This window comes from Streptomyces sp. NBRC 110028 (assembly GCF_001417735.1).
Taxonomy (GTDB): Bacteria; Actinomycetota; Actinomycetes; order Streptomycetales; family Streptomycetaceae; genus Streptomyces.
The window spans coordinates 667,767-715,613 of record NZ_BBUZ01000025.1 but is presented as its reverse complement, the minus strand read 5'-3'; the positions used below and the strand labels follow the sequence as shown (position 1 = coordinate 715,613).

At 72.6% G+C, this 47,847-nt stretch carries 46 protein-coding genes and 1 pseudogene; 29 read left to right on the top strand and 18 right to left on the bottom strand.

The annotated features are described in order from the left end of the window. Positions 1–20 precede the first annotated feature (20 nt). Positions 21–1,415, top strand: coding sequence for a cysteine desulfurase/sulfurtransferase TusA family protein (locus ASC60_RS15350; RefSeq protein WP_055551030.1), 1,395 nt, complete (start codon positions 21–23; stop codon positions 1,413–1,415). 64 nt (positions 1,416–1,479) lie between these two features. On the opposite strand, the gene ASC60_RS15345 is transcribed toward ASC60_RS15350, so the two are convergent. Beyond that, positions 1,480–2,454, bottom strand: coding sequence for a carbohydrate kinase family protein (locus tag ASC60_RS15345; protein WP_055551028.1), 975 nt, complete (start codon positions 2,452–2,454; stop codon positions 1,480–1,482). 160 nt (positions 2,455–2,614) lie between these two features. On the opposite strand from ASC60_RS15345, the gene ASC60_RS15340 reads away from it, so the two are divergent. Both ASC60_RS15340 and ASC60_RS15335 read left to right on the top strand, forming a co-directional pair. Next, positions 2,615–2,839 carry a hypothetical protein gene (locus ASC60_RS15340; protein WP_055551026.1) on the top strand — a complete coding sequence of 75 codons (225 nt, stop codon included), beginning with the start codon at positions 2,615–2,617 and terminating at the stop codon, positions 2,837–2,839. A gap of 138 nt (positions 2,840–2,977) precedes the next feature. Beyond that, positions 2,978–4,408: a hypothetical protein gene (locus ASC60_RS15335; protein ID WP_055551024.1), complete on the top strand. Its 1,431-nt coding sequence runs from the start codon at positions 2,978–2,980 to the stop codon at positions 4,406–4,408. An 87-nt stretch (positions 4,409–4,495) separates the two neighbouring features. Here ASC60_RS15335 and ASC60_RS15330 read toward each other — a convergent pair whose 3' ends face one another. Then, positions 4,496–4,849 carry an iron-sulfur cluster assembly accessory protein gene (locus tag ASC60_RS15330; RefSeq protein ID WP_020871998.1) on the bottom strand — a complete coding sequence of 118 codons (354 nt, stop codon included), beginning with the start codon at positions 4,847–4,849 and terminating at the stop codon, positions 4,496–4,498. A gap of 225 nt (positions 4,850–5,074) precedes the next feature. Between ASC60_RS15330 and nadA the strand changes: the two genes are divergently transcribed. Next, entirely contained in the window at positions 5,075–6,262 is a 1,188-nt protein-coding gene (gene nadA, locus ASC60_RS15325; RefSeq protein ID WP_079038408.1) for a quinolinate synthase NadA, read from the top strand. Positions 6,263–6,280: 18 nt separating this feature from the next. Here the strand turns inward: nadA and ASC60_RS15320 are convergent, their stop codons facing one another. The 4 genes from ASC60_RS15320 to ASC60_RS15305 all read right to left on the bottom strand — a co-directional run bounded on the left by ASC60_RS15320 (position 6,281) and on the right by ASC60_RS15305 (position 9,400). Continuing rightward, complete coding sequence (locus tag ASC60_RS15320; protein WP_055551020.1) at positions 6,281–6,958, bottom strand: response regulator transcription factor; 678 nt, start codon at positions 6,956–6,958, stop codon at positions 6,281–6,283. Further along, positions 6,955–8,190, bottom strand: coding sequence for a sensor histidine kinase (locus ASC60_RS15315; RefSeq protein WP_055551018.1), 1,236 nt, complete (start codon positions 8,188–8,190; stop codon positions 6,955–6,957). The genes ASC60_RS15320 and ASC60_RS15315 overlap by 4 nt, the downstream gene beginning before the upstream one ends. A 110-nt stretch (positions 8,191–8,300) precedes the next feature. Beyond that, entirely contained in the window at positions 8,301–8,579 is a 279-nt protein-coding gene (locus ASC60_RS15310) for a hypothetical protein (protein ID WP_055551016.1), read from the bottom strand. A gap of 47 nt (positions 8,580–8,626) precedes the next feature. Then, complete coding sequence (locus tag ASC60_RS15305) at positions 8,627–9,400, bottom strand: PspA/IM30 family protein (protein WP_055551014.1); 774 nt, start codon at positions 9,398–9,400, stop codon at positions 8,627–8,629. Positions 9,401–9,721: 321 nt separating this feature from the next. On the opposite strand from ASC60_RS15305, the gene ASC60_RS15300 reads away from it, so the two are divergent. Together ASC60_RS15300 and ASC60_RS15295 are read left to right on the top strand one after the other, a co-directional pair. After that, complete coding sequence (locus tag ASC60_RS15300) at positions 9,722–10,318, top strand: DUF3043 domain-containing protein (protein ID WP_055551012.1); 597 nt, start codon at positions 9,722–9,724, stop codon at positions 10,316–10,318. An 80-nt stretch (positions 10,319–10,398) separates the two neighbouring features. Further along, entirely contained in the window at positions 10,399–11,109 is a 711-nt protein-coding gene (locus ASC60_RS15295; RefSeq protein ID WP_055551159.1) for a bifunctional 2-polyprenyl-6-hydroxyphenol methylase/3-demethylubiquinol 3-O-methyltransferase UbiG, read from the top strand. A gap of 54 nt (positions 11,110–11,163) precedes the next feature. Here ASC60_RS15295 and ASC60_RS15290 read toward each other — a convergent pair whose 3' ends face one another. Further along, on the bottom strand, positions 11,164–11,367 hold the full coding sequence (locus ASC60_RS15290) for a hypothetical protein (protein WP_055551157.1): 204 nt from the start codon (positions 11,365–11,367) through the stop codon (positions 11,164–11,166). Between the two features lie 149 nt (positions 11,368–11,516). Between ASC60_RS15290 and ASC60_RS15285 the strand changes: the two genes are divergently transcribed. The 9 genes from ASC60_RS15285 to ASC60_RS15245 all read left to right on the top strand — a co-directional run bounded on the left by ASC60_RS15285 (position 11,517) and on the right by ASC60_RS15245 (position 24,631). Next, positions 11,517–12,749, top strand: a complete 1,233-nt coding sequence (locus ASC60_RS15285; RefSeq protein ID WP_055551010.1) for a bifunctional adenosylcobinamide kinase/adenosylcobinamide-phosphate guanylyltransferase — start codon at positions 11,517–11,519, stop codon at positions 12,747–12,749. Between the two features lie 151 nt (positions 12,750–12,900). After that, entirely contained in the window at positions 12,901–13,968 is a 1,068-nt protein-coding gene (cobT, locus tag ASC60_RS15280) for a nicotinate-nucleotide--dimethylbenzimidazole phosphoribosyltransferase (protein ID WP_055551155.1), read from the top strand. Positions 13,969–14,152: 184 nt separating this feature from the next. Next, entirely contained in the window at positions 14,153–14,956 is an 804-nt protein-coding gene (locus tag ASC60_RS15275) for an adenosylcobinamide-GDP ribazoletransferase (protein ID WP_055551153.1), read from the top strand. A gap of 98 nt (positions 14,957–15,054) precedes the next feature. Continuing rightward, on the top strand, positions 15,055–16,611 hold the full coding sequence (locus ASC60_RS15270) for a leucyl aminopeptidase (RefSeq protein ID WP_055551008.1): 1,557 nt from the start codon (positions 15,055–15,057) through the stop codon (positions 16,609–16,611). Between the two features lie 234 nt (positions 16,612–16,845). Beyond that, a complete protein-coding gene (gene lpdA / locus ASC60_RS15265; RefSeq protein ID WP_055551007.1) occupies positions 16,846–18,234 on the top strand; it encodes a dihydrolipoyl dehydrogenase in 1,389 nt (462 codons plus the stop codon). A 54-nt stretch (positions 18,235–18,288) separates the two neighbouring features. After that, positions 18,289–20,049, top strand: a complete 1,761-nt coding sequence (sucB, locus tag ASC60_RS15260) for a 2-oxoglutarate dehydrogenase, E2 component, dihydrolipoamide succinyltransferase (protein WP_055551005.1) — start codon at positions 18,289–18,291, stop codon at positions 20,047–20,049. Positions 20,050–20,212: 163 nt separating this feature from the next. Continuing rightward, on the top strand, positions 20,213–20,836 hold the full coding sequence (locus ASC60_RS15255) for a GntR family transcriptional regulator (RefSeq protein WP_055551003.1): 624 nt from the start codon (positions 20,213–20,215) through the stop codon (positions 20,834–20,836). Between the two features lie 93 nt (positions 20,837–20,929). Beyond that, a complete protein-coding gene (aceE, locus tag ASC60_RS15250; RefSeq protein ID WP_055551001.1) occupies positions 20,930–23,605 on the top strand; it encodes a pyruvate dehydrogenase (acetyl-transferring), homodimeric type in 2,676 nt (891 codons plus the stop codon). Positions 23,606–23,641: 36 nt separating this feature from the next. After that, positions 23,642–24,631, top strand: coding sequence for a YafY family protein (locus ASC60_RS15245; RefSeq protein WP_055550999.1), 990 nt, complete (start codon positions 23,642–23,644; stop codon positions 24,629–24,631). A 3-nt stretch (positions 24,632–24,634) separates the two neighbouring features. On the opposite strand, the gene ASC60_RS15240 is transcribed toward ASC60_RS15245, so the two are convergent. Further along, positions 24,635–25,564, bottom strand: coding sequence for an SDR family oxidoreductase (locus tag ASC60_RS15240; RefSeq protein WP_055550997.1), 930 nt, complete (start codon positions 25,562–25,564; stop codon positions 24,635–24,637). A 150-nt stretch (positions 25,565–25,714) separates the two neighbouring features. Between ASC60_RS15240 and ASC60_RS15235 the strand changes: the two genes are divergently transcribed. Next, a complete protein-coding gene (locus tag ASC60_RS15235; protein WP_055551151.1) occupies positions 25,715–26,233 on the top strand; it encodes a DUF4240 domain-containing protein in 519 nt (172 codons plus the stop codon). Positions 26,234–26,236: 3 nt separating this feature from the next. Here ASC60_RS15235 and ASC60_RS15230 read toward each other — a convergent pair whose 3' ends face one another. Then, positions 26,237–26,767: a GNAT family N-acetyltransferase gene (locus ASC60_RS15230; RefSeq protein ID WP_055551149.1), complete on the bottom strand. Its 531-nt coding sequence runs from the start codon at positions 26,765–26,767 to the stop codon at positions 26,237–26,239. Between the two features lie 67 nt (positions 26,768–26,834). On the opposite strand from ASC60_RS15230, the gene ASC60_RS15225 reads away from it, so the two are divergent. The 4 genes from ASC60_RS15225 to ASC60_RS15210 all read left to right on the top strand — a co-directional run bounded on the left by ASC60_RS15225 (position 26,835) and on the right by ASC60_RS15210 (position 31,005). Then, positions 26,835–27,734, top strand: coding sequence for a TIGR01777 family oxidoreductase (locus tag ASC60_RS15225; protein WP_055550996.1), 900 nt, complete (start codon positions 26,835–26,837; stop codon positions 27,732–27,734). Between the two features lie 211 nt (positions 27,735–27,945). Beyond that, positions 27,946–29,289 (top strand): NAD(P)/FAD-dependent oxidoreductase, encoded by a 1,344-nt coding sequence (locus ASC60_RS15220; RefSeq protein ID WP_055550994.1) that lies wholly within the window; start codon positions 27,946–27,948, stop codon positions 29,287–29,289. 116 nt (positions 29,290–29,405) lie between these two features. Next, complete coding sequence (locus tag ASC60_RS15215) at positions 29,406–30,155, top strand: nucleotidyltransferase domain-containing protein (protein ID WP_055550993.1); 750 nt, start codon at positions 29,406–29,408, stop codon at positions 30,153–30,155. A 49-nt stretch (positions 30,156–30,204) separates the two neighbouring features. After that, on the top strand, positions 30,205–31,005 hold the full coding sequence (locus ASC60_RS15210; protein ID WP_055550991.1) for a helix-turn-helix transcriptional regulator: 801 nt from the start codon (positions 30,205–30,207) through the stop codon (positions 31,003–31,005). 156 nt (positions 31,006–31,161) lie between these two features. Here the strand turns inward: ASC60_RS15210 and ASC60_RS15205 are convergent, their stop codons facing one another. Beyond that, positions 31,162–32,682: a hypothetical protein gene (locus ASC60_RS15205; protein ID WP_055550988.1), complete on the bottom strand. Its 1,521-nt coding sequence runs from the start codon at positions 32,680–32,682 to the stop codon at positions 31,162–31,164. A gap of 190 nt (positions 32,683–32,872) precedes the next feature. On the opposite strand from ASC60_RS15205, the gene lipB reads away from it, so the two are divergent. The 4 genes from lipB to ASC60_RS15185 all read left to right on the top strand — a co-directional run bounded on the left by lipB (position 32,873) and on the right by ASC60_RS15185 (position 35,905). Next, a complete protein-coding gene (gene lipB, locus ASC60_RS15200; RefSeq protein WP_055550986.1) occupies positions 32,873–33,691 on the top strand; it encodes a lipoyl(octanoyl) transferase LipB in 819 nt (272 codons plus the stop codon). 147 nt (positions 33,692–33,838) lie between these two features. Beyond that, positions 33,839–34,783, top strand: coding sequence for a lipoyl synthase (gene lipA / locus ASC60_RS15195; RefSeq protein ID WP_055550984.1), 945 nt, complete (start codon positions 33,839–33,841; stop codon positions 34,781–34,783). Between the two features lie 233 nt (positions 34,784–35,016). Further along, on the top strand, positions 35,017–35,214 hold the full coding sequence (locus tag ASC60_RS15190) for a hypothetical protein (protein WP_055550982.1): 198 nt from the start codon (positions 35,017–35,019) through the stop codon (positions 35,212–35,214). A 10-nt stretch (positions 35,215–35,224) separates the two neighbouring features. Then, on the top strand, positions 35,225–35,905 hold the full coding sequence (locus ASC60_RS15185; protein WP_055550980.1) for a DUF4191 domain-containing protein: 681 nt from the start codon (positions 35,225–35,227) through the stop codon (positions 35,903–35,905). A 104-nt stretch (positions 35,906–36,009) separates the two neighbouring features. On the opposite strand, the gene ASC60_RS15180 is transcribed toward ASC60_RS15185, so the two are convergent. Continuing rightward, positions 36,010–36,477, bottom strand: a complete 468-nt coding sequence (locus ASC60_RS15180; RefSeq protein ID WP_079038406.1) for an RDD family protein — start codon at positions 36,475–36,477, stop codon at positions 36,010–36,012. 186 nt (positions 36,478–36,663) lie between these two features. Between ASC60_RS15180 and glnA the strand changes: the two genes are divergently transcribed. Further along, positions 36,664–38,073 carry a type I glutamate--ammonia ligase gene (gene glnA / locus ASC60_RS15175; protein ID WP_055550976.1) on the top strand — a complete coding sequence of 470 codons (1,410 nt, stop codon included), beginning with the start codon at positions 36,664–36,666 and terminating at the stop codon, positions 38,071–38,073. 91 nt (positions 38,074–38,164) lie between these two features. On the opposite strand, the gene ASC60_RS42880 is transcribed toward glnA, so the two are convergent. Both ASC60_RS42880 and ASC60_RS43725 read right to left on the bottom strand, forming a co-directional pair. Next, the gene (locus tag ASC60_RS42880) at positions 38,165–38,449 is read right to left on the bottom strand and encodes an Ig-like domain-containing protein (RefSeq protein WP_234356950.1); all 285 of its coding nucleotides are present in this window, start codon (positions 38,447–38,449) and stop codon (positions 38,165–38,167) included. 21 nt (positions 38,450–38,470) lie between these two features. Further along, positions 38,471–38,650 (bottom strand): annotated as a pseudogene (locus tag ASC60_RS43725) (Ig-like domain repeat protein); the annotation flags it as partial. 288 nt (positions 38,651–38,938) lie between these two features. On the opposite strand from ASC60_RS43725, the gene ASC60_RS15165 reads away from it, so the two are divergent. Then, the gene (locus ASC60_RS15165) at positions 38,939–40,732 is read left to right on the top strand and encodes an ABC transporter ATP-binding protein (protein WP_234356958.1); all 1,794 of its coding nucleotides are present in this window, start codon (positions 38,939–38,941) and stop codon (positions 40,730–40,732) included. 73 nt (positions 40,733–40,805) lie between these two features. On the opposite strand, the gene ASC60_RS15160 is transcribed toward ASC60_RS15165, so the two are convergent. Continuing rightward, positions 40,806–41,297, bottom strand: a complete 492-nt coding sequence (locus tag ASC60_RS15160; RefSeq protein ID WP_055550969.1) for an inorganic diphosphatase — start codon at positions 41,295–41,297, stop codon at positions 40,806–40,808. A gap of 53 nt (positions 41,298–41,350) precedes the next feature. Beyond that, complete coding sequence (locus ASC60_RS15155) at positions 41,351–42,019, bottom strand: TetR/AcrR family transcriptional regulator (RefSeq protein ID WP_055550967.1); 669 nt, start codon at positions 42,017–42,019, stop codon at positions 41,351–41,353. Positions 42,020–42,204: 185 nt separating this feature from the next. Here ASC60_RS15155 and ASC60_RS15150 point away from each other — a divergent pair, with 185 nt between their 5' ends. Both ASC60_RS15150 and ASC60_RS15145 read left to right on the top strand, forming a co-directional pair. Further along, on the top strand, positions 42,205–43,239 hold the full coding sequence (locus ASC60_RS15150) for a medium chain dehydrogenase/reductase family protein (protein WP_055550965.1): 1,035 nt from the start codon (positions 42,205–42,207) through the stop codon (positions 43,237–43,239). Between the two features lie 72 nt (positions 43,240–43,311). Then, on the top strand, positions 43,312–43,938 hold the full coding sequence (locus ASC60_RS15145) for a GntR family transcriptional regulator (protein ID WP_055550963.1): 627 nt from the start codon (positions 43,312–43,314) through the stop codon (positions 43,936–43,938). Between the two features lie 184 nt (positions 43,939–44,122). Here ASC60_RS15145 and ASC60_RS15140 read toward each other — a convergent pair whose 3' ends face one another. Then, positions 44,123–44,929: a carbon-nitrogen hydrolase family protein gene (locus tag ASC60_RS15140; RefSeq protein ID WP_055550960.1), complete on the bottom strand. Its 807-nt coding sequence runs from the start codon at positions 44,927–44,929 to the stop codon at positions 44,123–44,125. Positions 44,930–45,017: 88 nt separating this feature from the next. Beyond that, on the bottom strand, positions 45,018–46,373 hold the full coding sequence (locus ASC60_RS15135) for an MFS transporter (RefSeq protein ID WP_055550959.1): 1,356 nt from the start codon (positions 46,371–46,373) through the stop codon (positions 45,018–45,020). Positions 46,374–46,557: 184 nt separating this feature from the next. On the opposite strand from ASC60_RS15135, the gene ASC60_RS15130 reads away from it, so the two are divergent. After that, complete coding sequence (locus ASC60_RS15130) at positions 46,558–47,271, top strand: DUF2848 domain-containing protein (RefSeq protein ID WP_055550957.1); 714 nt, start codon at positions 46,558–46,560, stop codon at positions 47,269–47,271. A 109-nt stretch (positions 47,272–47,380) separates the two neighbouring features. On the opposite strand, the gene ASC60_RS15125 is transcribed toward ASC60_RS15130, so the two are convergent. Further along, positions 47,381–47,821, bottom strand: coding sequence for an SPW repeat protein (locus ASC60_RS15125; protein WP_055550955.1), 441 nt, complete (start codon positions 47,819–47,821; stop codon positions 47,381–47,383). Between the last annotated feature and the right edge of the window lie 26 nt (positions 47,822–47,847).

Genomic DNA, 47,847 nt, shown 5'->3' with positions numbered 1-47,847 from the left:
GCGGCACTAGCGTTCTTCATGTGCCCTATTTCGACGCGGCCTCGTCCGCACCGCTGCATCCCGTGGCCCGGCAGGCGCTGCTCGCCGCCCTCGACGAGGGGTGGGCCGACCCGGCCCGGCTCCATCGCGAGGGGCGGCGCGCCCGGCTGCTGCTGGACGCCGCGCGGGAGACGGCCGCCGAGGCCGTCGGCTGCCGCCCGGACGAGCTGTCCTTCACTCCTTCGGGGACCCGTGCCCTGCACGACGGCATCGCCGGGGCGCTCGCCGGGCGCCGCCGGGCCGGGCGGCGGCTGATCGTCTCGGCCGTGGAGCACTCCGCGGTGTTCCGGGCCGCGGCGGCGCACGAGGCGTCCGGGGGCGCGGTCACCGAGGTCCCGGTGGACCGTACGGGCCGGGTCGCGCCGGACGCGTACGCGGCGGCCCTGCGCGAGGCCCCCGACGGCGTCGCGCTGGCCTGTCTGCAGTCCGCCAACCACGAGGTCGGCACGGTGCAGCCGGTGGAGGCGGCGGCGGAGGCCTGTGCGGCGGACGGCGTGCCGCTGCTGGTGGACGCGGCCCAGTCGCTGGGCTGGGGCCCGGTGGAGGGCCGGTGGTCGCTGCTCACGGCGAGCGCCCACAAGTGGGGCGGCCCGCCGGGGGTCGGGTTCCTCGCGGTGCGCAAGGGCACGCGGTTCCGTCCGGCCCCGGTGGACGAGCGGGAGTACGGCCGGGCCCCGGGCTTCGAGAACCTTCCGGCCATCGTCGCGGCCGCCGCCTCGCTGCGCGCCGTACGGGCCGGGGCCGCCGAGGAGGCGGAGCGGCTGCGGGGTCTGGTGGACCGCGTCCGGGCCCGGGTGCCGGAGCTGGTGCCGGACGTGGAGGTGGTCGGCGACCCGGAGCGGCGGCTGCCGCATCTGGTCACCTTCTCGTGTCTCTATGTCGATGGGGAGGCGCTGCTGCACGAGCTGGACCGGGCGGAGTTCTCGGTCTCGTCCGGTTCGTCGTGCACGTCGAGCACGCTGGTCCCCAGCCATGTGCTGCGGGCCATGGGGGTGCTGTCCGAGGGCAATATCCGGGTCTCGCTCCCGCGTGGCGCCTCGGGGACGGATGTGGACCGGTTCCTGGAGGTGCTGCCGGGGGTCGTGGCCGGGGTGCGCGAGCGCCTGGGCGCCCCGGCGGGTGCCGGCGCCGCCCCGGCCGCCGAGCCCGCCGCCGGTCTCGTCGTGGACTCGCTGGGCAAGCGGTGCCCGATTCCGGTGATCGAACTGGCCAAGGTCATCGGCGAGGTGCCGGTGGGCGGGGTGGTGACCGTGCTGTCCGACGACGAGGCGGCGCGGCTGGACATTCCGGCGTGGTGCGAGATGCGGGGGCAGACGTACGAGGGCGAGCGCCCCGCCGAGCGCGGCACGGCGTACCGGGTGCGCCGCCGTACGTGAGACGCATGCGGCGGCGGGGCCGGAGGAAACGTTCCCCCAGCCCCGCCGCCGCGTGCCGTGCCCGTCAGGCCAGGTGGTCGCTGATCTCGGCCGCCGCCTCGTGGCCGTAGGCCTTGGCGAAGCGCTCCATGAAGTGGCCGCGGCGCAGCTCGTACTCCTGCGTACCGACCGTCTCGATGACGAGCGTCGCGAGCATGCAGCCCACCTGGGCGGCGCGCTCCAGCGGGAGGTCCCAGGACAGGCCGGAGAGGAAGCCCGCGCGGAAGGCGTCGCCGACGCCCGTCGGGTCGGCCTTCTGCTCCTCCTCCGCGCAGCCGACGACGATCGGCTCCTCCCCCTCGCGCTCGATCCGGACGCCCTGGGCGCCCAGGGTGGTGACGCGGGTGCCGACCTTGGAGAGGATCTGCTCGGAGGTCCAGCCGGTCTTGGTCTCGATCAGCGCGGCCTCGTACTCGTTGGTGAAGAGGTACTGCGCGCCGCCCACCAGCACCCGGATGTCCTCGCCGTCCATGCGGGCGAGCTGCTGCGAGGGGTCGGCGGCGAACGGGATGCCGCGCGAGCGGCACTCCTCGGTGTGGCGGACCATCGCCTCCGGGTCGTCCGCGCCGATGAGCACCAGGTCGAGACCGCCGACCCGGTCGGCGACCGGCTGCAGCTCGATCTGGCGGGCCTCGCTCATCGCGCCGGTGTAGAAGGAGGCGATCTGGTTGTGGTCGTCGTCCGTGGTGCAGACGAAGCGCGCGGTGTGCTGCGTCCCGGAGATCCGGACGGACTGGGTGTCCACGCCGTGCCGGTCCAGCCAGGCACGGTATTCGGCGAAGTCCTCGCCGGCCGCGCCGACCAGGATCGGGCGCAGCCCGAGCGTCCCCATGCCGAAGCAGATGTTCGGGGCGACCCCGCCCCGGCGGACTTCGAGGGTGTCAACCAGGAAGGAGAGGGAGACCGTGTGCAGCTGGTCGGCGACCAGCTGATCGGCGAAGCGTCCGGGGAAGGTCATCAGGTGGTCGGTGGCGATGGAGCCGGTGACGGCGATACGCACGAGAGCTGCTCCTGTTTCGGGGCGGCGGCGAAATCGGACGCCTCACGCTATCGGCTTCCCCGGCCGCTTACGAACGGGAGGAACTACCCGGTAGTAGGGCATACGGTGCGGAGATGAGGGGGCGTGCGCCCGTGCGGGCCCCTTTCGACCGGGAGGCCCCATGCCGCAGCACGTCACCCCCGCCCAGGCCGCCGCCGGGGCGATCGAGCCCGACTCCCTGGCCGAACTGCGCGGATACGGGGCGCGGATGGCGCCGCACTGGGCGGTCCCGGTGGTCACCGTATCGCCTCCCGCCGCGCCCGTGTCCCCGTCGCGCATCCGCGGGATCACGGTCCCCGCCGCGTCCGCCGATCTGGTCGGCGGGATGTCCGACTACGGCGACTGAGAGCGGCGGCTGAGCACCGCGGCCGAAAAGCGGCGGAAAGAACGGAAGGAACCAGCCGCCCCTTCACCCCGTCACATCGGCAACCCCCTCGCGAGGGCAACGCCGGACAAACGTGAGCGGAGCCGAAGGAGTGAAACGGTGAGCACCGAGGAGACCGACACCCCGCAGACCCCCGACGACGACCATCCGCGGCCGCGTCGGCGTTCCCGGCTGGCCGTCGTATCGGTGGCGGCCGCGGTGCTGGTCGCCGGTGGCGGCGGCGCCTACTGGGCCTCGACCGCGGCGAACGGCGGCGCCCGGGGCCCGGGCTCGGCGGGCGGATCCCCCCAGCCCCTCGCGCTGGACGCGTACGCCGCCCCGGCGGGGCACGAGGGGATCGCGGTCGGCGAGCCCGATCCGCACGGCGGCGGCCGCTACGTGGTCGACGGAAAGCTGCCGGACGGACCCGATGAGGCGCCCGTCTACCGGACCGACGCCAAGGTCGCCAAGGCCGATGTGGCGCGGCTGGCGAAGGCCCTGGATGTCTCCGGCAGCCCCCGTGACGACCACGGCGACTGGAAGGTCGGGGGCGCGAAGGACGGCCGGGGCCCGGTGCTGCGGGTGAGCCAGAAGGGGCCGGGCAGCTGGTCGTACTCCCGCTTCGGGTCCCCGGGCGGCGACACCTGCGTGCACCCGCCGGGCGCGGGGCCGAAAACCACCGACGAGCGCTGCCCGACCTACCGCGAGGGTGACGCGAAGACCGACAAGACCGGCAAGGCCGACGAGGCCGTGTCCGAGGAGAAGGCCGAGCGCGCCGCCGAGCCGGTGCTGAAGGCGCTCGGGCTGACGGAGGCGAAGCTCGACGCGAGCGGCCGCTACGGCGCCGTGCGCATGGTGAACGCCGACCCGGTGCTGGACAAGCTGCCCACCCACGGCTGGACGACCAGTCTCCAGGTGGGCGCGGACGGCCGGCTGGCCGGCGGGAACGGTGCGCTGTCGGCGCCGAAGGAGGGCGACAGCTATCCGCTGATCAGCGCGGAGCAGGCGCTGAAGAAGCTCAACGCCAAGGCCCCCGGGAGCGGCGCGGGCGGCTCCGGGAAGGTGACCGTGAAGTCGGTGACCTTCGGGCTGGCCGCGCACTCCGTGGAGGGGCGGCAGGCGCTGGTGCCGTCGTGGATCTTCACGACGGAACCGACCGGGGCGAACGGCGTCGAGGCCGCCCTCCCCTACCCGGCCGTGAAGCCGGAGTTCATCAAGAAGAAGGCCGCCCCGGGCCAGGGCAGGAAGCACAGCGAGCCGGGCACCCCGGGCCGCGGCTCCAAGACCGACGACATCACCTCGTACAGCGCGGACGGGAAGACCCTCACGCTGCGCTTCTGGGGCGGGGTGTGCGACACCTACTCGGCCTCCGCCGACGAGACGCCGAAGCGGGTCACGGTCGAGATCAAGAGCAAGCCGACCCATCCGGGCCAGGCGTGCATCCTCATGGCCAAGGAGATGACGAGGAAGGTCACGCTCGACAAGCCGCTGGACGGCCGTCAGGTCGTGGACAAGGCCACGGGCGAGAAGGTCCCGGCCCGGAAGAAGTAGGCCCCGGAAGAGGTAAGCACCCCGCACACGCGCCGGAGGCGGCGGGTCCGGATGGACCCGCCGCCTCCGTATGCCGCCGGCCGAGCCTCAGCTGAAGGAGTCACCGCAGGCGCAGGAGCCCGTGGCGTTGGGGTTGTCGATCGTGAAGCCCTGCTTCTCGATGGTGTCGACGAAGTCGATCGAGGCACCGCCCAGGTACGGGGCGCTCATCCGGTCGGTCACGACCTTGACGCCGCCGAAGTCCTTGACGACGTCGCCGTCGAGCGAGCGCTCGTCGAAGAAGAGCTGGTAGCGCAGGCCGGAGCAGCCACCGGGCTGGACGGCGACGCGCAGCGCGAGGTCGTCGCGTCCCTCCTGCTCCAGCAGGCTCTTGACCTTCGACGCGGCGGCGTCGGACAGGATGATGCCCTCGCTCGCGGTGGTCTCGTCCTGAACGGTCATCTGCTTCTCTCCCGGGTCGTACGGACTGCTTGCCGTCGGAATCAACCAACGGCGCCCCGGATTCATTCCGGGCCCAGCGCATGTTCCTGGCTCTTCATGCTCGCACACGGGACCGGTGGACCGTAATGCGTCACATCGACGCGATGCCCATCGTCAATCTGACATGAAGGAGCTATGATAGATAGCGTCAAATTGACGATTAGGGTTCCGAGTGAAGAAAGAAGGGTGCGTGCAGTGACCACCGCCCAGCCTCTCGACGTCCAGCCGACCCCGCTCGCGCTGCTGCTCCTCGGCCGTGATGCCGACCCCCGCAGCGAGCGCGGCGTGGAGTGCCCCGGCGACCTCCCCGCGCCCTCCGACCCGGACCTGGTGGCCCGGGCCCGCGCGGCCAAGGAGAAGCTCGGCGACAAGGTCTTCGTGCTCGGCCACCACTACCAGCGCGACGAGGTCATCGAGTTCGCCGATGTCACCGGTGACTCCTTCAAGCTCGCCCGGGACGCGGCCGCCCGGCCGGACGCCGAGTACATCGTCTTCTGCGGTGTGCACTTCATGGCGGAATCCGCCGACATCCTGACCGGCGACGGCCAGCAGGTCGTCCTCCCCGACCTGGCGGCGGGCTGCTCGATGGCCGACATGGCCACCGCCGAGCAGGTCGCCGAGTGCTGGGACGTGCTGACCGAGGCGGGCGTCGCGGAGACGACGGTGCCGGTGTCGTACATGAACTCCTCCGCCGACATCAAGGCCTTCACCGGCCGCCACGGCGGCACGATCTGCACCTCCTCCAACGCGCGCCGCGCCCTGGACTGGGCCTTCCAGCAGGGGGAGAAAGTGCTGTTCCTGCCCGATCAGCACCTGGGCCGCAACACGGCGGTGCGGGACATGGGCATGTCGCTGGACGACTGCGTCGTCTACAACCCGCACAAGCCCGGCGGCGGGCTGACCACCGAGCAGCTGCGCGCCGCCAAGATGATCTTGTGGCGCGGCCACTGCTCCGTGCACGGCCGCTTCTCGCTGGAGTCCGTGCGCGAGGTCCGCGAGCGCATACCGGGCGTCAATGTGCTGGTGCACCCCGAGTGCAAGCACGAGGTGGTCGCGGCGGCCGACCTGGTCGGCTCGACCGAATACATCATCAAGACCCTCGAGGCCGCGCCGCCCGGCAGCAAATGGGCCATCGGCACCGAGCTGAACCTCGTCCGGCGGCTGGCGAACCGATTCGCCGCGGAGGACAAGGAGATCGTCTTCCTCGACAAGACGGTGTGCTTCTGCTCGACCATGAACCGGATCGACCTGCCGCACCTGGTCTGGACCCTGGAGTCGCTGGTCGCGGGCAAGGTCGTGAACCGCATCCAGGTCGACGCGGAGACCGAAGCCCACGCGAAGGCCGCACTGGAGCGGATGCTGGCGCTCCCGTAGGTCCTCCCCGCCCGGGGGTCATGCCCCCGGGCGGACCAGACCCGTTTCGTACGCGATGACCACCAGCTGGGCCCGGTCCCGGGCGCCCAGCTTCGCCATCGCCCGGTTGACGTGCGTCTTCACGGTCAGCGGGCTGACCTCCAGGCGGGTGGCGATCTCGTCGTTGGAGTGGCCGCCGCCGACCTGGACCAGGACCTCGCGCTCGCGGCCCGTGAGGGCGTCCAGCCGGGAGGCGTCGTACGCGGCGCCGCCGGAGCCCGGGACGCCCTGGGCCAGGAAGCGGGCGATCAGGCCCTTGGTGGCGGCCGGGGAGAGCAGCGCCTCGCCCGCCGCCGCGACGCGGATCGCGGAAAGCAGCTCGCCGGGTTCGGCGCCCTTGCCGAGGAAGCCGCTCGCCCCGGCCCGCAGCGAGTCCACCACGTACTCGTCGACCTCGAAGGTGGTCAGCATGACCACCCGGACGTCCGAGAGCCGCGGATCCTCGCTGATCATGCGGGTGGCGGCGAGCCCGTCCGTACCGGGCATGCGGATGTCCATCAGCACCACGTCGGCGCCCTCGGCCCGCACGATCTCGACCGCCTCGGCGCCGTCCGACGCCTCCCCCACCACCTCCATGTCGGGCTCCGAGTCGACCAGTATCCGGAACGCGCTGCGCAGCAGCGTCTGGTCGTCGGCGAGCAACACCCTGATCGTCATGACTCCCCTCCCCCGCGGGTCTGCAGGGGAAGTGTCGCCCGTACCTGGAAGCCGCCCTCGGGGCGGGGCCCGGCCTCGCAGGTGCCGCACAGCGCGGCGACCCGTTCGCGCATCCCCAGCAGCCCGTGTCCGCCGCCCACGTCGTCGGACGGGGTTCCGACACCGTCGTCCCGGACCGTGATCTCCAGCGCGCCGTGCGCGCGGACGATACGGACCTCGGCCTTGACCTCGGGCCCGGCGTGCTTGTGCACATTGGTCAGCGCCTCCTGGACGACCCGGTACGCGGTGAGGTCCACCGAACCGGCGAGCGTCCCGAAGCCCTCCCGCGGGTGCGCCTCGACCTCGACCCGCATCCCGGCCCGTACGAACCCCTCCACGAGCTGGTCGAGGACGCCGAGGCCCGGCGCGGGCTCGGTGGGGGCGGCGGGGTCGCCGTACTGCCGGAGCAGACCGACGGTGGCGCGCAGCTCGTCCAGCGCCGAGCGGCTGGCCTGGCGTACGTGCGCCAGTGCCTCCTTCGCCTGGTCCGGGCGGTTGTCCATGACGTGCGAGGCGACCCCGGCCTGGACGTTGACCAGCGCGATGTGGTGCGCGACGACGTCGTGCAGCTCGCGGGCGATCCGCAGCCGCTCCTCGGCGACCCGGCGCCGGGCCTCCTCCTCGCGGGTGCGCTCGGCGCGCTCGGCCCGCTCCTCGATGGCGGCGATGAAGGCGCGGCGGCTGCGGACGGCGTCGCCCACGGCGGCGGCGAGCCCGGTCCAGGCGAAGATGCCCCAGTTCTCCTGCGCGTACCAGGGGGTGAGCCCGAACAGCATCCCGGTGCCGGTGAGCAGCAGGGCCGTGACCGCGCCGATCCGCCAGGTGGTGGACCGGTCGGTGCGCGCGGCGACGGTGTAGAGCGCGACCACGACCCCGAACACGATCGAGGTGCGCGGCGGCCCCTGGTCGTTGGTGACGATCTCGATGACGCTGATCGCGCAGGTGAACGCCAGCACCGCGCGCGGCAGCTCGCGGCGCAGGACGAGCGACGCCGAGGAGAGGGTGGCCAGCAGCCCGAAGAAGACACCGATGTGGTGGCGCTCGTGCAGATGCGGGTTGGACGCCGCGCCGATCAGGATCAGGGCGAGGCAGCCGAGCGCCACCAGGGTGTCCAGGGCGCGGGGATGGGCGGCAAGCCAGCGGTGCGGACGGGCCAGGCCCGGCCCGACGGCGAGGGGAGTCACGGGATCCAACGGTAAACGCCACGCCCGGAAGCTTCGGCGGCGTCCTGCCCCCGTACCCCGTACGGCATCGGTGGGATCCGCTGTGACCTGGGACGACGCACGGTCTGCGGGCACGGTGCTCAGCCCGGGATGAGGCCGTCGTCCTTGAGCATCGCCTTGACTTCCTCCAGTGTCGCCTCCGGGGCGGGCAGGATCAGCCCCGACGGTTCCAGCGCGTCCACGGGCAGCGGCTCACCGGCCGAGCGCACCGCGTCGAGGAGCGCGCCGAGCGTGCGCCGGAAGGCATCGTGGTCGCCGCTTTCGATGGCGGCGAGCAGATCGTCGTCCAGCTGGTTGAGTCCGGGCAGATGGCTGTCGTCCACCCGCATCTGCCCCTCCCCCATGATCCGTACGATCATGACGACCTCCTTGGGACGCCGAAAGACCACGCCCGGGTGAGGGGCGGCTACTGCTTGTCGAACTTGTGCTGGTTCTGCGACTGCTGCGACTGCCCCTGGCCGCCGCCCTCGATCGCCTGCTGCGAGCCGCCACCGGACAGCTCGGCCTTCATCCGCTGCAGCTCCAGCTCGACGTCCGTACCGCCGGAGATGCGGTCCAGTTCGGCCGCGATGTCGTCCTTGGCCATCCCGGACTGGTCGTCGAGCGCGCCGGAGGCCAGCAGCTCGTCGATCGCGCCCGCGCGGGCCTGGAGCTGCGCGGTCTTGTCCTCGGCGCGCTGGATCGCCATGCCGACGTCGCCCATCTCCTCGGAGATGCCGGAGAACGCCTCGCCGATCCGGGTCTGCGCCTGGGCCGCGGTGTAGGTGGCCTTGATGGTCTCCTTGCGGGTGCGGAACGCGTCGACCTTGGCCTGCAGCCGCTGCGCGGCCAGGGTGAGCTTCTCCTCCTCGCCCTGCAGCGTCTGGTGCTGTGACTCCAGGTCGGTGACCTGCTGCTGCAGCGCGGCGCGGCGGGACAGCGCCTCGCGCGCCAGGTCCTCCCGGCCGAGCGCGAGCGCCTTGCGGCCCTGGTCCTCCAGCTTGGCGGACTGGCCCTGCAACTGGTTCAGCTGCAGCTCCAGGCGCTTGCGGGACGTGGCCACGTCCGCCACCCCGCGCCGCACCTTCTGCAGCAGCTCCAGCTGCTTCTGGTACGAGTAGTCCAGGGTCTCGCGCGGGTCCTCGGCCCGGTCCAGGGCCTTGTTGGCCTTCGCGCGGAAGATCATCCCCATACGCTTCATGACACCGCTCATGGGCCTCGCGCGCCCCCTTCTGACGGACTTGTGACACCGGCACACCCAACAGACCCAGCCTACGGGCCCTGCTTCCATTACCGCACTGTTCCGTCCGTCCCGCGCTCCTCCTCCAGAACGATCGCGGCCCGGGCGCCTCCGGCGCGGGGAGGATCGCGACCGCTCCGGCACCCCCGGCGCGCTCCGCCCGGCTTGCCCGGTTGGCTGTGATTCGCCTCGGTTTCACCGCGGCTCACCGCGGAAAGCGGTTGCCGGATCTTTCCCCCTGACGCTGGGGCCCACACCCGGCACCCCGTACCCTTGGGCTTTGTGTTCCGAAGCCGTTCCAAGGATGAGCAGGCCGCCACCGCCAAGGTGACCGCGGGCCAGCCGCAGCAGCCCCGTGACCCTCAGGCGCCCAAGGGCCGCCCCACACCCAAGCGCAGCGCGTCGCAGTCGCAGCGCCGCAGCCTGGCGAATACGCCGACCAGCCGCAAGGACGCCGCCAAGCGGCAGCGGGAGGCCCGGCGCTCCGACCTGGCGCGCCAGCGCGAGGCCCTGGCGGGAGGTGACGAGCGCTACCTCCCGGCCCGCGACAAGGGCCCGGTGCGCCGGTTCGCCCGTGACTTCGTGGACTCGCGATTCGTCATCGCCGAGTTCTTCCTGCCGCTCGCCGTGCTGATCATGGTGCTCAGCATGATCCAGGCCGGTGCCATGCAGAGCTATGTGCTGCTGCTGTGGATGGTCGTCATCGTGCTGATCGTCCTGAACTCGTTCGTGATCGCCTTCCAGCTCAAGCGGCAGCTGCGCCGGAAGTTCCCCGACGGGAACACCAAGGGCGCCATCGCGTACGCCCTCATGCGCACCCTCCAGATGCGCCGGCTGCGCCTGCCCAAGCCGCAGGTCAAGCGCGGAGAGCGGCCCTGAGCGGGACATCCGGCTTCGCCGGAGGGGCGGCCGGCTGGCTCGGTGGCCTCGGGGGGTTACGGAACACGGTCCGGCAGGCCCTGGTCGCCCATCAGCTCGATGAGCAGATCACCTCGCGGTTCCGGTTCGACCAGCGCCTGAAGATCCTCGACGTCGGCCCAGGCCAGGGCACCCAGGCCCTGCGATTAGCCCGCGCGGGCCATGAGGTGACAGGGCTCGAATCCGATCCGGCGATGCTGGAGGCGGCCCGTACCGCCCTGGCCGACGAGCCCGAGGGCATCCGGCAGCGGGTGCGGCTGCTGGAGGGCGACGGCCGCGACACCGGGGCGCACTTCCTGCCCGGCGCCTTCGACGTGGTGCTGTGCCACGGGGTGCTGATGTACGTGGCCGAACCGGACCCGCTGCTCGCCGGGCTGGCCCGGGTCCTGGCCCCCGGCGGACTGCTCTCGCTCCTGGTGCGCAACGCCGACGCGCTCGCGATGCGGCCGGGGCTGGCCGGCGACTGGATCAGCGCGCTCAGCTCGTTCGACTCCCCGGCGTACACCAACCGCCTCGGGCTCCGGGTGCGCGCCGACCGGCGCGAGGAGCTGACCACCACCCTCACCGCGATCGGGGCGCCCCTGCACGCCTGGTACGGGGTGCGGGTCTTCACCGACCAGGCCCCCGACGCCGCCGAGCCCCCGCCGTCCCCCGAATGGGAGCGGCTGCTGGCCGCCGAGGAGCGGGCCGGACGCACCGACCCCTACCGCTCGGTGGCGGCACTGCTGCACCTGTGCGGGGTGCGCGGCTGAGGCCGGCGCATCGGCGGCGCCGTCGTCCCGGCGCCGCCCCCGCCTCGTAGCCGGCTACTCCGCGCGCAGGCTCATCGGGCCGTAGATCTTCGCCCCGTCCTCGAAGAGCGTGACCTGCTCCGCCCCGCCCTCCAGGAGCGCCTTCCACTCCTCACCGATCCACGACTCCGCGTCCCCCTGGGTCGGGAACTCCTCGGGCTGCACCGCGGGCGCCGTCTCCGTCCCGTCGGACTTCTCGAACCGCCACGTCCAGGCCATGTTCGCCTCCTCCATCCCACCGGTCCACACGTGATGTCTGCCCGCAGCCTAGGCGACTGATCACTCCGTACGGCTCCGAACGGATCGGTACGTCTCCGCGGAGGGTGACCCGGCGCGCCCGCCCCGCGGGGACGCGAGACGATCGGGGCGTGGAACTCACTCTTCTGGGCACCGGGGCCCCCGACGGACTGCCGCGCCACGGCTGTCCCTGCGCAGCCTGCGCCACCGCCGTCGGCGACGAGGCGCGGGCAGCGACGGCACTCCTGATCGACAGCGCGCTGCTCCTCGACCTCACCCCCGGCGCCGCCTTCGCGGCGGCGCGGGCCGGATACTCGCTGGTCGGGGTGCGGCAGGTGCTGCTGTCGCATCCGCACGCGGGCCCCGCCGTCGAGTTCCCCGCCGGACTCCCGGCGCCGGGGCGGATCCCGGACGGCCGCGAGCTGTCCCTGATCAGCGGCCACCGGGTGCGGGCGGTCGCCCTGGACTCGCCCGGTACGGGGTACGAGGTGACCGGGCCCGACGGCACCCGCCTGCTGTACCTGCCACCGGGCGGCGCCCCGTCCGGACTGTCCGGGATGTCCGGACTATCCGGGATGTCCGGGCCCGGGCACACCGAGCCGTACGACATGGTGGTGCTCGACGTGCTCGGCCGCCCGGACGCGCTGGCCCGGCTCCGGTCCTCCGGCGCCGTGGGGGCCACCACCGATGTCGTGGCCGTCCACATCGACCACACCGTGCCCCCCGGCGCCGAGTTGCGCCGCCGCCTCGCCACGGCGGGCGCGCGGACCGTCCCGGACGGCAGCACGCTGAACGTCGGCGAGTACCACGAGGTGCCGGACCTGCCGCGGCGCACCCTGGTGCTGGGCGGGGCGCGCTCCGGCAAGTCCCTCGAAGCGGAACGGCGGCTGGCCGCCTTCCCCGACGTGCTGTACGTGGCCACCGGCGGCACCCGCGACGGCGACCAGGACTGGGCCGCCCGCATCGCCGCCCACCGCGACCGGCGGCCCGGCTCGTGGCGTACCGCCGAGACCTGCGACCTGGTGCCGCTGCTCGCGGAGGGCGGCGCCCCGCTGCTGATCGACTGTCTGGCGCTGTGGCTCACCGACGCGATGGACTCGGTGGGCGCGTGGGACGACGAGAAGTGGTCCCACGGCGGTGAACGCGCCCTCCACGAACGGGTCGCCGCCCTCGTCGCGGCCGTGCGGTCGACGGAGCGGACGGTGGTGGCGGTCAGCAACGAGGTCGGCGCCGGGGTGGTCCCCGCGACGGCGGCGGGGCGCCGCTTCCGGGACGAACTGGGGCGGCTGAACGCGGGGTTCGCGGGCGAGTGCGAGCAGGTGCTGCTGGTGGTGGCGGGCCAACCCCTCCCGCTCCGCGGCTGACCCGGCGGCGGCCCCCGGCGGCCGCGCCCCGGTATCCGCTCCTCACGCGGGCCCCGGCCACCGCCGGGCAGGCGGCCGAGCCGCCGGGCTCTTCGTGGGGCTTGGGCCCCAACAGGGCATGGCCGGTAGGGTTCAGGGCGTGAGCAGCGGCCTGAATCTCGATGACTTCGTCGACCTGATCGAGCGCCCCGACGGGGGGATACGACGTGACGCCGAGGAGCGGCGGGAGCGGCTGGTGCCGCCGCCCGGGGCGCTCGGGCGGCTGGACGAGCTGGGCGAGTGGCTGGCCGCCGCACAGCAGCAGGTGCCCGTCAAGCCCATCGAGCGGCCCCGGGTGGTGCTGTTCGCGGGCGACCACGGCATCGCGGAGCTGGGCGTCTCCGCCCGCCCCGCGGGAAGCGCCCACCGGCTCGTCCGGGCCGTGATCGACGGCGAGAGCAGCGTCGCCGTGCTCGCCCGCCGCTTCGGGGTACCCGTCCGCGTCGTCGACATGGCACTGGACTGCGACCCCGCCGAGCTGCCCGCGGAGGTCACCCGGCACCGGGTGCGCCGGGGTTCGGGGCGGCTCGACATCGAGGACGCGCTGACCGCCGAGGAGGCCGAGCAGGCGTTCCGTACGGGCATGGCCATCGCCGACGAGGAGGCCGACGCGGGCACGGACCTGCTGGTGCTCGGCGACCTCAGCGTGGGCGGCACCACCGCCGCGGCCACGCTGACCGCCGCGCTGTGCGGCACGGACGCGTCCGTGGTGACCGGGCGCGGCGGGGCCGGGATCGACGATCTGGCGTGGATGCGCAAGTGCGCGGCGATCCGTGACGGGCTGCGCCGGGCCCGCCCGGTCCTCGGCGACCAGCTCCAGCTGCTGGCCACGGTCGGCGGCGCGGACCTCACCGCGATCACCGGCTTCCTGCTCCAGAGCGCGGTGCGCCGCACCCCCGTGATCCTGGACGGCGTGGTCTCGGCGGCCTGTGCCCTGGTCGCCCAGCGGGTGGCGTTCCGTGCGCCGGACTGGTGGCTGGCGGGCCAGGCGAGCGGCGAACCGGCGCAGGACAAGGCGCTCGACCGGATCGCGCTCACCCCGCTGATGGACCACGGCATCACCGTGGGCGAGGGCGCGGGGGCGCTGCTGGCGCTGCCGCTGGTCCAGGCGGCCGCGGCGCTCGCGGGGGAACTGCCCGAGCGTCCGGAACCGGAAGAGGAGAAGACGGAGAACGGCTGACGGGGGCTCAGGGGGTTCGACGATGTCGCGTTCCCGCCAAAGGCCCATGGCCCGTCGGCGGCGCGCGATACTCTGCGGCGCGATGGACACCACGCCGGAGCAGTCCCCCGACCGCCAGCCGGACCCGGACCCGGAGCAGCCGCCGGAACCGGACCCGGAGATACCGCCGGACCCCGGCGCGGACATGCCGCCGCGTCCGGCGCACCCGCCGCGCGCCTCCCTCGACGACGGCCTCCGCTTCGCCTTCGGCACGCTCACGGCGCTGCCCGTACGGGTGGCGCGCTGGGATCGCGAGGCGGCGCGCGTCGGCATGCTGTGCGCCCTGCCGGTCGGGCTGACGGTCGGGCTGTGCGCGGCCGCGGTGGGCGGTGTGCTGCTGTTCCTGGGCGCCGGGCCGCTGCTCGCGGCGGTCGCCACCGTCGCCGTACCCGCCGTAACGACCCGGGGACTGCATCTCGACGGGCTCGCGGACACCGCCGACGGCCTCGGCAGCGGCAAGCCCGCGGACGAGGCGCTGCGGATCATGAAGCGGTCGGACATCGGCCCGTTCGGCGTGATCACCCTGCTGTTCGTGCTGCTCGCGCAGGTGGCGGCGCTGGCCGAGCTGTACGGGGAGAGCTGGACGCGCGGCGCGGTGGCCGCCACCGCGGCGGGGCTCGTCGCGCGGTGCGCCCTGACGCTCGCGGCCCGTCAGGGGATGCCGGCGGCCCGGCCGGAGGGGCTGGGCGCCGCGGTGGCGGGGGTGGTGCCGTCCCGGGCGGCCGTCGGCGCGGCCGCGCTGGCCGTCGGCGCCTGCGCGGCGGCGGGCGCGCTGGTCGATGTGTACGCCATGCCGGCGCACGGGCTGGCGGCGCTGGCCGGGTTCGCGGCCGCGGACCTGCTGTCGCGCCACTGTGTGCGCCGTTTCGACGGTGTGACGGGTGACGTCTTCGGCGCCCTCGCCGAAACCGCGGGCACGGCGGTCCTGCTGGTCCTGACCTTCGGCTGATGGGCTCAGGAGACGCGCCGCGCCTCGGAATAAGCTGGGCGCACGGCTGACCACACCCGATGTCGGCCGGACCTATCGGAAGTAGGGATCCGACCACTGTGACTGCACTGACTCTCAGCACCTCCTCGGCCGCGACGCTGCGCGCGGACGCCATCGTCGTCGGCGTGGCGAAGGGGCCCAAGGGCCCCGTCATCGCCCCGGGCGCCGAGGCCGTGGACAAGGCGTTCGGCGGGAAGCTCGCCACCGTTCTGGAGACGCTCGGCGCGACCGGAGCCGAGGGTGAGGTGACCAAGCTGCCGGCCGCGTCCGGGCTCAAGGCCCCGGTCGTGCTGGCGGTCGGCCTGGGCGAGGCTCCGGCGAAGGGCGACGGCTTCGACGCCGAGGCGCTGCGCCGTGCGGCGGGCTCGGCCGCCCGGGCGCTCGCGGGGTCGAAGAAGGGCGCGTTCGCGCTGCCGGTCGAGGACGCGGCGGCCGCTGCCGCGGTCGCCGAGGGCGCGCTGCTCGGCGCGTACGCGTACGACAAGAGCAAGAGCAAGAGCAACAGCAATGGCGCCAAGGGCGGCAAGGGCAAGGGCGACGAGGACAGGAAGAACAACGGTCCGCTCGCCGAGGTGGCCCTGCTCGGCGCCAAGCCGCGCGACAAGGCGTACAAGGCGGCGGCCGAGCGGGCCACGGCGCTGATCGCCGAGGTCAACCGGGCCCGCGATCTGGTCAACGCCCCGTCCAACGTGCTCGACCCGGCCTCGTTCGCGGCGGCCGCCGTGACCGCGGCCAAGGAGCACGGGCTGAAGACGGAGGTGCTGGACGAGAAGGCCCTCGCGAAGGGCGGCTACGGCGGCATCCTGGGCGTGGGCCAGGGCTCGGAGGCCCCGCCGCGGCTGGTGCGGATCGCGTACACCCACCCCAAGGCGGAGAAGACGCTCGCGCTGGTCGGCAAGGGCATCACGTACGACTCGGGCGGCATCTCGCTGAAGCCGGCCGGTCACAACGAGACCATGAAGTGCGACATGGGCGGCGCGGCCGCGGTGTTCGCCGCGGTGGTGACGGCGGCCAAGCTGGGGCTGCGGGTGAACGTCACCGGCTGGCTGGCGCTGGCCGAGAACATGCCCTCGGGTTCGGCGACCCGTCCCGGCGATGTGCTGTCGATGTACAGCGGCAAGACGGTCGAGGTGCTGAACACGGACGCCGAGGGCCGGCTCGTGCTCGCCGACGCGCTCACCCGCGCGTGCGAGGAGAAGCCGGACGCGATCGTGGACGTGGCGACGCTGACCGGTGCGATGGTGGTGGCGCTGGGCAACCGCACGTTCGGGATCATGTCGAACGACGACGCGTTCCGCACCGCGCTGCACGAGATCGCGGAGGAGGCGGGCGAGGCGTCCTGGCCGATGCCGCTCCCGGCCGATCTCCGCAAGGGCATCGAATCCCCGGTCGCCGACCTGGCGAACATCGGCGATCGCATGGGGAGCGGTCTGGTGGCCGGTGTCTTCCTGAAGGAGTTCATCGAGGACGGCATCGCCTGGGGCCACCTGGACATCGCGGGTCCCGCCTTCAACGACGGCGGCCCGTTCGGCTACACCCCCAAGGGCGGCACGGGCTCGGCGGTCCGCACCCTGGTGCGGCTGGCGGAGCGCACCGCCGACGGGGATCTAGGCTGAGCGGCAGGCCCCTTTACCGGATACCGCCGGGTAACCGCCGATCCCACCTGATCCGGGGGCCGGAGATATCTCACACAGCGGCCCCGCGTCCCGCCTTCCGTCAACAAGTGCGAAGATGTTGTCCCGGCAGGACAGGGCCCCCACACCAGGGCTGCGAGCAAGAAGCGGCCGAACAACCGCCGCCGCCCGGCCACCCACGGTCGGCCCGGCGCACCCATGCATGGAGGACGTGACGTGGCGAACGACGCCAGCACCGTTTTCGACCTAGTGATCCTCGGAGGCGGTAGCGGCGGTTACGCCGCTGCCCTGCGCGCGGCGCAGCTGGGTCTGGACGTCGCCCTGATCGAGAAGGACAAGCTGGGCGGCACCTGTCTGCACCGCGGCTGCATTCCCACGAAGGCTCTGCTGCACGCCGGTGAGCTGGCCGACCAGGCTCGTGAGGGCTCGGAATTCGGCGTGAAGACCACCTTCGAGGGCATCGACATCGAGGGTGTGCACAAGTACAAGGACGGCGTGGTCTCGGGCCTGTACAAGGGCCTGCAGGGTCTGATCGCGTCCCGCAAGGTCACCTATGTGACGGGCGAGGGCCGGCTGTCGTCGCCGACCTCCGTCGATGTGAACGGCGAGCGCTACACCGGCCGCCACATCCTGCTCGCCACCGGTTCGGTGCCGAAGTCCCTGCCGGGCCTGGAGATCGACGGCAACCGCGTCATCTCCTCGGACCACGCGCTGGTCCTGGACCGGGTGCCGAAGTCCGCGATCGTGCTGGGCGGCGGCGTCATCGGCGTCGAGTTCGCCTCCGCGTGGAAGTCCTTCGGGGCCGACATCACCATCGTCGAGGCGCTTCCCCACCTCGTCCCGGTCGAGGACGAGAACAGCTCCAAGCTGCTGGAGCGCGCCTTCCGCAAGCGCGGCATCAACTTCTCCCTGGGCTCCCGCTTCTCGGGCGTCGAGTACACCGACGACGGCGTCAAGGTCTCGCTGGAGAACGGCAAGACCTTCGAGGCCGAGGTGCTGCTCGTGGCCGTCGGCCGCGGCCCGGTCTCGCAGGGCCTGGGCTACGAGGAGGCCGGGGTCGCCATGGACCGCGGCTACGTCCTGGTCGACGAGTACATGCAGACCAACGTGGAGACCATCTCCGCCGTCGGCGACCTGGTCCCCACGCTCCAGCTGGCCCACGTCGGCTTCGCCGAGGGCATGCTGGTGGCCGAGCGGCTGGCCGGCCAGAACCCCGTTCCGATCGACTACGACGGCGTGCCCCGGGTGACGTACTGCCACCCCGAGGTCGCCTCCGTCGGCATCACCGAGGCCAAGGCCAAGGAGCTGTACGGTGCGGACAAGGTCGTCGCCCTGAAGTACAACCTCGCGGGCAACGGCAAGAGCAAGATCCTGAAGACCGCGGGCGAGATCAAGCTCGTCCAGGTCCGCGACGGTGCTGTCGTCGGCGTCCACATGGTCGGTGACCGCATGGGTGAGCAGGTCGGCGAAGCCCAGCTGATCTACAACTGGGAGGCGCTGCCGGCCGAGGTCGCGCAGCTCGTCCACGCCCACCCCACCCAGAACGAGGCGCTCGGCGAGGCCCACCTGGCACTTGCCGGCAAGCCCCTGCACTCCCACGACTAGTAGTCCGAGCGCGCGACCCATTCCGCACAGATCGTTAAGGAGCACCCGAACACCATGGCGGTATCCGTAACCCTGCCGGCGCTCGGCGAGAGCGTGACCGAGGGCACCGTCACCCGCTGGCTCAAGGCCGAAGGTGAGCGCGTCGAGGCCGACGAGCCGCTGCTCGAGGTCTCGACCGACAAGGTCGACACCGAGATCCCGGCGCCCAGCGCCGGTGTGCTGACGTCCATCAAGGTGGCCGAGGACGAGACGGTCGAGGTCGGCGCCGAGCTGGCCGTCATCGACGACGGCGAGGGCGCCCCCGCCGAGGCTCCCGCCCCGGCGGCCGAGCCCGAGCCGGCGGCCCAGCCCGAGCCCGCCCCCACCGCCGAGGCCCCGGCCGCCGAGCCGGCCGCGGCCGCCCCGGCCGGCGGTGCCGAGGGCACCGACGTCGTCCTGCCCGCGCTGGGCGAGTCGGTGACCGAGGGCACCGTGACCCGCTGGCTCAAGGAGGTCGGCGAGTCGGTCGAGGCCGACGAGCCACTGCTGGAGGTCTCCACCGACAAGGTCGACACCGAGATCCCCGCCCCGACCTCCGGCACGCTGCTGGAGATCCTGGTCGGCGAGGACGAGACCGCCGAGGTCGGCGCCAAGCTGGCCGTGATCGGCGCGGCCGATCAAGGGGTCGCCGCTCCGGCCGCCGCGCCCGCCGAGGCCCCGGCCGCCCCCGCCCCGGCCCCCGAGCCGGCCAAGCAGGAGGCCCCGGCCCCGCAGGCCCCGAGCGCCCCGGCGCCGCAGGCCGCCACCCCGGAGCCGGTCGCTCCGGAGCCGGCCCCGGCCGCTCCGGCGCCCGCCCCGGCCCCGGCCGCCAAGGCCCCGTCCATCCCGGCTCCGGCCTCCCCCGAGGCCGAGGGCGCGTACGTGACCCCGCTGGTGCGCAAGCTCGCCGCGGAGCACGGCGTGGACCTGGGCACCGTCAAGGGCACCGGCGTCGGCGGCCGCATCCGCAAGCAGGATGTCGTCGCCGCCGCCGAGGCCGCCAAGGCCGCGGCCCGGACCCAGGCGCCGGCTCCGGCCGCCGCCGCCGCGCCGAAGGCCAAGCAGGAGGTCTCCCCGCTGCGTGGCCAGACCATCAAGATGCCGCGGATGCGCAAGGTCATCGGCGACAACATGATGAAGGCGCTGCACGGCCAGGCCCAGCTGACCAGCGTGGTCGAGGTGGACGTCACCAAGGTCATGCGGCTGCGCGCCCAGGCCAAGGAGTCGTTCGCGCAGCGCGAGGGCGTCAAGCTCTCGCCGATGCCGTTCTTCGTGAAGGCCGCCGTCCAGGCGCTGAAGGCCCACCCGGCCGTCAACGCCCGGATCAACGACGACGACACGATCACGTACTTCGACGTGGAGAACGTCGGCATCGCGGTGGACGCCGAGAAGGGCCTGATGACCCCGGTCATCAAGGGCGCCGGTGACCTGAACATCGCGGGCATCGCCAAGAAGACGGCGGAGCTGGCGGGCAAGGTCCGCTCCAACAAGATCACCCCGGACGACATGTCCGGTGCCACCTTCACGATCAGCAACACCGGCTCGCGCGGTGCGCTGTTCGACACGATCATCGTGCCCCCGAACCAGGTCGCCATCCTGGGCATCGGCGCGACCGTCAAGCGTCCGGTGGTCATCAACCACCCGGACCTGGGCGAGACCATCGCGGTGCGCGACATGACGTACGTGGCGCTCTCCTACGACCACCGCCTGGTGGACGGTGCCGACGCGGCCCGCTACCTGACCGCGGTCAAGGAGATCCTGGAGGCCGGCGAGTTCGAGGTCGAGCTCGGCCTCTGAGCCCCCCGCGGCAGCCGGCCGCGCCCCGCACGGGCCTTTCCGTGCGGGGCGCGGCCGTTTTTTCGTGCCTTCCGGCTCCGGGTCTTTCCGGCTCCGGACCGCGATGCTTCCGCTGCCTGGATAATGACTTCCGTTCACCGCTGGTTCCGAAGGAGCGCTCCCTATGATCCCGCCCGTCGTCCACTCGCTGCGCGAGCAGATCCGCGAGCACATCGTGGAGGGGATCGTCAGCGGGCGGTGGAAGCCGGGCGAGCGGATCGTGGAGCGGCGTATCGCGACCGAGCTGGAGGTGAGCCAGACGCCCGTCCGGGAGGCGTTGCGCGAGCTGGAGACGCTGCGGCTGATCGAGTCGGCCCCGAACAAGGGCGTCCGGGTGCGGAATCTGACCGCGGCCGATCTGGAGGAGATCTATCCGGTGCGGGCGGGGCTGGAACAGATCGCCGCCGAGCTGGCGGCGCCCCGGCTGGCCGAGGACACCTCCGCGCTGGAGCCCGAGGTGCGGGCGCTGTACGAGGCGGACCGCCGGGCCGACGGCGAGGCCCAGGTGCGGCACACCGTGGCCTTCCACCGGGAGCTGGTGCGGGCGTCGGGGAACAGCGTGCTGCTGCACACCTGGGAGTCGCTGGGGATCGAGATCTGGACGACGCTGTCGATCCGCTGGCTGGGCACCGTGCAGCAGTCGTACGCCGAGGAGCACCAGGCCGTCGTGGACGCGTTCCGCAGGCGTGATCCGCGGGTGGGTGAGCTGGTCAAGGCGCATGTGCTCGGCTGTGCACCGCGTGCCTGATTTCGCGGCACGGAATGCCAATTTCGGCCTACGGACAAGTTTTTCCCTTCATCTACTTTGATCGATCATCGATCAGAACTTACAGTCGACCGCATGACCGATCTCGCTAGCACGCAGCCGAGTGCGCTCGACCAGTTCCCCGACCGGGACCCCGAGGAGACCGCCGAGTGGGGCGCCTCGCTCGCGGCCGTCACCGAGGCCGCCGGCCCGCATCGCGCCTCGTACCTGATGCGCCGCACCCTGGAGCGCGCCGAGGGCGCCGGTCTGTCGCTGCCGCCGCTGCTGGAGTCGGACTACGTCAACACCATCCCGACCGCCGCGGAGCCCGCGTTCCCCGGTGACGAGGCCATGGAGCGCCGGATCACCGCCTGGAACCGGTGGAACGCGGCGGCGATGGTCACCCGTGGCAGCGCGGACGGCCTCGGCGGCCACATCGCCACCTTCGCCTCCGCCGCCTGGCTCTACGAGACGGGCTTCCAGCACTTCTTCCGCGGCAAGGAGGCCGACGGCAGCGGCGACCAGCTCTACATCCAGGGCCACGCCTCCCCCGGCATCTACGCCCGCGCCTTCCTCGACGGCCGGCTGACCGAAGCGCACCTGGACCGCTTCCGCCGGGAGGCCGGCGGCGACGGCCTGCCCTCCTATCCGCATCCGCGCCGGATGCCCTGGCTGTGGGAGTTCCCCACCGTCTCCATGGGCCTCGGCCCGATCTCGGCGATCTACCAGGCCCGCTTCAACCGCTACCTGGCCGCCCGCGGCATCAAGGACACCGCGAACTCCCACGTATGGGCCTTCCTCGGCGACGGCGAGATGGACGAGCCGGAGTCGACCGCCGCACTCGCCCTCGCCGGGCGCGAGGGCCTGGACAACCTCACGTTCGTCATCAACTGCAACCTGCAGCGCCTCGACGGCCCGGTCCGCGCCAACTTCAAGATCGTGCAGGAGCTGGAGGCCCAGTTCCGCGCCGCCGGGTGGAACGTCGTCAAGTCGCTGTGGGGCTCCGCCTGGGACGAGCTGTTCGCGGCGGACACCTCCGGCGCCCTGGCGCGGCGGCTGCGCGAGGTCCCCGACGGCCAGTTCCAGACGTACGCGACCCGCGACGCCGCGTACATCCGCGAGCACTTCTTCGGCACCGACCCGGCCCTCGCCCAGCTGGCGAAGACGCTGACCGACGCCAAGCTGGCCGAGTGTTTCCGCACCTCCCGCGCGGGCCACGAGCCGCGCAAGGTGTACGCGGCCTACCGCGCGGCCGTGGAGCACAAGGGCGCCCCGACCGTCGTCCTCGCCCAGACCGTCAAGGGCTACACGCTCGGCCCCGGCTTCGAGTCGCGCAACGCGAACCACCAGATGAAGAAGCTGACGGGCAAGGAGTTCCGCGCCATGCGCGACCTCCTGGAGCTGCCCATCCCGGACAGCGAGCTGGACGAGTCGCTGGTCCCCTACGCCCACCCCGGCCAGGACTCCCCCGAGGTCCGCTACCTCCAGGAGCGCCGCGCCGAGCTCGGCGGCCCCGCCCCGGCCCGCAAGGTCCACGCCGTGGCCCTGCCCGAGCCCTCGGCGAAGCCCTTCGAGGCCCTGGCCAAGGGCTCCGGCAGCCAGGAGATCGCCACGACCATGGCCTTCGTGCGCCTGGTCAAGGACCTGATGCGGGACAAGGAGACCGGCCGCCGCTGGGTGCCGATCGTGCCCGACGAGGCCCGTACCTTCGGCATGGAGTCGCTGTTCCCGACCGCCGGGATCTACTCCCCGCTCGGCCAGACCTACGACCCGGTCGACCGCGATCAGCTCCTGTACTACAAGGAGGCCGAGAACGGTCAGATCCTCAACGAGGGGATCACCGAGGCCGGTTCGATGGCCGACTTCACCGCCGCCGCCACGTCGTACGCGACGCACGGCGAGCCGATGATCCCCTTCTACATCTTCTACTCGATGTTCGGCTGGCAGCGCACCGCCGACCAGATGTGGGCGCTCGGCGACCAGCTCGGCCGCGGCTTCCTGATCGGCGCCACCGCCGGCCGCACCACCATGACCGGTGAGGGCCTGCAGCACGCCGACGGCCACTCGCACCTGATCGCCTCCACCAACCCGGCGGCGCTCGCCTACGACCCGGCGTTCGCGTACGAGGTCGGCGTGATCGTGCGGGACGGGCTGCGGCGGATGTACGGCCCGCAGGCCGAGGACGTCTTCTACTACCTCACGGTCTACAACGAGACCAAGGTGCAGCCGCCCATGCCGCAGCGCGAGGGCGTCGAGGAAGGCATCGTCAAGGGCCTCTACCGGTTCCAGGAGGCCGAGGCGCCCGCCGCCGACGCCCCCCGGATCCAGCTCCTCGCCTCCGGCACCGCCATCCACTGGGTGCTGGAGGCCCAGAAACTGCTCGCCGACGACTGGGGCGTGGCCGCCGACGTGTGGTCCGCCACCTCCTGGAGCGAGCTGCGCCGCGACGCCCTGTCCTGTGACGCGGCGCAGCTCAACGGCGAAGACCGGGTCCCGTACGTCACCCGTGCCCTGGCAGGCGCACCGGGCCCGGTCCTCGCTGTCAGCGACTGGATGCGGGCGGTACCGGACCAGATCAGCCAGTGGGTCGAGCAGGACTGGTACTCGCTCGGCACCGACGGCTTCGGCCTCTCCGACACCCGCGACGCGGCCCGCCGCCACTTCGGGGTGGACGTCCCGTCGATCGTGGTCGCCGCACTGGCCCGGCTCGCCAAGCAGGGCGCGGTCAAGGCCACGGCCCCCAAGGAGGCCGCCCGGCGCTACGGCATCTGAGCGCGCGGCGCCGCCCCGTCACGGCATGATGGGGCGGTGCGTGCCGCGCGACTGATCAAGATGGTGCTCCTGCTCCAGGCTCGGCCCTCGATAACGGGGGCCGAGCTGGCGCGTGAGCTGGAGGTTTCGGAGCGCACGGTGACGCGGGACGCCGCCGCGCTCTCCGAGGCCGGGGTCCCGGTCTACGCGGACCGCGGCCGGGCCGGTGGCTACCGGCTCATCGGCGGCTACCGCACCCGGCTGACCGGCCTCGGCCGCACCGAGGCCGAGGCGCTGTTCCTCTCCGGGGTGCCCTCCGCGCTGCGCGAGATGGGCCTCGCCGACGCCGCCTCCGCCGCCCGGCTGAAGGTCTCCGCCGCGCTCCTGCCCGAGCTGCGCGACGCCTCCCACACGGTGGCCCAGCGCTTCCACCTCGACGCCCCCGGGTGGTGGCAGGAGCCGCAGACGCCCTCGCTGCTGCCGGACGTCGCCGACGCGGTGTGGGACGACCGGCGGCTCACCGTCCGCTACCGCCGCCGGGACACCGAGGTGGACCGCGAGCTGGAGCCGTACGGGCTCGTCCTCAAGGCGGGCGTCTGGTATCTGGCGGCCCGCGTCCGTGCCTCCGGGGGCTCCCAGGCCGACTTCCGGGTCTACCGGGTGGACCGTCTCACCACGGTCGGGCCCGCGCCCGGCGAGGGCCGGTTCCGGCGCGACGAGACGTTCGACCTGCCCGCCTTCTGGGAGGAGCGGGCCGCGCAGTTCGCGCGCTCGATCCTCCGCGAGGAGGTCACCGTGCGCCTCACCCCGGAGGGCGCACGGGCCGTGCGTCACGTCATGGACCGTACGGCGGTCGAGGAGGCCGTACGGTCCGCCGGGGAGCCGGACGGGGAGGGGCGGATCACCGTGACCCTGCCGGTGGAGTCGGCCGAGGTCGCGTACGCCCAGCTCCTCGCCCTGGGCCCGGAGGCGGAGGTGCTGGCGCCGCCGGAGCTGCGGGAGCGGTTCGCGACGGCGGCGCGGCGGATGAACGACCTCTACCGGTGAGGCTCACCGGTAGTCGGCCGCGGTGCCCTCCTTGCCGCCGATGACGACGTCCCGGAAGTACCCGGCGACGTCCGGCCGTGAGCCGTCGAGGTCGGTGAAGCCGTAGACCTTGGCCAGGTCCCCGCTGAAGACGGACTTCCCGTTCCAGCGCGCCCGGTCCGGGTCGGCGGCGAGCGCGGCGACCGCCCGCCCGACGAAGTGCGGGGTCTCGGCGATGGCGAAGTGCGGCTCCTTCTCCACCGCGTCCCGCCAGTTCTCCTCGGTCACCTTGAAGTGGTCCAGCATCTGCTCGGAGCGCAGGAAGCCCGGGGAGAGGCACACCGCCGTGGCGTCGAACTCCTTCAGCTCCTGGGCCAGCCCGAACGCCGTGCGGATGGGGGTGTTCTTGGTGATGTCGAAGAAGAGGTTGATGCGGAATTCCTTGTTGAACTCCTCGTTGCCGTCGGTGATCTCGACCACCAGGCCACCGGGGTTCCGGACCAGCAGCGGCAGCGCGTAGTAGTGGGTGATCAGATGGGTCTCGATGCCGAGCCGGAGCATCCGCAGCCCGCTCGTCAGGTTCGTCTCCCAGGTCTTCTTGTCGAACTCGATCAGCGCCTCACCGCCCCATACGTCGTTGACCAGGACATCCAGCCGCCCCTGCTCCCGGTCGACGCGCTCGATGAGCGCCTTGACCTGCTCCGGCTCCAGGTGGTCGGTCGGCACCGCGTACCCCGTGCCACCCGCCGCGGTGATCAGTTCCGCGGTCTCCTCGATGGTCTCCGTGGCCCGCCCGACCTCGCTGACCCCGTTCCGGGTGGTGCGCCCCGTCGCGTAGACGGTGGCGCCCGCCGCGCCCAGCTCGACGGCCATCGCCCGGCCCGCGCCCCGCGTCGCGCCCGCGACGAGTGCGACCTTGCCCGCCAGTGGCCCCTGTGCGCCCTGTGTGCTCACGTACGTGTCCTCTCCATGGAGCCGTCATCAGTGACGCGTTCGACGATCGCAAGGAAACCCGACATCTCCTGTCGCATATAACAAGAGGGCCGCATCTGGGTCGCTCCACGTGCGGGGGTGGGCCCGAGGGCCGATGCTGGTCCCGTGATGATGGACGAGACGGAGTTCTGGGGGCTGGTCGACAGCGCTCGGGAGGCCGCCGAGGGCGACCCCGAGGAGCAGTCCGACCTGCTCGTCGAGCAGCTGTCCCAGCTCGACCCGGACTCCGTGCTGGACTTCGCCCGGCACTTCGAGGCCCGCGCCAACCGGGCGTACCGCTGGGATCTGTGGGGCGCCGCGTGGGTGCTGCTGGGCGGCGTCGGCGACGACGCCTTCGAGGCGTTCCGCTACTGGCTGATCGGCCAGGGCCGGGACGTCTTCGAGGGCGCGCTGCACGACCCGGACGCCCTGGCCGAACTGCTCGAGGACTTCGACGAGCAGGTGGACGGCGACTGCGAGGACCTGGGGTTCGCGGCGGACGAGGCGTACGAGCAGCTGACCGGCGCGGTGCTGCCGGAGCTGGCGCTTCCGCCACGCCCTGAGGAGCCGATCGGCACGACGGTCGACTTCGAGGACGACGCGGTGCTGGCGGAGCGCTATCCCCGGCTCTGGGAGCGCTTCCGGGGCTGACGCTCAGCCGGTGAGGGCGCGGCCCATCAGCACATCGTCCACGTATCCGCCGTCGAGCAGGAACTCCCCCGGCAGGACGCCCTCGACCACGAAGCCCTCCGATTCGTAGAGCCGCCGCGCCGGGAGGTTGTGCCCGAGCACCCGCAGCGTGATCCGGCTCGCACCCTGCCGCAGCGCCTCCTCGTACGCCGCGTTCAGCAGCGCCCGCGCGACGCCCCGGCCGCGCGCCTCCGGGGTCACCGCGAGCCCCTGTATCTGGCGGACGTGAGCGTTGCTGGCCAACTGTGTCGGCGGGACGAGCCGCAGATAGCCGACGGGGCGGCCCTCCAGCTCGGCCACCGTGACGTGCACCGGGCGGTTGCGGTGGGTGAAGAACGCGTCGTACGGCGGCTCCGGGGCCGGCTGTACGGAGTGCAGCGTGGACCAGGTACGGCGCTCCAGGGCGACCAGCGCGTGCTCGTCGTCGAGCACGGCGCGCCGGATGAGCGGCACGGGCGGGGCCGACGGCTGGAGCGGGGCGGAGGACTCGGACATGCCGGCCACTCTGCCACGCGCCCCCGACGTCCGACATCCCCCGGAAGATCAGGGGCAGGATGGGGCCATGCGCATCGCGGTCACCGGTTCCACCGGGCTCATCGGCACGGCCCTCGTCCACTCCCTGCGCCGGGACGGCCACCAGGTGGTGCGGCTGGTGCGGCGAACTCCCCGCGAGGAGACGGAGGTCGAGTGGGATCCGCACCGGCAGTGGGTCGACACCGCCGGGCTGACGGGGTGTGAGGCCGTCGTCCACCTCGCGGGCGCGGGCATCGGCGAGCACCGCTGGACGGCGGCGTACAAGAAGGAGCTGCGGGACAGCCGGGTGCTGGGCACGGCCGCCATCGCCGAGGCCGTGGCCTCCCTGGACACCCCGCCCCGGGTGCTGATCAGTGGAAGCGCGGTCGGGTACTACGGGGACACGGGGGAGCGCGCGGTCGATGAGAGCGCGCCCCCTGGGCACGGTTTCCTCCCCGACCTGTGCCAGGACTGGGAGGAGGCGGCCGCCGCGGCGCAGGAGGCGGACGTGCGCACGGTGTTCATCCGCAGCGGTCTGGTGATCGCGCCCGAGGGCGGGGCGTGGGGCCGCCTCTTCCCGCTGTTCAAGGCGGGCCTCGGCGGACGGATGGGCAACGGCCGGCAGTACTGGAGCTTCATCGCCCTGCACGACCACATCGCCGCGCTGCGCCACATCCTGGACACGGCGGACCTCGTCGGCCCCGTCAACCTCACCGGCCCCTCCCCCGTGACCAACCGTGAGATCACCGAGGCCATGGGCCGGGTGCTGCGCCGTCCCGCGCTCCTCCATGTGCCCGCCCCGGCCCTGCGGATGGCCCTGGGCGAGATGTCCACCGACATCCTCGGCAGCGTGCGGGCCCTCCCCCGCAAGCTGCTGGACTCCGGCTTCTCGTTCACCTATCCGCATATCGACGAGGCCCTGAAGGCGGCGGCGGACGGACGGCGCTGAGAATCCGCCGCCGGTCCCGCCGAGAGTCCGGAGGGTCCGAGAGGGTCCGAGAGGGTCCGAGAGGGTCCGAGAGGTCATCGACAGGCCGTACCCGATCAGCGTGCGACCGTTGTGCGCCCGTGCTCGGTCGATGCGCGTCTGTCATCGACCGTTTTTGCCCCTACCGTCGTGACCGTTCCGATCCGCTCCATCCCGGTCCCGGGGAGGGCATGTGTTCAGCAGCGCGCACCGCACGGACGTCGTCATCGTGGGAGCCGGACTCGCGGGGCTGGCCGCCGCCCAGTCGCTGACCGGCGCGGGGATGGAGGTCACCGTTCTGGAGGCCGCGCCCCGGGTCGGCGGCCGCATGACGACCGATACGGTCGACGGCTTCCGGCTGGACCGCACCGGGCAGCTGGTGAACACCTCCTTCCCCGAGCTGCGGCACACCCCGGGACTCGACGCCCTCGCCCTGCGCCCCTTCTCCCAGGGGGTGCTGGTCCACGGCGACGGCCGTACGCAGCGGATCGGCCCGCCCCGCGGCCCCCGGAGCACAAGGGGCGCATTCACCACGGCGCGCGCTCTCGCGAGCGCTGCCCGTGCGCCGCTGGGCGGCGGACTCGATCAGGCCCGACTCGGTGCCGCGCTCGGCAGGCTCGCCGCCCTGCCCGCGGACCGCCTCCTCGCCCGCCCCGACCGGCCGGTCCACGAGACCCTGGCGGGGCGGGGCCTTCCCGCTCGTACCGTCGAGAGCGTGCTGCGCCCGCTCCTCGTCTCGCTGCTGAGCGACCCGGGCCTGAACACCTCCAGCCGCTGCGCCGACCTGGTGCTGCGCGGCTACGCCCGCGGCCGGCTGTGCCTTCCCGCGGGCGGCGCCTCCACCGTCCCCGAGCTGCTGGCCGCCACGCTGCCGCCGGGGACCGTGCGCACCGACGTACGGGCCACCTCGGCCGCCACCACCACCGTGACCACCGCCGGACACGGCGAGATCCGGTGCCGCGCGGTGCTGGTGGCCACCGGGGCGCACGACGCCGCCGAACTCCTCCCCGGGCTGCGGCTGCCCGCCTTCCACCCGGTCACCGTGCTGCACCACACCGCCGATCAGCCGCCGCTGCGCGAACCCGCGCTGATCCTCGCCGCGGGCGGCCAGGGCCCCGTCGCGCACACCACGGTCGCGAGCGAGGTCGACCCCTCGCGCACCCCGCCCGGCCGGGTGCTGATCACCTCCACCGTGCTGGGCGCCGCCGCGGGCCTGCCGACCGCCGAACTCGACCGGCGGGCCAGGGCCCAGCTCGCCGCGGTCTACGGCACCTCCACCGCCGACTGGGAGCTGCTGGCCGCCCACCACGACCCGCACGCGGTGCCCGCCATGCCCGCGCCGCACGACCTGCGGCGCCCGGTGCGGCTGCTGTCCGGGCTGTACGTATGCGGCGACCACCGCGACGCCAGCACCGTGCAGGGGGCCCTCGTCTCCGGCCGCCGCGCCGCCCGCGCGGTGCTCCAGGACTTCGGCGCCACCCCCGGCTCCGACACCCCCGGTTCCGACACCCCCGCCGTCCCCGCCGCGGCGGCCTGACCGCGCCGCCCTGGCAGCCGAACTCCCCGGCACCTCATGGTCGTCGGCACCCACGGTCGTCGCCGACCGGAAAACCGGTGGGACCGCTGGGACACACGACGTAAGATCCGGGGAACGTGACCGACGACAACACCTTCCTCGACCACACCGCCGACCGGCTGGCCGCCCTGCCCGGCGTGCACGCCGTCACCCTCGGCGGCTCCCGCGCCCAGCACACCCACACCCCGGACAGCGACTGGGACCTGGCCCTCTACTACCGGGGCGGCTTCGACCCGGCCGAACTGCGCGCGCTCGGCTGGGAGGGCGAGGTCTCGGACATCGGTGACTGGGGCGGTGTCTTCAACGGCGGCGCGTGGCTCACCGTCGACGGCCGCCGCGTCGACGTCCACTACCGCGACCTCGACGTCGTCGAGCACGAACTCGCCGAGGCCCGGCAGGGCCGCTTCCACTGGGAACCGCTCCTGTTCCACCTCGCGGGCATCCCCAGCTATCTGGTCGTCGCCGAACTCGCCATCAACCGGGTGCTCCGCGGCGCCCTGCCCCGCCCCGCGTACCCGGAGGCGCTGCGCGCGGCGGCTCCCCCGTTCTGGCGCGACCGGGCCGCGTGGACGCTCCGGTACGCCGAGGGCGCGTACGTCCGGCGCGGCCAGGCCACCGAGGTCGCGGGCGCGCTGGCCACCGCCGCCCTGCAGACCGCCCACGCGGTGCTGGCGGCACGCGGTGAGTGGGTCACCAACGAAAAGCGGCTTCTGCGGCGGGCGGGGCTGGGCCACCTCGACACGATCATGGCCGGGCTGCGGCCGGAGCCCGAGGCGCTGGCGCGGGCGATCGCCGGGGCGGAGGAGGCGTTCGGCGCCGCCGGGTGACCGAAACACTTCGCCGGGCGCCGAAGCGACTGTGTCCTAGGCTGGACCCATGGCCTCCCCTGCCTCCCCCGCTTGCGACGCGGACATCGCCCGCGCCGCCACCGCCTTCGCGGACGCCTCCCGCGCCCGGATCCTGCTGGCGCTGGCGGAGGGGCGGGCGCTGCCCGCGAGCGTGCTGGCCACCGAGGCGGGGGTGAGCGCGTCCACGGTGAGCGGGCATCTGGCGAAGCTGATGGAGGCCGGTGTCGTACGCGTCGAACCGCAGGGGCGGCACCGCTACTACCGGCTGACCGGCCCCGCCGTCGGCGAGGCCATCGAGGCGCTGGCCAGGATCGCGCCGCCGCTGCCCGTCACCTCGCTGCGGGCGGCCACCCATGCCAACGCCCTGCGCCGGGCCCGCACCTGCTACGACCATGTGGCGGGCGGCCTGGGCGTGGCGCTGATGGGCGCCCTGCTGGAGCGCGGCGTGCTGACCGGCGGCGACGGACACCACCACCCGGAGGCGGCCCGGCGCGACCGGCTGTCCGCCCCCGGCAACGACACCCCGTACCGGCTGACCGACCCAGGGCGGGCCGAGCTGGCCGCGTTCGGCGTGCACACCGACCGGCTCGGCGGCCGCCGCCCCCTGATCCGCTACTGCGTGGACTGGACCGAACAGCGCCACCACCTGGCGGGCGCCCTCGGCGCCGCGATCACCGACCGCCTCTTCGAGCTGGACTGGATCCGCCGGGGAACGCGGCGCCGGGCGATCGACGTGACGAAGGCGGGCACGGCGGGCCTGGCGCGCACGTTCGGGGTGAGCGCGGGCCGGCCCCCGCCGAGCGCGGGCCAGGGCGTGTTTCGAAAGTAGCGTCGTCCGCCCGGAGGGCGGGCCCCGCGGCGTCTGGTGCGTGCGATCGCAAGGCGGAGGGTCGTCCTCGTAGCGGGCCTACTCGGACGGTCCCGACAACGCAGCGAGCGTGCGTGCCAGGCGTCGCGGGGCAGGCGGGACTTTCGAAACACGCCCTTAGCCCAGCGCCGCCACCCGCTCGCGGTAGCCGCGCACCGGGGCCGCGTCGCGGTACGGCTCCAGTCGGCGTTCGAAGTCGCGTACGTACTCCAGCGCCCGCGCCGACCGCATCTCGGAGGCCTGCTGCGCCGCCTCCGCGCCCAGCGTGCACGCCTGCTCCAGCTCGCCGAGGCCCAGCCGGGCCGTGGCCAGCACCACCCGGCTGAAGAGGCGGCTGCGGGCGAATCCGGCGCCGCGCAGCCGCAGCGAGCGCTCCGCGTGCTGGGCGGCGGCGCGGTACTGCTGGAGGTCCCGGTGGCAGTGACCGAACTCGTCGGCCAGCTGCGCCTCGTCGAAGGTCCGCGCCCAGTACGGCACGTCGTCGCCCGGCCGCGACGTCTCCAGCGCCCGCTCGGCGCGGGCGAGCGAGGCGGTGCAGGCCCGTACCTCGCCCAGCACCGCGTGCCCCCGCGCCTCGACCGCGTGCAGCAGGGACTGGAGCACCGGCGGGGCGCCGCCGCCCACGCCCTGCTGGGCCACCCGGGCGAGCTGGACGGCCTCCCGGCCGTGGCCCAGGTAGACGGCCTGGCGGCTCATGGTCACCAGCACATAGCTGCCGTACGGCCGGTCCCCGGCGGCCTGGGCGAGCCGCAGCGCCTGGACGAAGTACCGCTGGGCCAGACCGTGCGCGGCGATGTCGTACGACGTCCACCCGGCCAGCCGGGTCAGGTCGGCGACGGCGCCGAACAGCCGCCGCCCGGTCGTCTCGCCGTAGGTGCCGCGCAGCATCGGCTCGCCCTCGTGCTCCAGGTAGCGCACCAGGGCCTGCCGGGCGTGGCCGCCGCCGTAGGTCTGGTCCAGCGTCCGGAACAGCTCGCTGACCGAGCGCAGCGCCGCGATGTCGCCCGGGGTCACCCGGTGGCCGGGCCCGCGCTGGACCCGGTCGGCCTGCCGCTGCCGGGGCACGGGCGCCCGTTCGGCCCCGTCGGCGGTGGCCGCCCGGCCCGCGGGGGCTCCACGGCCCGCGGCGGGGCCCCGGCCGCCCTGGGCGGGAACCGTCGGGCCGCCGGGGGCCGGGGGCTCACCGCGCGCCACCCGGTCGTCGGGCCGCCCGATCAGCCAGTCCCGGCTGGGGACGACCAGCCCGGCCGGGGTGAAGGCGATCTTCCGCAGCTCCGCGTGACTGCCGGAGTCCTTGCGCCACAGCCCGCTGACGATGTCCACCGCCTCCTGTGGGGTGGCGGCGAACTCCAGCCCCGCGTAGACCGGCGCACAGGCGTCAAGGCCGAGGTCCTGGGCGGTCAGCCGGCGTCCCAGTCGCCGGGTGAAGACCTCGGCGATCAGCGCGGGCGTGGTGCCGCGCGGCTGCTGGCCGCGCAGCCAGCGGGTCACCGATGTCTTGTCGTACCGCAGGTCGAGGCCGTGCTCGATACCGAGCTGGTCCACCCGCCGGGCCAGCCCGGCGTTGGAGAAACCCGCCTCGGAAATCAGCGCGGCGAGCTGACGGTTGGGGATGCGCTGTGGGGGTCGTTCCGTCATCAGCCTGCCGGTCTCCCTGATTCGCTCTCTGGAACGGCGTGAATTTAACTGGCTGTAGCGGGCTGATCGCGCTCGTCGGACTCCTTTCATCCGATCGTGTGAGAACGAGCCGGATACGGGTCGGAAAGCGCGCGGTCGTACAGTGGCGGAGGCACCGCCAACTGTTACGAGGTCCGAAAAGGAGCTTGCCGTGACCGCAACGTCCCGGGGGACGACCCCCGCTTCGCAGCTGCGACTGCGCTACGTCCATCTGGGGTTCGGGGCGGACGCCGTCGACTACGAGGAGGCGTGGCAGGAGCAGCGCCGCGTGCACGCGGCCCGCTTCGCGGACGAGATCCCGGACACCTGTCTGCTGCTCGAGCACCAGGCCGTCTACACGGCGGGGCGGCGCACGGCCGACAACGAGCGCCCGCTGGACGGCACCCCGGTGGTGGACGTGGACCGCGGCGGCAAGATCACCTGGCATGGTCCAGGGCAGCTGGTGGGCTATCCGATCCTCAAGCTGCCGCGCCCGGTGGACGTCGTCGCGCATGTCCGGCGTCTGGAGGAGGCCATGCTGCTGACCTGTGCCGACTTCGGCGTGGAGGCCACCCGGGTGGAGGGCCGCAGCGGGGTGTGGGTGCTGGGCGACCCGGTGGACCAGCGCCCGGCGCTCGGCGGGCTGAAGCTGGACTTCGACCCGCGGGTGGAGGACGAGGAGTTCGACCCGCGCCTGAACGGCCCGGAGTACGCCCCGTCCAACGCCGGGCAGCGCCGCGAGGACCGCAAGCTCGGCGCGATCGGCGTGCGGGTCGCCAAGGGCGTGACCATGCACGGCTTCTCGTTCAACTGCAACCCGGACAACACCTCGTACGACCGGATCGTGCCGTGCGGCATCCGGGACGCCGGGGTGACCTCGCTCTCGGCGGAGCTGGGCCGGGACGTGACGGTCGCCGAGGTGACCCCGGTGGTCGAGAAGCATCTGCGGGCGGTCCTGGAGTCCTCCGTCCTGCTGCCGCGTGCCGTGTAGCGGCGGCGCCGCCCCAGGGGAATGCGCCCCCGAGGCCGCCGGTTGCCCTGGACGTAAATCCGTACGAATGACGGGCGTACCCTGGTGACCGCCGACGATTCGAAAGCCGCGCCACCCAGACTCGCCAAGCAAAGAGGAGTGCCGGACGTGTCCGCAGTCGCACCCGACGGACGCAAGATGCTGCGTCTGGAGGTCCGGAACAGCCAGACCCCCATCGAGCGCAAGCCCGAATGGATCAAGACCCGGGCGAAGATGGGCCCCGAGTACACCGAGCTGCACGGCCTGGTGAAGCGGGAGGGCCTGCACACGGTGTGCCAGGAGGCGGGCTGTCCCAACATCTTCGAATGCTGGGAGGACCGCGAGGCCACGTTCCTCATCGGCGGCGACCAGTGCACCCGGCGCTGTGACTTCTGCCAGATCGACACCGGCAAGCCGCAGCCGCTGGACCGCGACGAGCCGCGCCGGGTGGCCGAATCCGTGCGGACGATGGAGCTGCGGTACGCGACCATCACCGGCGTCGCCCGTGACGACCTCGACGACGGCGGCGCCTGGCTGTACGCCGAGACCGTACGGCAGATCCACTCCCTCATGCCGGACACCGGCGTCGAACTGCTGATCCCGGACTTCAACGCGGACCCCGACCAGCTCGCCGAGGTCTTCTCCTCCCGCCCCGAGGTGCTCGCGCACAACGTCGAGACCGTGCCACGGATCTTCAAGCGCATCCGCCCCGGCTTCCGCTACGAGCGCTCGCTCGAAGTCATCACCAAGGCCCGCGAGGCGGGGCTCGTCACCAAGTCCAACCTGATCCTGGGCATGGGCGAGGAGCGCGAGGAGATCAGCCAGGCGCTGCAGGACCTGTACGACGCGGGCTGCGAGCTGATCACGATCACCCAGTATCTGCGCCCCTCCGCCCGGCACCACCCGGTGGAGCGCTGGGTCAAGCCGCAGGAGTTCGTGGAGCTGCAGGAGGAGGCGGAAGAGATCGGCTACGCCGGCGTCATGTCCGGCCCCCTCGTCCGCTCGTCGTACCGCGCGGGACGCCTGTACCAGCAGGCCATCGACCAGCGGGAGTCCACCACGCAGGCGGTGTGACGCCGGACCAGTGATGGCCGGTGTGACCAACACGCTGTGTGAGTACGGGCACACCGGCCACCCTGCCGACTTCGGAAAACCGCAGGTCACGGGCGCGATAGAAGCCGCACCAAAGGCTTCATCGGTGTTTGACCGGCCGGTCACACACTGGTAACACCATTGGGTAACGATAAAACCACGCACCGCTCATGGCCGCGTGCTTCGTGATAATCCACCGCTCCCGAGGGGTAACCATGCCGGCTGCGCCCGTACGCCCGTCCGTGACCGACGCGCTGCTCGCCTTGGAGGGACTGCTGCTGCGCGGCGGCCAGCGCAGGGCCCGGCGCAACGCCTGGACCGCGGTCCTGGAGGACCGCCGCCGCGCCAAGGACCGGACCGAGGCCCAGCACGTACTGGAGGCCGTGTCCACCGGGGCTTCCCAGGCCACGTAAACTTCGCCTTATGGCGCGGAAGGAAACATCCGAGAACCCCGGGCGACTGAAGCAGATCGCCCTGACCTACAAGATGACCAAACGGGTCGACTCGAAGGTCGGCCTCGTGGTTGCCGGCGTGGGGATCATCACCTTCGGTGTCCTCCTCGCCATCGGCTTCCTGGTCGGTCATCCCGTCTTCCTGGGCATCCTGGGCTTCGTCCTGGCCTTCCTCGCGATGGCGATCATTTTCGGCCGCCGCGCCGAGCGGGCGGCCTTCGGCCAGATGGAGGGCCAGCCGGGCGCGGCCGCCGCCGTTCTGGAGAACGTGGGCCGCGGCTGGTCGGTGACCCCGGCGGTGGCGATGAACCGCAACCAGGACGTCATCCACCGGGCCGTCGGCAAGGCCGGCATCGTGCTCGTCGGCGAGGGCAACCCGAACCGGCTCAAGGGCATGCTGGCCGCCGAGAAGAAGCGCATGGCCCGCATCGTGTCGGACGTCCCGGTCCACGATGTGATCGTCGGCTCCGGCGAGGGCCAGGTGGAGATCAAGAAGCTCCGCACCAAGCTGCTGAAGCTGCCGCGGGTGCTGCCCGGCGCGCAGGTGACGGTCGTCAACGAGCGGCTGCGGGCGCTGGGCGACCTCATGAGCAACATGCCGATCCCGAAGGGCCCGATGCCCAAGGGCATGCGCATGCCGAAGGGCCGCTGAGCCGCCGGGCGCACCGGACAGCCACGGACGACGGGACACCACACCACGTGACAAAGGCGGCCCGGGACTGAAGTCCCGGGCCGCCTTTCGTATGCAATACGGGCTCAGACCCGGATCTGCACGGCCCGGGAGAGCCGGTCGTGCAGCCCGCGGGTGTCGCGGTCGAAGACGACCGCGGGGATGACGAGCACCAGCAGCACGCTGCGCAGCACGGCCCGCGGCAGGCTGAGCCGCGCCCCGCCCTCGCCGACCACCCGCAGCCTGAGCAGCAGCTTCCCGGGGGTCGCGCCGACGGTGCCCACGGTCAGCAGGCTGAGCACGAGGAAGACGAGCAGCGCCCAGTTCCCGGCGGCCTGCGGATTGCGGTCGGCCAGCAGCGCGTACGAGACGAGCACGCACAGGGCCCAGTCGATGAAGATCGCCCCGAAGCGGCGCCCGAGCGGTGCGATCGCGCCCGGTCCGCTCTCGGGCAGCCCCAGCCCCTGGCCGCGGTAGCCCAGGTCGACGCCCATCTCCTCAGCGGCCGCGCGGGGGCCGGAAAGCCAGGATCCGATTGCTTGCCTCTTGTCCACCCCTCTACGTTACTGGGGCCGCCCGCGTACGCCCGTAACGGCCCCTGACCCGGTTAACCTGGGTGAAACAAATGGGTCATGCCCGGGAAATCCCGCCTGCTTATCGTCGGCGTCAGCGCGCCATGCACACGGACCGCGCGACCGAACAAATCCCCGTCCCCCCGCGGCCGGGCTAGGAGGAGTTGGATGTTCCAGAACGCCGACGACGCTCGGAAGTTCATCTCGGACGAGGACGTCAAGTTCGTCGACGTCCGGTTCTGTGACCTTCCCGGCGTCATGCAGCACTTCACCGTACCGGCGGAGGCGTTCGACCCGAACGAGGAGCTGGCCTTCGACGGCTCGTCGATCCGCGGCTTCCAGGCGATCCACGAGTCGGACATGGCGCTGCGTGCCGACCTGTCGACGTCGCGTGTCGATCCCTTCCGCCGCGACAAGACGCTCAACATCAACTTCTTTATCCACGACCCGATCACGGGCGAGCAGTACAGCCGCGACCCGCGCAACATCGCCAAGAAGGCCGAGGCCTACCTCGCCTCCACCGGCATCGCGGACACCGCGTACTTCGGTCCCGAGGCCGAGTTCTACGTCTTCGACAGCGTGCGTTTCGAGACCAAGGCGAACGAGGCCTTCTACCACATCGACTCCGAGGCGGGCGCCTGGAACACCGGTGCGCTGGAGGGCAACCGCGGTTACAAGGTCCGCTACAAGGGCGGCTACTTCCCGACCCCGCCGGTCGACCACTTCGCCGACCTGCGCGCCGAGATCAGCCTCGAGCTGGACAAGGCCGGCCTCCAGGTCGAGCGCCAGCACCACGAGGTGGGCACCGCCGGCCAGGCCGAGATCAACTACAAGTTCAACACGCTGCTGGCCGCGGCCGACGACCTGATGCTGTTCAAGTACATCGTCAAGAACGTGGCGTGGAAGAACGGCAAGACCGCGACCTTCATGCCGAAGCCGATCTTCGGCGACAACGGCTCGGGCATGCACGTCCACCAGTCGCTGTGGCAGAACGGCTCCCCGCTCTTCTACGACGAGCAGGGCTACGCGGGCCTCTCGGACACCGCCCGCTACTACATCGGCGGCATCCTCAAGCACGCCCCGTCGCTGCTGGCCTTCACCAACCCGACGGTGAACTCCTACCACCGCCTGGTCCCGGGCTTCGAGGCGCCGGTCAACCTGGTGTACTCGCAGCGTAACCGCTCGGCCGCGATGCGTATCCCGATCACGGGCTCCAACCCGAAGGCCAAGCGCGTCGAGTTCCGCGCCCCGGACTCCTCCGGCAACCCGTACCTGGCCTTCTCCGCGCTCCTGCTCGCGGGCCTGGACGGCGTCAAGAACAAGATCGAGCCGGCCGAGCCGATCGACAAGGACCTCTACGAGCTGGCCCCCGAGGAGCACGCGGGCGTCCCCCAGGTCCCGACCTCCCTCCCGGCCGTCCTCGACGCGCTCGAGTCCGACCACGAGTTCCTCCTCCAGGGCGGTGTCTTCACCTCCGACCTGATCGAGACCTGGATCGACTACAAGCGCACCAACGAGATCGCGCCGCTGCAGCTGCGTCCGCACCCGCACGAGTTCGAGCTGTACTTCGACGTCTAAAGACCCCCGCGGGTCCTCGACGAGTGACTGAGCCCCGCCACTGCCCCCTTGGGCGGTGGCGGGGCTCAGTGCTGATGGACCCGGGCCGGGGTCAGGAGGCGGGGACCACCGTGTGGGTGTCGACGCCGGAGGACGGCAGGAAGCTGGAGTCGCCGGTGTAGATGGCGACCACCGGGTGGGTCCCGACGCACAGGGTGGAGAGGGTCAGGGTCGCCACCCCGGCCGTCACGGGCCGGGTGAAGGTGCCGCCGCCCGAGCCGCCGATGACGAAGGTCATCGTCCCGGTCGGGGCGCCCGCGCCGGGGGCGACCGGGGTGACGGTGGCCGTGAACGTCACCGGGTCACCGAGGGTCGACGGGTCCGGGGCGGACGTCACCGAGGTCGTCGTCGCGGACGGGACGACCGCGACGAGGGTGGTGCCGGTGGAGGAGAGGAAGGTGGTGTCGCCGCTGTAGGTGGCGACGACGGGGTGGATACCCGGGCTCAGCCCGGAGACGGTGACCGAGGTGGTGCCGCCCGACAGCGTTCCCGTCAGGGTGGGGCCGCCGGTGAAGACGATGACGCGGCCGAACGGCAGGGCGGCACCTGGACGAAGGTCAGGGTTGACCGGGGCCGCTTCGCGAGCGTTCCCCGATCGTGTGGACCTCCGTCGTACGCCTGCGGCCGGTGGGGCTTTGCGGCAAGGTGACCGGCACCGCCGTGCTGGACCGCACCGTCAGGGGGATCCGTGGCAGCGTCGCAGACCGCCGACCAACCGGCCGACCAACCGGCAGGACAACCGGCAGGACAACCCGGCAGAGCCGCTGAGGAGTTGCGCTTCCAGCCGCCCACCCCGGTGGCCCTGGAGACGATCACCACCCGGGCCATGGCCCGCCGCCTGCCGCAACTGGTGCGCCGCTCGCTGGGGTTGGCCTGGCGGGTGGACCGCAAGGCGGTCGTGACGCTGCTGCTGTGCCAGGCGCTCGCGGGGTTCTTCGAGGCGTTCGGGCTGCTGGCGACCACCGGCACCATCACGGCGCTCATCTCCTCCGGGCACATCGGCGAGCGGCTGCGGGAGGCGCTGCCGTCGATCGCCGTGCTGGCCGGGGCGGCGGGGCTACGGGCCCTGCTGGGGATCGCGGTGTCGAACATCTCCAGCAGGCTGTCGCCGCGGATCTCGCGGGAGGCCGAGACCCAGATGCTGGACGCGGCGATCAACGCGGAGCTGGCGGCGTACGACAATCCCGGGTTCAACGACAAGTGGGACGCGGCGGACCGGGGCGCGGAGGTCGCGCAGGATCTGATCGTCGAGTCGCAGCAGCTGATGGCGTGTCTGTCCTCGCTGGTCGCGGCGGCCGGGGTGGTGACCGTGCTGCATCCGGCGCTGCTGCCGCTGTTGCTGCTGGCCGCGCTGCCGCAGGGAATCGCGGGGATGAAGGGCGCGCGGGTGAGTTACGAGACGAGCCGGGCGATGAGCGCGGACCGGCGCACGCTCGGACTGCTGCGCTGGTACATGGTGGACAAGGACATCGCCGATCAGCTGCGCTCGGGCACCATGGCGTCGTTCCTCCTGGAGCGGTACCGGGCGATCGGGGCGCGGGTGGACGCCGCGACGGACAAGGCGGTGCACCGGGGCGCCCGGTACGCGGTGGCGGGGGCGCTGGCCGGGGGTTTCGCGTCGGGGCTGGTGTGGGCGTCGCTGGCGCTGCTGCTGGGGTCCGGGCGGATGTCGGTGGCCTCGGCGGGGACGGCGGTGTTCGCGCTGCGGACGGTGGGCACGTCGTTGCAGGGGATGGTCGGGTACGGGACGCGGCTGTTCCGTACGGGGCTGTATCTGGACGACTGGGCGGAGTTCATCGAGGAGGCGGGCGGGCACCGGATGCGGCGCGGCAGCCGGGTGCCGGACGTACCGCGGGTGATCCGCGCCGAGGCGCTGACGTACGCCTACCCGGGGTCCGGGGCTCCGGCGCTGGCCGAGGTGAGCCTGGAGGTGCGGCGCGGCGAAGTGCTGGCGCTGGTCGGGGAGAACGGCTCCGGCAAGACCACCCTGAGCAAGCTGCTGACGGGGCTGTATCTGCCCACCGGGGGCGCGGTGACCTGGGACGGTACGAGCACCGCCGAGCTGGACCCGCAGGCGATGTGGCGGCACACCGCGGTCGTGCCGCAGGACTACGCCCACTGGCCGCTGTCCGCGCGCGACAACATCACCCTCGGGCAGCCGCACGGCGGGGACGAGGCGGTCCGGTCGGCGGCGGTCCACTCCGGGGCGCATGAGGTGGTCGACGGGCTGCGCAGCGGGCTGGACACGCTGCTGGCCCGGCAGTGGTGGGGCGGGGTGGAGCTGTCCGGCGGGCAGTGGCAGCGGATCGCGCTGGCCCGCGCGTTCCACCGGCCCGCCGGGCTGCTGGTGATGGACGAGCCCACCAGCGCCCTGGACGCGCGCGCCGAGCACCGGATCTTCGCCGGGCTGCGGCGGATGGCGCGGGACCGCGCGGTCGTCCTGGTCACGCACCGGCTGGCGAACGTGGCGGTGGCCGACCGCATCGTGGTGCTGGACCGCGGGCGGGTGATCCAGCAGGGCACGTTCGAGGAGCTGACCCGATCGCCCGGCCTGTTCCGGGAGTTGTGGGAGCTGCAGAACGACCGCGGGGTACCCGCCCCCCGCGGCGAAACCCCGTAGGGGGTGTGTCGCACGGTCCCGCCGGGCCCGCGACGGTGCGGACACCCTCCTCAAGCCGCCTACGCTCCGGCGCTCAGGCGGCGGCGCGGGCACGGGAGGCGGCGATCTCGGCGTACGCCCGCTCGCGGCCCTCCCAGTGGGATCCCTCGACGGACTTGCCGGGTTCGAGGTCCTTGTAGACGTCGAAGAAGTGGGTGATCTCCATACGGTCGAACTCGGGCACGTCGTCAATGTCCTGGACGTCCACATAGCGCGGGTCGTGGGCGGGCACGCACAGGATCTTCTCGTCCGGCCCCTTCTCGTCGCGCATGCGGTACATCCCTATGGCCCGGCAGAGGATCACACAGCCGGGGAAGGTGGGCTCGCCGACGGTGACCAGGGCGTCGAGCGGATCGCCGTCGCGGCCGAGGGTGTGGTCGATGTAGCCGTAGTCGGCCGGGTATTTGGTGGCGGTGAACAGCATCCGGTCCAGCCGGATCCGACCGGCCTCATGGTCCATCTCGTACTTGTTGCGGGAACCCTCGGGGATCTCCACGACGACATCGAATTCGGCGGCGGACTCCATCGCGACCTCCGGTCACCGGTGGGCGTGCTTCCAGTGTGCGCCGTGCGCGCCGCTTACGCACCGCGTACCAGGGCGCCGATCTCGGCCTCGAAGAGCGCTGCCGGATCGAAGCCCATTCCGCTGAACTGGCCTTGCACTTCAAGGCTGATCACCCCGTGGAGCCGGGTCCAGGTGGCCAGGGCGCGGCTCTTCAGCTCGCCGTCCGGCTCCGGTCCCGGGGCCCAGGAGGGGACGCCCTCCAGCTGCCGCGCCAGCTCGGCTTCGAGGGGGGTCGGCTCGGCGGCGCGGTCCAGGGCGGCGCAGGCGTCGAGGATGGTGCGCATCAGGGTGCCCGCGCTCTCGGTGGTCTCGGGAGGCGCCTGGTAACCGGGCACCGGGGTGCCGTAGATGAGCAGATAGCGGTCGGGCTGCCGCTTCGCCCAGTCGCGCAGGGCGTGGGCGAGGGCGCGGAAGCGGTCGGCGGGGGCCGCGCCGTCGGCGGCGTCGGCGGCCGCGACGGCCGCCGCGGCCAGTTCGCGGTAGGCGTCGGTGATCAGCTCGGTCAGCAGCTCGTCCCGGCCCGCGAAGTAGCGGTAGAGCGCGGGGCCGGTCATGCCCATCGCCTTCGCGATCGCGTTCACCGAGATGCCCGCCGTGCCCGCCTCGGCGAGCTGGGTCAGGGCCACGGCCTTGGCCTCCTCCCGGGTCTGCTGCCGGTAGCGCTCTCGCCGTGCTGTGGCCATGGGCGCGCCCTTCCCTTCTCGTGCGGACCTCGTACGGACCTCGTGACGGCCCTCGTACGGACCTCGTGACGGCCCTCGTGCAGGCCGGAAAAAACGGGGCTTGACACATCGATGGTAACAGGTTCATTGTTTCGTTAGAAGTTCTCACAGTCGATAGAAGACCTCACGAGAAACGGGGCGCCGCCATGCCGTCACTCACCGAAGTCGTCCTGCCCGGTCCGGTGGAACCGGAGGGCCTGCGGCTCCGCACCAGCCCGGTGCCCGAGCCCGGCCCCGGCCAGGTGCTGGTGGCCGTCGAGGCGTCCGGGGTCTCCTTCGCCGAGCAGCAGATGCGCCGCGGGAAGTACTACGACCAGCCGCCGTTCCCCTTCGTGCCCGGATACGACCTGGTGGGCACGGTCGCGGCGGCGGGCGCGGGCGTGGATCCGGGGCTGTGCGGCCGCCGGTTCGCCGTGCTGACCAAGGTCGGCGGATGGGCCAGCCATGTGGTGGCCGACGCGGGCGATCTGGTCGCGGTGCCGGACGGGGTAGGCGCGGCCGAGGCCGAGACGGTGGTGGTCAACGGGATCACGGCGTGGCAGATGCTGCACCGGGTGGCCGGGGCCCGGGCCGGGATGACGGTGCTGGTCCACGGGGCCAACGGCGGGGTGGGCTCCACCCTGGTCCAGCTCGCCCGCCGCGCCGGTATCGCGGTCATCGGCACCGCGTCGCCCCGTCACCACGAGGCGGTGCGGGCGCTGGGCGCCACCCCCGTCGACTACCGCGACCCGGATCTGGCCGCGCGGGTGCGCGAGCTGGCGCCCGGCGGGGTGGACGCGGTGTTCGACCACGTCGGGGGCGCGGGCATCGTGGAGTCGTTCCGGCTGCTGGCCCGTGGCGGCACGCTCGTCTCGTACGGCACGGCGGCTACCCGGGACGTGCCGGGCTCGTCCCGGGCGCCGGTCCTGAAGCTGCTCGCCCGGCTCGCGCTGTGGAATCTGCTGCCCAACGGCCGGAAGGCCCACTTCTACAACCTGTGGGCGGGCAGGCGGCGGCGCGCCGCCCACCAGGCGCGGACGCGCGAGGATCTGGGCCAGGTGTTCGCGCTGCTGGCGAGCGGTGAGTTCACCGCCCAGGTGGCCGCGCGCATCCCGCTGGCCGAGGCCGCGCGGGCGATGCGGCTGGCGGAGTCAGGCACGGTCACCGGCAAGGTCGTCCTCGTGACCGGCGAGGCCTCATGAGTACCGGTCTCCGGGCCCTCCTCGCCGTGATAATTTTCGTATACGAGCGGTATGCGAGGAGGCATGGGCCCAGTGCAGTCCGGACGAGAAAAGGCGTACGCGTTCCTCAAGGAGACCGTGCTGACCGATCCCGACATGCAGGGCAGGTTCCTCACCGAGCAGGAGATCGCCGACCGGATCGGCATCTCCCGGACCCCCATCCGCGAGGCCCTGCTGCTGCTCGCGGCCGAGGATCTGGTGCAGTTGGTGCCCAAGCGGGGGGCGCACATCGCACCGCTGTCCGGCCGGGAGATCACCGAGCTGATGGAGTTGCGCGGGATCGTCGAGCGCCATGCCGCGGAGACGGCCATCGAGCAGCGGAAGGTGCCGGTCGAGAAGCTGACGGAGCTGCTGGAGCGGCAGCGCGGGCTCAGCGGGCCCGAGCACGCCAAGGAGTTCATCGCCGTGGACCATCTCTTCCACGCGACCATGGTCGCCGCGGTGGGCAACGAGCTCCTCAACCGGCACTACGACGGGCTGCGCAGCCGCCAGATCCGGGCCGGGGTGGTGGCGTTGTACAACCGGATCGGCCGCCAGGAAGCGGTGCTCGCCGAGCACCAGGCGATCCTGGACGCGGTGGCCTCCGGCGACCCGGAGGCCGCGCGCACCGCGATCAGCGGCCATCTGGAGTCGACGCTCAAGGTGCTGCTCGCGGGGTGAGCCGCGTCCCGGGACCGCGCCGGTCCCGGGACGCCTCAGGCCCCGGCCGGAGCCTTTGGACCGGCTTCCGGACCGGCTTCCGGACCGGCCGCCGAATCGGCCGCCGGATAAGTGATCACCAGCGTCGTCACCCCGTCGTCAAAGATCCACGGGCCGTGGGGCATTGCGGGCTCGGCCCGCCCGCTCATGCGCGGGTTCCCAGCTTGCGGTTGGCCAGGACGGACACCGTGCGCCGCACCGCGGCGACCTCCTCGGTGACAACGTCCGCCACCAGCAGGCCGGGCGCCGCCTCCAGCCGCTCGCGCACCGTCCCGTCGGGGCCGACCAGGGCGCTGTACCCGATACCGGTGGGGGCGCTGGTCGAGGGGGCTTCGGCACCGCTCGCCGCCGGGTCGGCCTGCCCCACGGCGGCCAGCCATACGGTGGCGTCCAGCGCCCGCGCCCGGGTCAGCAGCTCCCACTGCTCCCGCTTGCCGGGGCCCGCGCCCCAGGAGGCCGGAAGCAGCGACAGCACCGCGCCCGCGTCGGCGTGCGCCCGGAACAGCTCCGGGAAGCGCACGTCGTAGCAGGTGGCGAGGCCGATCCGGACGCCGTCCAGCTCGAAGGTCACCACCTCCGAGCCGGGGGCCACGGTCTTGGACTCCGCGAAGCCGAAGGCGTCATACAGATGGATCTTGTCGTAGGAGGCCTCGACACCGGGGCCGGTGGCCAGCAGGGTGTTGGTGACCCGCCCGTCCGGGGCCGGGGTGAACATGCCCGCCACGACCACCAGCCCGGCGTCCCGCGCGATCCGCCGGACCTCGGTGGCCCAGGGGCCGTCCAGCGGTTCGGCGAGCGGTCCCAGCCGGGTGCCGAAGCACGCCATGGCGGCTTCCGGGAAGACCACGAGCCGGGCGCCGTCCGCCGCCGCGCGCAGGGCCTGCTCGCGCAGGGTGACGAGGTTCGCCTTCGGGTCCGGGCCTGTGGTGATCTGGCTCAGTGCGATGCGCATGGGGTGTGTACTGCCTTCCCTGGTTGGCGCGGTGGGTGACCTGGCGATGATGCCCCGGGCGGGGCGGGATCGCCCTTCGGGGGGTGCGTCAGCCGATCGCGGCGGACGAGTGGTGCGATGCGGCCACGCCGTCCGGCTCCTCGTCCTCGGCGGGCGCCGCGTCCCGGCCCAGCCACAGCCCGGCGACCGTGGCCACCGCCGTGAGCGCGATGTAGAGCGCCAGCGGGGGCCAGGCGCGATACGTCCCCAGCAGCGTCGTGAACAGCAGCGGCGCGACCGCCCCGCCGACGACTCCGGCGAGGGTGTACGCGAGAGAGGAGCCGGTGTAGCGCAGCCGCGGCGAGAACTGCTCGGCGATGAAGGCCGCCTGCGGCCCGTACATCAGCGAATGGATCACCAGCGCCACGACCACGCCCAGCGTGAGCAGCGCCCAGCTCCCGCCCGCGACCAGTGGGAAGAAGACGAAGGGCCAGACGCCCGCGGCGACGGCGGAGACACCGTACAGCCACCGCCGGTTGACGCGGTCGGACAGCGCCCCGGCCAGCGGGATCAGGAAGATCTGGAGGGAGGAGCCGATGAGGACGGCGGTCAGCGCGGAGCCGCGCGACATGCCCAGCTCCCCGGTGGCGTAGGTGAGCACGAAGACGGTGAACATCGCGTACAGCACATCGGGGGCGATGCGGCAGAGGATCGCGGCGGTCAGCGCCCGGGGCTGGGACGTGAACACCTCGCGCACCGGCGCCTCGGAGCGGTCCTGCGCGGCCTCCATGGCCCGGAAGACCGGGGTCTCCTCCAGCTTGGCGCGGACCCACAGCCCGAACACCACCAGCACACCGGAGAGGAGGAACGCCACCCGCCAGCCCCAGGACAGGAACTGGTCCTCCGTCAGCGTGGCGCCCAGCCCCGCGAGCACACCGTTGGCGAGCAGATTGCCCGCCGGCGGACCGACCTGCGCGGCCGAGGCGTAGAAGCCGCGCCGCCGTGGATCGCCGTATTCGCTGGACAGCAGCACCGCGCCGCCCCATTCCCCGCCCACGCCGACGCCCTGGGCGAAGCGCAGCAGCACCAGGGCGGCGGGGGCCGCGACGCCGACCGTGGCGTAGGTGGGCAGCAGCCCGATCAGCAGGGTCGCGACGCCGATGAGCACCAGGGTCGCGATGAGGACCTTCTTGCGGCCGATCACGTCTCCGAGCCGGCCGAAGACGAACCCGCCCAGCGGGCGGGAGACATAGCCGACGGCGTAGGTGGAGAACGCCAGGAGGGTGCCGGTGAACGGGTCCTTGGAGGGGAAGAAGAGGTCGCCGAAGACCAGCGCCGCGGCGGCGGAGTAGACGGCGAAGTCGTACCACTCCAGCGCGGTTCCGGTCAGGCTGGCGACGAAGGCGCGGCGGACCGCGGATCCTTCCGCCCGGGGCTCTGGTGCGCTCGTGAAGGTGCGCTGCATGGTCCGTCCTCTGGGTGGTGCGGGGGTGGGTGCGTGATCGGTGGATGCGTGTGTCGACGGATGGGTGGCGATGGATCCGTGCGGGGTGGTTGCGCGATGCACGGCTTCCGGCATACTTGTTGTATACCAAGCGTATGCGCAACCCCCTCGAGGGAAATTCCTCGCGATCTGGAGATCCCGCCCCATGACGACGCAGCCCCAGCAGTCCCCCCGCCCCGCCCTGACCTTCGCGCTTCCCGACGGCTCCACCCGGCAGGTGGAGGTCGTCCAGGTGCTCAACGCGGGCTACGCCGGGCGCAGCCAGGAGGATGTGGCCGCCCATGTGGCCGAACTCGCCGAGCTGGGCGTCCCCGCCCCCAGCGTGACGCCCGCCCTCTACCCCGTCGCGCCCTACCTCGCCCAGCAGACCGACCGGGTCAGCGTCCAGCACGGCCGCACCTCGGGCGAGGCGGAGTGGGCGCTGATCGTGGCCGAGGACGGGGAGCTGCTGCTCACCGCCGCCTGCGACCACACCGACCGGGAGCTGGAGGTCCACGGCGTGGCCTGGAGCAAGAACGCGGGCCCCGATGTGCTCGCCGCCCGCGCCTGGCGCCTGGCGGACGTGTCCGCGCGGCTGGACGAGCTGACCCTGCGGGCCTGGGTCACCCACGACGGTGAGGAGACCGAGCTGCAGAGCGGCACCCTGGCCGAGCTGCTGCCGCCCGCGTACTGGGTCGAGGTGCTGCGCGAGCGCGGCGGCCTGGTGCCGGGCACGGTGCTGATCTCCGGGACGATCCCGATGGCGGAGGGCGTCGACCAGTTCGCCGACCGCTGGCGGGTGCAGCTGGGCGATCCGGCCACCGGCGACATCATCGAATGCTCCTACGACGTGGTCCCGATGCCGGAGCCGATCGGCTGACGCCCCACGCCGTCAAGGCCGCCGGCCGCACTCCCGCGAAGGGGAGTGCGGCCGGCGGGCTTCTCCGTTGTGACGCGTGGCGTCCGGTTCCGTGCCGTTCAGTACTCGGTCAGGCCTCCCGTCCCTTCCGCATCACCACGCCTGCGGCGATCAGGCCGAACAGGCAGGTGAGGGCGCCGACGAGCACGTTGTTCCAGATCATTCCGGCATCCGGCCCCCTGGCAACGACCCAGGGGGAAATGATCATCCATACACCGATCGCGGACATGGCCCAGCACAGGCTGTACATCCTCCTCGGCGCCGATGTGAGACCGATGCCCAGCAGGGCGATGGCCACGCCGAGGATGAGGTTGTTGACCATGAGGTTGGGGCTGGTGCTCGAGAAGTGCACCACCCAGGGGGAGATGGCGAAGTACAGACCGGCGAGCAGCACCGGCCCGTCGAGGAACACAACGTCCCGCGCGTCCATCATGCGAGCGAAGCGCTCACGCATCTCGGACACGTCGGGGTGGCCCTTGAGATCACCGCGGGTACGTGAGACGTCGGCCATACGACTCGCCTCCTTCGTTCCATGCA

What these genes read in the sequence shown, in the direction of transcription:
- ASC60_RS15150 (WP_055550965.1), top strand. Translation starts at nt 42,205, where the DNA reads ATGCCGTCACTCACCGAAGTCGTCCTGCCCGGTCCGGTGGAACCGGAG.
- ASC60_RS15185 (WP_055550980.1), top strand. Translation starts at nt 35,225, where the DNA reads ATGGCGCGGAAGGAAACATCCGAGAACCCCGGGCGACTGAAGCAGATC.
- ASC60_RS15160 (WP_055550969.1), bottom strand. Translation starts at nt 41,297, where the DNA reads ATGGAGTCCGCCGCCGAATTCGATGTCGTCGTGGAGATCCCCGAGGGT.
- ASC60_RS15130 (WP_055550957.1), top strand. Translation starts at nt 46,558, where the DNA reads ATGACGACGCAGCCCCAGCAGTCCCCCCGCCCCGCCCTGACCTTCGCG.
- ASC60_RS15330 (WP_020871998.1), bottom strand. Translation starts at nt 4,849, where the DNA reads ATGACCGTTCAGGACGAGACCACCGCGAGCGAGGGCATCATCCTGTCC.
- aceE (WP_055551001.1), top strand. Translation starts at nt 20,930, where the DNA reads ATGACCGATCTCGCTAGCACGCAGCCGAGTGCGCTCGACCAGTTCCCC.
- ASC60_RS15155 (WP_055550967.1), bottom strand. Translation starts at nt 42,019, where the DNA reads ATGGCCACAGCACGGCGAGAGCGCTACCGGCAGCAGACCCGGGAGGAG.
- ASC60_RS15255 (WP_055551003.1), top strand. Translation starts at nt 20,213, where the DNA reads ATGATCCCGCCCGTCGTCCACTCGCTGCGCGAGCAGATCCGCGAGCAC.
- ASC60_RS15205 (WP_055550988.1), bottom strand. Translation starts at nt 32,682, where the DNA reads ATGACGGAACGACCCCCACAGCGCATCCCCAACCGTCAGCTCGCCGCG.
- ASC60_RS15235 (WP_055551151.1), top strand. Translation starts at nt 25,715, where the DNA reads ATGGACGAGACGGAGTTCTGGGGGCTGGTCGACAGCGCTCGGGAGGCC.
- glnA (WP_055550976.1), top strand. Translation starts at nt 36,664, where the DNA reads ATGTTCCAGAACGCCGACGACGCTCGGAAGTTCATCTCGGACGAGGAC.
- ASC60_RS15225 (WP_055550996.1), top strand. Translation starts at nt 26,835, where the DNA reads ATGCGCATCGCGGTCACCGGTTCCACCGGGCTCATCGGCACGGCCCTC.
- ASC60_RS15275 (WP_055551153.1), top strand. Translation starts at nt 14,153, where the DNA reads ATGCCGCCGCGTCCGGCGCACCCGCCGCGCGCCTCCCTCGACGACGGC.
- ASC60_RS15140 (WP_055550960.1), bottom strand. Translation starts at nt 44,929, where the DNA reads ATGCGCATCGCACTGAGCCAGATCACCACAGGCCCGGACCCGAAGGCG.
- ASC60_RS15135 (WP_055550959.1), bottom strand. Translation starts at nt 46,373, where the DNA reads ATGCAGCGCACCTTCACGAGCGCACCAGAGCCCCGGGCGGAAGGATCC.
- ASC60_RS15320 (WP_055551020.1), bottom strand. Translation starts at nt 6,958, where the DNA reads ATGACGATCAGGGTGTTGCTCGCCGACGACCAGACGCTGCTGCGCAGC.
- ASC60_RS15290 (WP_055551157.1), bottom strand. Translation starts at nt 11,367, where the DNA reads ATGGCCTGGACGTGGCGGTTCGAGAAGTCCGACGGGACGGAGACGGCG.
- ASC60_RS15165 (WP_234356958.1), top strand. Translation starts at nt 38,939, where the DNA reads ATGGCCCGCCGCCTGCCGCAACTGGTGCGCCGCTCGCTGGGGTTGGCC.
- ASC60_RS15310 (WP_055551016.1), bottom strand. Translation starts at nt 8,579, where the DNA reads ATGATCGTACGGATCATGGGGGAGGGGCAGATGCGGGTGGACGACAGC.
- ASC60_RS15190 (WP_055550982.1), top strand. Translation starts at nt 35,017, where the DNA reads ATGCCGGCTGCGCCCGTACGCCCGTCCGTGACCGACGCGCTGCTCGCC.
- ASC60_RS15340 (WP_055551026.1), top strand. Translation starts at nt 2,615, where the DNA reads ATGCCGCAGCACGTCACCCCCGCCCAGGCCGCCGCCGGGGCGATCGAG.
- ASC60_RS15305 (WP_055551014.1), bottom strand. Translation starts at nt 9,400, where the DNA reads ATGAAGCGTATGGGGATGATCTTCCGCGCGAAGGCCAACAAGGCCCTG.
- sucB (WP_055551005.1), top strand. Translation starts at nt 18,289, where the DNA reads ATGGCGGTATCCGTAACCCTGCCGGCGCTCGGCGAGAGCGTGACCGAG.
- ASC60_RS15210 (WP_055550991.1), top strand. Translation starts at nt 30,205, where the DNA reads ATGGCCTCCCCTGCCTCCCCCGCTTGCGACGCGGACATCGCCCGCGCC.
- ASC60_RS15230 (WP_055551149.1), bottom strand. Translation starts at nt 26,767, where the DNA reads ATGTCCGAGTCCTCCGCCCCGCTCCAGCCGTCGGCCCCGCCCGTGCCG.
- ASC60_RS15125 (WP_055550955.1), bottom strand. Translation starts at nt 47,821, where the DNA reads ATGGCCGACGTCTCACGTACCCGCGGTGATCTCAAGGGCCACCCCGAC.